Raw genomic sequence first — 40,494 nt, forward strand, 5'->3', positions numbered from 1 at the left:
TGCGTAACTATCATCAATCTGAAACGTTGTGCCATGATGGTGCCCAAATTTCACCAGCGACAAAACAAAGAAATCCTGATAATCAAACGTCCGCCACGTTGCGGTTTTTAAAAACTCAGACAACTCAGCCGTCAGCTGTTCCTGTGAGCGCAGGAAAAAGGTCGGCACCTTTTGAAACCCACTAAAAGCGCGGTGATTACTGATTCGGATTGCCAAATATTGGCACATGTGACGGCCGAGAATCACGTAAATCGACTGACTTTTACGCGCACAATAAAAGCTGATCAGACAGTTTTCATCACCTAAAGCGCCAGCAATCGCGGCCTTCACCTGCAGTTCGCGTTTTTCATTCATCCGATTCACCTCGCTTGGCTTTTGACATAAGGGTTTGCTACTAATTTAACACAAGGACAGCTATGGCAACCCGCATTTTACTTGACAACATAAAAATATATAAATTGTCCTCTGACGTGTGATTAGCAATCGTCTGCAAGTATATGTCCCAACATGAAGTCTTTTCATGGCATAATGTTTCTAGAAACAAGGAAAGGTGATCAAAAATGGCCGATACAACCGTAACTTACTTGCGATTCAACAACGACCAATACAAAAAAATTAAAGAACTTGCTGACTTCCATGGTGTTTCCGTCACGAAGTATATGCGTGAAGCTATCCTTGAGCGCCTGGAAGATGAAGAGGATTACAATGACGCAATGGCTAACCTAAGCTCAAGTCATGGTGAAACAGTCTCCAGCGCCGAAATCCGTACGCGTCTTGCATTAAGTTAATGGCGTCTCAATACCTTTACCTTGATCAAATATGATTGACTTCAACCATATCGCTTTTGTTATGCCATGACATACGCTTGTGACCGCCGAACGATTTGCTATACAGTTTCCTTTGTTGTACTTCAATCACGGGAGTACTTTTATGGAATTCGTTCGCTCAAAAACCGAATTCATAAAAGTGCTCTTTGTCGTCTCGGGCGAAAACAGCGCAGCAACTGCAAAAACTGCTTTGTGTGATTCCGCGACCAAATTCAATTTTTAGAAATGGAGCGATTGTTTTGGAAAAAAATCTAGCGCCGATCACCATTATTTCTGCTGGCCAATCTAACATGGACGGACGCGTACCGGTATCAGAACTCCCAGCTGACATTCATCTGCCGCTGACTAACTGCCACTATTGCAGCAACTACACTCCCGACCACAACAAAGGGGTCTTTCAAGCCAGTCTGAAAACCAGCGATCTATCTCAGGATCGCTGGGGCTTCGACATGGTAACGTATCACAATATTTTGCAGCGGACGCCTTATCAAAGTCTGTACGTCATCAAATGTTCCGAAGGCGGGACATCAATTGACCCAACCGGTGACGGTGACCGCCACTGGACCACCCATTTTGACGAACTCGCCTCACCCGATGACTCTTTGTTACTAGCGTTTACTCACCTCATCAAGCAGTGTCTTGCCGCCAGCCAACAACACCTCGACATCAAGGCGATGCTTTGGCACCAAGGTGAAGCCGATCGCGGTTCCTATTCACAGACTGCAGCCGACCACTATTACGACAACCTCAAAGCCGTTTTCACCTACTGTCGCCAGTTAGTCGACAAACCCACCCTGCCAATCATCTGTGGCACCGTCAGCCACCACTCCGAACAATACGATCCGCAAGTCGAAAAAAGCATGATTCAACTCGCCACCGAAGACCCCAACATCCACATGATCGACATGGAAAACGGTACGCTGCTGGACGCCTACCATTTTGACGCCAAAAGCGCCGAATTCTTTGGCAATCAAGGCTTCAATTGCTTGATTGACCAGAAGATTATCGAAGGTAAAAAGTTAGATTTACCCGCAGTTAAGATTTATTGACTTACGAACATTTACTTATAGAAAAAGCCTCCCATGCCGGAGACTTTTTTGATGATGTCAAAATATGGTCAGACACCGCTCGTCACTCATCAAACCGGATAAACAACATGAAACGATTCGAGAACAATCCGCGCTGTCGCTGGGTCAAATTGTTTACCTGCTTCCGCATATTCAGCTTCAAAGAACGCTTCGTGAACCTGCCGCCAATAGGCTAGGCTGCGATCTCCTTCACCTTCGCGAAACGCATGGTCAGCGCTCACCGCCAAAAATGATTGGACTTCCACAGCATCCGTGTGCGTCACGCAAACGGGTTCGTTGGATGCATTTAAGATCACATCATACGCCCCCGCTTGTGGCAAAGGTTCATCGACGCCATATAGATCGCGTGCACTTGCTGTTGCCGTTTTTTTACCAGCAAGCACGAGTGCTGCCAATGCATCTGCCTCAGCGCCAAATTGATAGGCACTTTGTAAAGGTGTGGATCCCGGCAGGCCCAGTACCTGCTTTGCCTGAGTGAAATAGTTTTCTGGTTTCATTATCTTGCTCCTTGATTAAATGGTTCAATCGGACAAATACCTGCTGATTTTGGCCAATATATCTCGAAGATTTGAAGAAACAGCCACTGTCAAAAATATATCTCCTAGAAATGGCCAAAATTAAGAGAAATATTTTTAAAGTGTCTGACAATTGTGAGTTGTTGATCAACTTGCTTGAATCTTTTAACCCAAAACATTTATCCACGAAATATCAAAATTAAACCAGCTGCGCGTATCCAATCGCATATAAAGTTGTTACTGTGGCTTATGTTCCTCGGTCATATACGCAATAAAACGCTGACTAACCGCATGAATCTTTGGCCGGTGTTTGACCAGTTCAATCCAGCCGTCTTCCTCAAGCTGATCAATGCTTTTCTTAATGCTGATTTGGCTATAGGTGCGTCCGTTAAACCCTTGCCTTGAAAGCAGCTCTTTCAAGGCGTTATCGTCCATGGTTGAATTTTCCCTTGATCCGAATAAATACGGTTGAATCAAGTAGGCCAGAATTGCTTTTTGATGATCCGTAAAATCCGCCGCCAAAATTCGATGGAACCAGTCCTCCAGTTTAACCTGACTTTGTTTAAGCGCCGTGATGATGTCCTTTTGACCTGTTTCGATAATGCGCATCAAGGTTTCGACGAAGAAAGTGACATCGCCGAAGTTTTTAGGATGTTCAACTTCCGCAAACGCCTGATAGTATCTGTTCTTTGCCTTGCTAATGCTATTCGACAGACTAATGCCGGTCAGATAATCAAGCTTTTTTCCAAGATATGCGCATGCCAAATAGCGTCCGGTTCTTCCGTTGCCATCATAAAAAGGGTGCACATATTCGAAGAAGAAATGCGAAATGAGGGCTTTCAGAATAAAAGGCGTTTCATCATCATTCATAAATTGGATGAGGGCTTCCATATCTTCTTTAACTTGCGCTTCATCAGGCGAGGGCCAATGGATAGCGCGGCCGGAAGCAGCATCATTGATGAAAACTTCCTTCGAACGGAAAACCTGGCCATCAGGTAAATCCGCTTTTTTGATTTCTCCTGCCGTGACATATTCCCATGTGGTTCTAATCTGGGTAACGTCAGTGATTTTAATGGAACGGTTTCGCCGAATGCCCAGATAAATATTGGCAAGCGAGCGGAAGCGCATGGGCGTTTTCTCTTTTTTCAGCGCACTCATCACCGCACTATAAAGTTCTCTGCGCGTGCTTCTAACGCCCTCAATTTCATTAGTGCTCATCAGCTCATTGACCAGCGTCTCTAAAAAGAACTGATCACTCGCGACATCAGGCAGTTCGCTAATCAGGCGCTTAATGGTCTCAGAGCGTTGCATCATCGAGATCGTCATTTTATAGATATCCGGCGTTAGAACGCAAAAAATCTGATGCGAGGCGATTGCCTTGTGGTCGCGTTCATTGGGACTCATCCATAAATTCGTTTTAACCGCGCTTTCTCCATTGATGCGGCGTTCATATTCTTCCGAAATGTTCAGTATACTTTGGCTGTAGCTCAGAACTCTCAACGTTTTGTATCCCATTGTTTCTCCTCCAAGAACATGACGTCAGGGGCGACTAAGGGGGTAAAGGTCAAAATATTTATGCCGGAAACGGCCAAAACTTGAAGAAATATTTTCAAGAATGAGCATAACCGATTCGCTGCAAGTTTGCCAATTTAAAAATCCCCATTATCGCTACCCATCAAGGCCCGCCTGCAACGCCTGCCTTACTTGTGATACGGACTGCCAATATTAATCATAAACGCCCGATAAATCTGCTCCATCAACACCAGGCGCATCAACTGGTGCGGCATGGTTAGTTTGCCAAAACTTAACGTATCGTTCGCCCGCTTCATAACGGCTGGCGACAGACCAAGCGAGCCGCCGATGACGAACGTAATATCTGAGTGACCATACGTCCCCAGGTCGGCGATTTCTTTGGCGAAAACTTCAGATGGGCGTTGTTTGCCTTCAATCGCTAAAGCAATGACCCACTCTTTGTCCTTGATTTTGGCTAAAATGCGCTTGCCTTCTTTGTCCTTAACCGCCGCCATCTCGGCTTCGGACAGATTTTCCGGCGCTTTTTCGTCTGCCACTTCGACAATGTTGACTTTGGCGAACTTATCCATGCGCTTTAAATATTCCGCAATGCCTTCACGAAAATACTTTTCTTTTAACTTACCGACACCGATGATTTTAATATTCACACTGCTCGATACTCCTGTCGTTTACAACTTGTCACAACCATGTTCGATTTTAAGTATACCAGACGTTCTGTCAGGTTTAGCTATTGTCATCGTTCGGTTTTTGGCGCAAAATAGACGGGTTGAGTTTTTTCAAATGAGGTAAATTGATGATTGTTATTCGGCGTCTGATCAGAGATCGGGTCCTGCAGATCACCGGCTTATTGGTCGTCATAAGTTTATTCATCGGCCGGCCTAAAATAAGTGACATAAGTTTTGCCACATTATGGTCCATTCTTGCCATGATGACGGTGATTCAAATCTTCGAACACCTACATATTCTTGATTACTGGGCTTATCGGCTAACATCCCGGGCAAAAAACACACGCCAGTTAGCGTGGTGGTTTATTTTTCTTGCCATTTTTGCCAGTATGTTTCTTTCTAATGACGTCACGGTTTTAACGTTAATTCCGTTATATCTGCGGGTAGCTAAGAAATATCAGTTGCCGGAAATTCTGCCAGTCACCTTAATCGGGCTGGCAGCTAATTTTGGGAGTGCCTTCACGCCGTTTGGCAACACCCACAACATTTTCCTGATGCATCAATTCCAGATTAATCTACGCCAATTTTTCAGCTGGTCAATGCCGCTTTTAGCCTGCAGTTTCCTAGTTTTGGTGGTGCTAAGCCTTTTTTTGCATAATGTCCCGGTGCCCAACGTACCCACTGAACATATTCATATTCAGGTTCGGCCGACGATTTTTGCCATAGTTGTAGCGTGCGTGGTTTTCGCGGGCGTTATCGGCATCGTGCCTGCCTGGGTCGGCGCGGTGTTGGCAATTCTGCTATCGGTTGCGCTCGATCCAAAAGACATGAAAGAAGTGGATTACGCCGTTGTCCTAACCTTCGCTGGTTTTTTCGTGATTGTCAGCGTCGTTGGGCAGATTCCGTGGGTGACCCATTTTATTGCCAGCCTGGAAAATTCCGAGGATTCGGTTTACTTAAGCGGTGTCTTGACGAGCCAGGTGATTTCCAACGTTCCGGCCACTGTTTTGTTGGCCCGGTTTACCGGTTATGTTGAAGCGCTATTTTATGGTTCCAACATTGGCGGTGTCGGCACGTTGGTCGGTTCGATGGCGAATTTGCTGGTTTTCAAACAATATCTGGTTTATGGCAGTCGCCCGCATGCACGCTTCTTTCTCGGCTTCACGATTTTCAACTTGATTGCGCTGGTGATTTTAGGGTGTGCCGGTTACTGGTTAACCATCCGCTAATCATCGTAAAATAAAAACAAAACGGAGGTGGGGTGCTTGAAACTCACAATCACAGATGTCGCCGAAAAAGCCGGCGTGTCCAAGGCAACGATTTCCCGCTATTTGAATGGCCGCTTCGAGCATATGTCAGCGACCACCAAGGCACACATCGCCGCGGTGATTGCGGAGCTTAACTACACGCCAAGCCCCCAAGCCAGTTCGCTGAAAACCAATCGCAGCCACTTGATCGGCGTGGTGGTGGCCGACATTTCCAATATTTATTCGACTTTACTCATTAGCGGCATCAACAAGGTCACCCAGCAGTCAATGGACCAGATTTTGATCAACGATGCAGCCAACGATCTGAAAAGCGAAGCAAAAGCGCTCGAAATGCTGCTGAGTATGAATGTGGACGGGATTATCATGCAGCCGCTGAGTCCTGTGGCGCATCACTACGACCTGATTCGAGACAGCCAGACGCCCATGGTACTAGTTGACCGGATAACCCGACCGCTCACTTGGCCAACTGTCACGGCCGACGACTACCGATCGACCGCGAAACTGGCGCAGGCCATTCTTAACAGCCATTATGAAGACATATTGATCCTCATCAACCCGATCGCCCAGATTTCCACCCGGCAATCGCGGTATCAAGCGTTTGTGGATACGTTCAAAAAGACGCCGACCACGGTTACTTTATTGGAAACAGACAACGACAGCATCACGCCACTTGCCAACTGGATCACAGCACATCCCCAGAAGCATCCGCTCATTTTTGCCGGCAATGGCCGCTTGTTAATGGCAACGTTACGCTGGCTGCATGACAAAGGGTTGCGGATCCCGCAAGACGTTGCGCTCAGCGGCTATGACGACTGGGATTGGGCTGAATTAGTGACACCGGGCATCTCCGCCGTTTCACAACACCCTGATGTCATCGGTCAAACCGCAGCTGAACTACTCGCTCAGCAGATTGCTGGCGAACCGGTTGCGGTCCAGCGCATGGAAATTCCAGCCGATGTCCGAATTCGCTCATCATTTTGATTCCAAAAATGGATACCAAAGCTAAATCGCTTCTAGAGATGAATAAAATCTCTGGAGGCGATTTTTGCGTCCTTAAGCCGTGCGACCTTGGCCGCATTTTTCAATCAAAACAAAACGAGCATTTTACTTGACCATAATTGTAAGCGCTTGTATAGTGACAATGTGCTTTTAGGAAACCGGTTTCCCTATTGAATCGAGTTTAACTTTCTGTTCGTCATACCATGCTCCTTGGCGCAAAGGAGCAACTCGCTCACTTTTTAGGAGGTTGTAACCATGTTAGCACCAATCGTTGCTAATCTTTTATTGCTCGCTTCCGAATGGCAGGCCGGCCAATCACAAGCTGACCTCGTGTCAAAGTTGGTCAACTTGGGCTTTTCGACTATTGAAGTCAGACGGGAATATTTTCGCGATATTTCCCGAGAACTGCCGCAAATAGCCGAACTTGCCAAGAATCAACAGCTGAAACTTTTCTACAGTGTTCCTGATGAAATTTTTATTGCTAAAGGTCAGGTTAATCCAAAGCTTCAGGGTTATTTGGATGAAGCAAAAGTCATGGGCGTGACCAAGATCAAGTGGAATATTGGCGCTTTTGCCGAGTTCTCCGGTGATCTTGCCAGTGCCTTGCTTCCGCTCACCCAGCAAGGAATTGAAATCAATATCGAAAATGATCAAACTACCACGAGTGGCCGCTTACAACCGATTTTGACATTTCTGCAAGCCGTCACGGCCGCCAATGTTCCGATCGGCTATGTGTACGATCTAGGTAACTGGCCTTTTGTCGGTGAAGATCCGTTGAAGGCTGCGACCGCGCTGCGTCAATATACACGGTACATCCATGTTAAAGACGACCTGACTGGCGGCGAAAAACCAGTCACCGTCCCGTTGGATCAAGGGGATCTGCCTTGGCGCGACATTTTGGCCATTTTGCCCGACACAGTACCCATCGCATTGGAATATCCGACCGCACATCACGGCGTCATCTTAGCAGGTAAAAAGCTCCTGCAGGATGAGCTAGGGGGTCTCACACATGAATAACCAACGACTGCAAATTGACCCGGAAAAATTTGCCCTGAATTTCATCAACTCACTCAATATTCAGGTATCTCCGGAAAAAGTGGACATCGAAGCAGCCAGCAAAGAGGCTTTAGCTGCGTATTTGTCGGCGTTTTATCTTGCTGAGCGGTTTAACTCGACGGAAAATAAGTTCTTTGAGGATCCCGATCAAAACGGCATCCGTTCCAGTTACCAACGCATTTTAAGCGAGTTGAACAAGTATTAAGGGGGCCTTCACATGGGGAGTCTAATTACCGGTATTTTACTTGTTTTGACTTTTGTTTTATTCATTATGTTTGCGATGCGCGGCGGCAACTTAACAGTCGGTTTCTTCGTGATGGCGATTGTGTGGACCATCATTGGATTGATACCGTTAAACGTCGCGATTAAGGAAATTTTCACCGATCCCGTGTTGAATTACGGCAAAACCGCTTTGTATATCATTCTCGGTTCCTGGTTTGGCCGCGTGCTGGTGGATACTGGCATTGCCGGTTCCATCAGTCGCCGCACCCAAAGCGTCGGGAGCAAGGCGCCCGTGATCGCCACCATTTTAATTGCCATTATCACCGCCTTGATTTTCTCAAGTGCGTATGGTGTAGGCTCGGCAATCGCGGTCGGAGTCATTCTTTTCCCGATCATGTTCTCCATGGGTGTCCCTAAAAATGTTGCCGTCTCCATTTTCACGTTGTCGATCGGCGCGGCCATGTATATTAATCCGGTTTTGTTTAACCAATTCACTGTTTTCTTCAAAGGCGTTGCCTGGGGGGATCATTATCTACGCTTCGGCTTTGTCGCCATGGCTATTCAGATGCTGGTCGTCATCGCCATGATCCTTTTCTATGGCCGAAAAATCAGGAACGGCAAGCCTTTCGTTGTCGAGTCAGAGACGCCGGAAACAAGCGTGCCGCCTGATGTCAATCCGATCACGTACTTGCTGCCGGTGTTGCCAGTGGCCATGAGTATTTTCTTCAAATGGGATGCCATTCCAGCGTTGTTGCTGGCCACGATCCTGGCGTTTGCGATGACCGGCAATATGAAGTCTTACGTTCATTTTGTCCAGATGATGAATACGACGACCAAAACAGCCATTGGTGATATTGCGGGCTTGCTGATCATGTTACTGGTCTTGACCATGTTTCAAAGCGCGGCAGTTCACACCATGGGCCAATTCACGACGGTTTTCAAACACATCATCCCTGATAACCGCTTGTTGATGGTGTTCATCATGATCGTCATCGCACCGCTGTCCTACTTCCGCGGGCCATTAATGCTTTATGGCGCCGGGGCAGCAACGGCGGCGATCTTTACCGCCACTGGTTTATTCCCGCCTTACTTCTTATATGGCTTGCTCGTGGTTCCGACCATGATGGCGGTGTCAGCCGACATCACCCAGTCCTGGAATCTTTGGTCGGTTGAATATGCCAAGCTTGATACCAAAACGTTTCTATTGACCGGGCTGCCTTGGGCTTGGATTGCCACGATTCTGAATTTGTTGGCGGCTTATGTGTTGTTGTAATGTCTCGATAATGCGCTCGCCAGCGCAGAAGCCTGCGTGTAAGGGCCTTGGTCGCAATGGCCTAAACCCGGGCCATCACACCCAAGGCCGCTTACACTCCGGCTTCTAACCGCGCTGGCTCACGCTCACTTAAAGAGGGGGAACCTATCATGTCAGAATTTCTTACCATCGGAGAACCAATTGCGCTTTTTGCTTCACAGGATACGGATCAATCGCTAAAGGACGCCTTGAATTTCAGGAAGTACCTGGCCGGGGCCGAAGTGAATGTTGCTGTAGGGGTGTCGCGTTTAGGTCATTCCGCACAATATATCACGCGGCTAGGCGAAGATCCGTTTGGCGATTTCATTAAGGACCAGTTGCGTGAAAATCATGTCCAAACCGATTATATTGATAGTACGCCTGATTATTGGACCGCGTTCCAGCTTAAAAACAAGGTTTCAACCGGCGATCCGGATATTTTCTATTTTCGGCGCGGTTCTGCTGCCGCGCACTTTGATGCCAAAATGCTGGATCGCATTGATTTTTCGGATGTGAAATTTGCCCATCTTTCCGGCATTTTCCCAGCGATTTCGGAACAGGCACTGGCCGCTTTTCGGCACTTGATTGACTTGCTTCACGAACACAACATCCGTACCACTTTTGATCCAAACTTACGCCCGCAGCTGTGGTCGAGTCCGGAAAAAATGGCAGCGACACTGAATGAGCTTGCAAAAGAAGCCGAAATTATTTTGCCAGGCGATAATGAAGGGGAACTGTTGGTTGGCTCCCGCGATCCGGAAACGATTGCTGATTTTTACCTTAATCAAAGCGAACGGACGCAAACCGTTGTTGTTAAAGTGGGTCCTAAAGGCGCGTATGTTAAGAATAAAAACGAAGCAGGCTACTGGGTGAAAGGCTTTAAGGTGGCGCAGGTTGTTGATACGGTTGGTGCCGGTGACGGTTTTGCTTTGGGGTTGATTACCGCCTTAATGGAAGGCAAGTCCCAACGTGATGCGGTCGTCCGCGCAAACGCCATTGGTGCGTTTGCGGTTCAGGCGCCAGGCGACAATGACGGTTATCCGACGCCGGAGCAACTGCAGGCGTTCTTAGACAAAAATCTTGCTGTGACGGGAGACGAGTTTTGATGAAACTACAGGTGGCAATTGATCGCGTACCCTTAGCCGATGCGGTGGCGTTGGCCAAACAATTGGACGGAAAAGTCGCGATTATCGAAATGGGTACCAGTTTGGTAAAAGATGATGGTTTGGCCGGTTTTCGAGCCATGCGTGCAGCCATTCATACCTCGCAGTTACTCATTGATTTAAAGACCATTGATGAAGGCGGCTACGAGTTCAAACAAGGCTTTGCTGCGGGTGCCGATATCTTAACCGTGATGGGCGCGGCATCACTGGCAACTTTGCAAACAACAGCGGCAGCGACAGAAACGGCTAAAAAGGAAATGATGATTGACTTGATGGAGGTCGACGCCGCCAAACAGCAGGCCGTCAGCATTTTCCCTGATGCCATTTACGCCTTGCACCACAGCACCGATCGGCAAGACCACCTTGATCCAACCGCAACAGTGGCGGATTTTCATAACGCATTTCCGCAACTCAAGCGACTGGCAATTGCTGGCGGCATTGATTTAGCCGGAGCAACCGCCTTGGCCGCACAAGGGTTAACCGAAATCGCCATTGTCGGCAGCGCCATCACCAAGGCCGCCGATCCAGTCTCAACGGCACAACAATTTATGGAGGCAATTAGCGCATGAAAGTCATTCCGGATATTATGACAGAAATCAATCAAGTCATGGCACTGGTCGATGAACGGCAACTGGATGCAGCGATGCCGTATCTGACCAAAGATAAGCGCATCTTCGTCATCGGTGCCGGCCGCAGCGGTTTTCAGGCAAAAGGCTTCGCGATGCGCCTCATGCATATTGGCTACACCGATTATGTGATGGGCGAAACGATTACGCCGTCCATTCAAAAAGGCGATACTTGGGTGGCGATTTCCGGTTCAGGTACGACCAAAAGTATCGTGGCAGACACCGAAGCGGCTAAAAAGCTCGGCCTGAACATCGTGGCTTTCACCAGCGCCGCCGAATCACCACTGGCCAAACTCGCTGATGCGGTGGTCATTGTTCCCGGCGCAACCAAAACCGGTGCCGGTGTTAAATCAATTCAGCTGCTATCGACATTATTCGACCAGACTGTGCACATCACCTTAGATGCGCTCACATTGAAGCTAGCAAAACGCGACGACACCAGCAATGCCGATGCATTACACGAACACGTTAACGTTGAATAAACGTTAACCGTTCCAAAACAAAGCTTTTATTTCGCATATTGTTTAAAAAGGCACTAAAATTGCGCGATTCATGTGGCAATTTCAGTGCCTTTTTCGGCTTATAAATCCCGCTGCAGCAGACATGTATTCGTTTTCATTGCTTTTCTACCGGAACGTGCTAAAATTAAACTTTGCTAAAGGCATGACGTACTTTTAAACAAAACTTTGATAACTGGAAGCTGCCAGCCAATGATGTTTAGGCATTATGCTGATGCAATTAGAGGCCGTGACAGGCTTCCATTTAAACTTTTTACCGCACATTAACGCGTTCGCAGTCGCAAAAATTGGAGTGTAAGAGTCTCGGTCGCAATGGCCAAGGTAACGACACTCTGATTTATAAGCGCTCCTGCTTACGCTTACCAGGAGGAACCATTCTATGAAGCGCAGGACGTTGTTCTCGATCATCGTCGTCACGCTAGTCGCAGGTTGTTTAACGCTATTTTACGGCGCGCACAGTACTTGGACCGACACACAGTCAGCACACGCCGTTCAAGCGGCTACCAAACAAGTCGACACGCTCTTCAAAGATTCATCGCATCAACTACCTGCCGCACAACTAAGCCAAGAAAAGATTGACGCTGCTAAAACCAGCTTACAAGCAGCCCGTCGTAAGATCACGGAGCCGGAACAAGCCAATCAAATTGCCAGCGCTCAAGCAGATTTGGATGCTGCCGAGCAAATGCTAACCGTTAAAAATGCAATCGCCCAAAAGCCGATCAAGCCATCTCAACTAAAAACGTTAACGATTGAGTCGCAGCAAGCTTTAGCCAAGCTTGCCAAACAAAAACCCACATTTGTTCAGATTTATCAAAAACAAGTGGCACGACTTTCCGACCAAGAGGCAGCTGTCAATAAAGTCGCCAGTCTATTTAGTGACGCCGATTTTCAAGATCCAAAGCCTGGCTTGAGTAGGTCACAAGTTCAAGCCGCCTTGGCAGCTCTCAAACATATTGATAACCCACAGCTTGCCGATCAAATGATGCCAGCCATTGCGACCGCCCAACAGGCAGCCGCAGATGACACTTCCAGCGCAGAAGCAAGTGTTTCGTCTCCAACTGCACCAAGTTCTGCATCAAGCGGCCCTCAATCATCTACTACGACCAGTCAATCAACATCTTCCGCTTCAACTACCAGCAGTGAATTTAACCAAAGCCAGCAGGAGTCAAGTAGCTCATCATCCTCAAGTTTTGCTGGAGCATCAAGTTCACAAGGTTGAGCGCCAATGTACCATTAAACCAGACATTTAAAACGGCTTCGATCTTCCACAAAGTATAAGGAGGATCGAAGCCGTTTATTTTGAATTCTTCTCGCATCACCGATTTGCTTGAAAAAATATATCACCACATCGCCGTTCTAGCATTCGAACTGGTCCGCAGCTAGGGCGGTTCTAATGTCACACATTTAGACTGTGAAACTAAGTATCATCGAAACTCACCATTCAACTCATGGTGCACCGAGTTTTCAGAAAAACGAACACCGCATTATCTTCTTGCTTTTCTGCGACGATCCGATTTTTCTGGCTTTAATTCAATTTTCGCCAGTGCTACTTCGGATGGCGCTAGTGCTTAAAAAATAGCCCGCCAATCGAAGTGCGCTTTACATTTTTTGTTTTTTAAACCTATTCAAGTATCTGCTGGCAAATAACTTATGAAGTTTGACGCCTGCAGTGGGGTTAGCATTGTCAATATCCGTGTACATAGCCTTAGTAACCTTATCTAACAATTCTGTTAATTGGCTTAACTCATCATCAGAAAGCGCCCTCAAAAATGTTGGCACTTCACGCGCGGCGTTTTCAATTGTTTCTCGGCCTGCTGAGGTAAGACTAACCAGTTTGACCCGCTTATCACGGGGCGAACTGTCTAACGTAACTAGCCCACGAGAAACAAGTTTATAAACAAATTCGTTAACAGATTGAGGTGACATGGCGAGACGATTCGCCAATTGACGCTGTGATAAGCGATCCTCATCAGCCAAAACCAATAAAACCTTGCCTTGACCCTCAACTGTCAAGTGTGGACGAGGTTGCTTAATGATATCATCATAAATTTTACTAAGCTGCTCATATTCAGCTAATTTGCCTGCAGCCAACGCCGCCTTAGGTTCACTTGGCAATATTCATCACTCATTTCTTTTTTAGTATACAACTTTCGACAAACTAATTGAAAGTTTCCCTTGACGTTTATGTCAGGGGGCCTTATATTCTTGTTAGTCAGGGTACCTGACTAAGGAGGGATCTTTTTTGAAAACTGAAAATGCAATCAAAGTTACGAATATCAAGAAGTCTTATGGAAAAAAGCCAGTCGTACAGGGCGTCTCCTTCAACGTAAAAAAAAGGGGAAATATTTGGCTTGCTTGGCCCAAATGGCGCTGGGAAAACGACGACTTTAAAAGTGATAACCACCTTACTACGACAAGATGAAGGTACGGTGCTTGTGAACGGGTTCAATACCTTAACCCAAGGTCGAAAAGTACGCCAACAGTTTAGTATAACAGGACAAACGGCAGCAATTGATGAAGAACTGAGTGCACGTGAAAATCTGCTAATCTTTGGAAGGCTAAATGGCCTAACGGGTGCAGAGGCTCAAACACGAGCCAACGAATTATTATTGGACTTCGACTTATCAAACTCTGCAGATCAAGCACTAGCGACCTTTTCCGGTGGTATGCGCCGCCGTCTAGATTTAGCTATCAGCTTAATTGGCCGCCCATCTATTCTTTTTCTGGACGAACCGACGACTGGTTTAGATCCGCGGACACGTAAGCAAATGTGGCAAGCGATTCAAAAATTAGTCTCTAGAGGAACAACGGTTTTGCTAACAACGCAGTATCTAGAGGAAGCTGATAGTTTAGCGGACCGAATCGCCCTTATTGATCATGGACGGATGATAACGGTAGGAACGCCCAGCGAATTAAAGCAGCAAATAGGTGGTATGCAGATGCGCGTAGAAATTACAAATCGACAGAAACTTTCACAAGCTGAAGCGATTATTAAAGACGTCCTATCACTACCTGTCAGCATAGATGACCGCGTTTTGACCACGTTGCTTGACAATATCAAACTTCAACAAGTCCCACAAGTATTAGCTCAACTACAAAAAATGAGGATTTCTTACACGAACCTTACAATTGGAACACCCTCACTAGACGATGTTTTTATGAAGTTAACTGTCGGAAAAAACTAAGGAGAGCCTAGCATGAATTTAGTTAAAAACCAAAATAATATCGTTCATGATATTCTCACTATGACACATCGTAACCTGCTTAAAACTTGGCACAATCCAGATAACGTTAGCGATGTCATTATTCAGCCAATAATTTTCACATTATTATTTGGCTATTTGTTCGGAGGTGCAATTGCAGGAAGTGTTCAGGCTTATTTGCCGATGCTTTCGTCTGGAATTTTGGTTCAAAGCGTGTTAAATGCCGCTTCAGGATCTGGACAACAATTGCGTGATGACATTAACTCGGGGATTTTTGACCGATTTAAAACCTTACCGATTTCGCCAATTGTTCCTTTGGCCGGCCAATTAGTCGGTGACATTTTCCGGCTTTTTCTTTCTGGAATAGCGTCACTAACAACTGCCTTTTTGATGGGGTGGCGACCAGCAGTTGGTTTTTCGTCAATTTTAGAGGCCCTATTGCTAGCTGTTTTCATTGGATGGGCCATCTCATGGATTTTTGCTTTAGTAGGTCTATTAGCTAAGAATGCTGAATTAATCGGAAGTTTGTCGATGATTATAATTTTAGTCTTGTCATTTTTATCTAATGCTTTCATTCCTACTAAAACACTGCCGAGTTCCATTCAACTTTTCGTTAAGATAAATCCCGTCAGCTCGACTGTCACCGCAATCAGAGCAATCTTAAGGACCGGTATTTGGAATGGTGAAGCGATTATGGTGCTTGTCAGTGGTGGAATTATCGTTTTAATATTTTTGCCGTTAACCATATTTGTTTACCAGCGAAGGGATTAATGCACGAAAAAGATGGTTTTGTTGGTTACTATGCAACATCTAATGGGATCACCGTTGTTGTTTGACCAAAAAAATACGCAACCAAAACAATCGTTGAATTCAGTTAGTAAACCCCTTATATTACAAGTATATTAATGTGTAACAAAAAGGGCTTAAATCGTGACCTGTTTGCAATGCTCTTGTTAAGTCCAGCCCGTACCATTAGGTTATTGGAGGTGGCATCAATGAAGCAGAAACATACTTTCCAAATCCTGGTCGGTACCTTGATTGCTGGGTACGTAACCGTTTTTTACGGGATGCGGAGTACCATCGATACCTCATTTGCGCAACATGCCGTCCAGGCGGCAACGCAACAGACCAATCAACTATACACATCCGCAAGGCGAACTTTTCCCGCTAAACATTTGTCCAGAAACATAGTGACTGCAGTGCAGAAGAAGTTGCAACAACTGGCTCACAATGTTGATGATCATAAACAAAAGCAGACCATTTTAAAAGATAAGCAGGATGCCGATGCTGCCAGTTATATGCTGACCATTGAACAAACGACGAAGGCTCAAAGCAGCAATCTTGCCCAAACAGCCGAAGATGGTTCCCAGGCTTATAAAGCTTACAAGGCCATTGCCTCGTCTAAGCCAGAATTTGCCGCCGACTATCAGCAATCGGTTAACCAACTTTACAAGAAAGCGCTGGCGATCTCGCAGATTCAAAAACTTTATACGGATCGAAACCTGCAACATCCAAAGGCGAACCTCAGTAGTAGTCGTGTCGACCTTGCCGTTAACGCGGTTGAAAACGTCGAAAATCAGAACTTTGCCAAGAATGTTTTGCCACTAGTTCAAGTTGCTCGGAAATCACAGACAAGCAACGATTCAAGCGTCGCGATGGTTAACCCGAACTCAAGCGATCAAAATGGCCAAAAACAAGAAACAGCAACGACTAACAACTCGGAACCGGCTAGCGGCGTTGGCAAAAAAGATGATACGCCAACCAAGCAGACGCCAGGCAGCAGTGACACTCAGCCTGATCATAACCAAGCTGCGCAGTCGTCCTCTGCAACGACTAACGGTAACGGCCCGTCAAACACACCAGACAACCAAAATCAACCATCTTCAAGCCCAGCCGCATCAAGCAGTCTTGAGCCAATGACAACAGTTCTCAGCGGTGGTTTGTATAAGACTTACGATGACGCCGTAGCAGCCATTAAAGTGCAAGGCAAGTCCGTCGATGATATGACCGTGAAATCAGTAACCATGAGTGACGGTTCGTACCAGTGGACATGGGGACCAAGTGGCGACAGCGGAAACAGTAATAAAAGTTCTTCCATAAGCACAAGTAGTTTGGCGCCTGCTGCAACGCCAAGTACTGACAATGCGCAACCATCATCTCAAACCAAGCAGCCATGATGCTGACCATCGTCTTAAAAAAGGCTGGTGTCCTCAAATGAGGGCTCCAGCTTTTTTTGCCTAATGTAACGATGAATCAGACTTAGACCGCCATCTTTGCCCCAGACTTTTCCCAGCGATCACATCACGAATCTCTCATTACGTCTGTTATGATTGAGACAGCTAACATGACGTCAAAAAGACAAGGAGGCCGCTCTTCTCATGCCAACCATCTTCAATGGAATTCCCTGGTATGATCAACACCAGCAAGCTGTGAATGTTTCTGGTGGCTGTTTGATTCAGGAAAATGGCAAATACTATCTTTTTGGTGAATACCACCAAGCGGCATCTATTGAATTTGCCGGATTTTCGCGGTATGTATCGTCTGACTTAGAGCACTGGGAATTCACCGGCCTCGCCTTGCCGCTTCAGCCTTCAGGGTTACTAGAGCCGCATCGCATTGGTGATCGGGTTAAGGTTGTTCGGGCGCAAACCGGTCAATATATTATGCTCATGCACACCGATGATGAACGTTACTTTGATCCGGTGATTGCTTATGCGACCGCTGACCGCCTAACCGATACGTTCACTTTTAGAGGGCCGCTGCTCTTCAACGATCAGCCCATTCGCATGTGGCATATTGGTAGTTTTACCGACAATGACGGTACGAATTATCTGCTGACGCATGAAGGTGATATCTACCGTTTAGCCACTGACGGTACCACCGCTGAGACCAAAATCATCAGCAACCTCGCACCTGGCACTGAAGCCCCGGCAATGTTTCGTTTTCACAATCACTATTTTTTCTTGGCATCGCAAAAAACCAGCTGGGACCACAATGATAATGTTTATTTCACAGCCGACCAATTCGACCAATTGACCGGCCCGTGGACGCCGCACGGCCAATCAGGAAAATGGTCGCACCTTGACCTGCTGACAAACCGCAAAATGTGGTGTAGAAGAACAGTAACCATGCACCAACCAGTCCTTGCATGGAAATACTGAACATCGAAAAAACACCGAATCCTAGTGACCGGCCGACACCGATCTTTTTGCCACGCGAATGGTAAATTTTCTTCGAGGCGAATTCGTCCCAACCATCGTGGACAACGGTTTTTTTATTTTCCATTGTTTTTTCCTCTTTCACACTTTCAATTCATTATTTTTCATCAATTAACTGTTCGCGTAATTTCTTGGCAATCTGATCATCTGAAAGCGCCAGATGGGTATTCGACAATAACATAACCCGTGCGTCTGCCGGTTCCATCAAGTACTTGCGTTCCCATTGATCTTCATCCGGACCATCGCCTAACACACATAGGCTCCTGCGCCGGGGAGCGCGTTATAGAACACGAAAGTAAAACCCCCAATTGCCCCAAATAGAACATTCTCCAATGAGCCACCACCTTCTGTGCGCCCCATTCACAACACAAAAAAGCCAACCAGCCCCACGAAAAACTCGCAAAACCAATTGGCTTATCAAACTGCATACATCATGCATGCAGCGCCATCTTATTCTCTTTTAAACCACCGCTAAGCCCGAGCCTCTGCCCGAACCGGATCGACCAACGCCTGCCGATGCAAGCCATTCCGAGCGCGCAATGCATACAGAATCGTCACCGTATCGACAACTTCCTGCAACATCGCGCCTATGATCGTCGGGATGACCCCGAAGCTGGCAATGAGCATTAAGCCAGTACAAATCGCAATCCCGATCAGCACGGACTGCTTGGCAATGACCATCGTCTCTTTGGCAATTAACGTGGCCGCAGCGACCTTGGCTAAGTCATCACGCAACACAACAGCATCAGCTGATTCGCTGGCCGCCGTTGCGCCATGCGCGCCCATGGCAATGCCGACATCGGCAATCGCCAGCGAAGGGGCATCGTTAACGCCATCGCCAACCATCACAACTGGCCGGCCATTCTTAGGCAAATTGTCCAACACTTCAATTTTCTGTTGTGGCAACTGCTCTGCGTATACCTGGTCAATCCCGACTTCTTCAGCAACCTTGTCAGCAATCGACTGTTGGTCACCGGAAATCATGATCAAGTTCGCATCATTCAATTCATGCAGCTTAGCCATTGTTTCCTTAGCTTCCGGCCGAATCTGATCGGAAAAGGTAATGGCACCGGCATACTTGCCGTCAACATTGACATAAACCGCCGTCGTATTGATGGTGTCCGTCGTCCCGGCAAATTCCGCCTTACCGACTTTAACCTTATGCCCATCAACCGTCGCATTCACCCCGAAACTGGTTGCTTCAGAAACTTCAGTCGCTGGCAAGCGATCGGCTACCGGTACAGCATCGGTTAAGGACCGCGCCAAAATATGCGTTGACTGGCCTTCTGCGCTCGCTGCTAAGTTCAGCAGCTCATCTTGCGTAAAACCAGGTTGCGGCAAAATAGCAGCCACTTTTAAAATACCGCGCGTCACGGTGCCGGTTTTGTCAAACGCAAACGTCCGGGCATCGCTTAGCTTTTCAAGCGTGGTACCAGACTTCACGATAATCCCGTTACGACTATTGCGGCTCATGCCAGAAACCATCGCAATCGGCGCCGCCAGAATCAATGGACAAGGTGAAGCGACAACCAACACTTGGGCAAAGCGAACCGGATCACCAGATAGATACCAGCCCAAACCAGCAATAATATAAGCGATTAAAGTGAACGGAACTGCATAGCGATCGGCCATCCGAACAAAATGCGCTGGCCGCGCTTCGGATTCCTTAACCAGTTTGATAATCCCTTGATACTGACTATCTTCGGCACGCTGGGTAACTTTAACGGTCAATGCAGCGTCACCGTTAATTGTCCCGGACATGATGTCAGTACCTGCGTTTTTGGCAACTGGTTTGGATTCACCGGTTAAACTGGCTTCATCAACCAAACTCTCGCCTGCCAAAACCGTACCATCGACAGGAACAACTTCCCGCGGCTTAACCAAAATCGTTTCGCCGACTTGGACCGCATCAACATCAACGTCTTCAACGTGCCCATCAACCATCCGATGAGCCGTTGTCGGCGCGTTTTCCAGCAACTGTTTCAATTCACTGCTGGCTTTCGTCGCCGCAAAATCTTCCAACGCATCGCCACCGGTTAACATGAGCAAGACAATCATCGATGCCCAATACTGACCGACTGCCAACGTTGCGACAACCGCCGTAATGGCTAATAAATCAACGCCAAAGTTACCGGACCGAATTGTTTTCACCATGCCCGCGAACATAATCAAAGCGATGATCGACCCCATCACCGTGATGAGCCCTTGAGCAATCAATGGCTGTTTTAATACGAACGCAAAGACCAGCGCAACGGCACTGACAACGAGCACCATCATTAACTGCCAGTTCTTTTTCATTGTTGCCACTCCCTTTTCCTAAGTACCCTAATTATAACCATTACAATCTAGAATTTCAACCTTTTTAGAACGAATATAATCTAGAACTGTAACGGTTTAAATTCAGCTTAAGCTAACTTGCTACGCGGTTCGCCTTTCGCATCGCATTCCATAGCCGCTTTAACAGCAATGATGTTCCCGGTTTATTTTTTGGCTCCCCTAATATTTACCTTCCATTATACGCTTTTGCAGGTAAAAGAATCGCGTATTTAAGCTTATTTGTGTATTAGTTTTACATGGAAATAGGAATGCTTCAAAAGAATCCTTTGCCAGTTGGCCTCTGGTCTGATCCATGCCGCTTCATTCAAAAAAATCCCCACCGGTTTCCCGATGAGAATCTTTAGTGTGACTTGTGTTGCTAGGCAAACAGATCCAATTTAGTCAATCGTGATCTGATGGTTTTCTATTTGCTCGCTTGTCATTTTAGGCAGATCAATCGTCAAGACGCCATCAGTGACTTTCGCGCTGATCTTGGCCTCGTCAACATTTGGCAACTGGTAGCTGCGGCTCATCCGGCCATAGCTGCGTTCAGACATCAGCAGGTTGCCTTTGTTGTCTGAATGATCGGCTTGCTCTTCATGCTTAACCGCGACACTGAGAACACCATGATCGTAACTCAAATTAATGTTTGGCTTCTCGATACCAGGTACATCCACCTTCACAACATATGACTTTTCATTTTCCTGAATATCCGTTTTCAGCAGGCGACTGGTGTCATCACTGCGACTCGGGGTTAAGCTGTCAAAGATATGCCGCCCTAAGTCATTAAAGAACGGATCATCCAACCAATCATTGCGACGCGTAAGATCATTAGCCATCATCGAAAACTTCCTTTCATTTTAATGAGCGTGAGCTGGCGTGCTTAAAAACTGCCGTATAAGTGTCCTCGGTCGTAATGACCAGATCTTAATCATTGTGACCGAGATCCGCAAAAGCAAGCTTCTGCGCCAGCGAACGAATTATCGTCATTGCTGTTTTCTTGGAACAACTTTAGTATAACACAAAAATTAGCACTCGTCATGTCCGAGTGCTAATTTTTTGTTTTTCTATTCTTTAGCTGAAACTCCCAGATCCGTCACCGGCTGCCTGCTAACTAGCAGATCTTACCGCCCAAGGATTTCATTTCTTCAGCCAAATTTTCATCCGTTTTAGGTTTTGCCGTCACATGGTTCAGCGTAACGGCCCCGTCCAAAATGCCGCTATCATCGCGCAAGGCTAACGAAGCATTCTTGAAATCAAGTGTCAGCCCGCTGCCAAAATAATCTGTTTCCGGATCACCGGTTGTCAGATGATAACCGGCATCGTTTTCAAGCGGCAACGCGTAATCTTGATCGTCCGTATCCGTCACGACAATTTGGTACTTATTGCCAATGGCACAGGAGCCGCCCAATTTAGAATATTTACTTGACCCATCGTCCAACGCTAGGAACAAATGTTGATCCTTAGTCACATGTTTTCCCAAATAAGACACTGCAGCTGGTTTGATCGTGATCTTCATGGTGGACCATCCTTTCAAATACATTGTGCACAATTCATTTACAACTTTTATCGTAGTCAGTTTCTTCCCCAAAGTCAAATTTCGGGTTTTTGCCAGTCAACAACAGGTTGTCCACACGGGTTATCCACATGTACATAAGTTGACACCCAAAATATAGTATGAAGATCTGAAACTGACACCAAATAGACGATTCAAAAAATTCAAGTCAAAAATTTTTAAAAAGCAATCATCCACAGTTTTTGATCGTTCGATTTCACAAACTTCAGCGCGCCAATCCCGCTCCACTAGCTGGGAACAAACGTTTTGTCACAAGTCAAAAAAGTTTATCCACAAGTTATCCCCAGATCGGTGGACAACTTAATCACACCCGAAAATCTTAGTTATGAACAGTATCCACAGAGTTATCCACAGGCTGAGCAGCACTTTTACAAAAAAGTTACCCACTCTTGACAAATCTTTTTCTTGAACTTTTCCACAGGTTATTCGCCAAACTTTCGTAAAAGTCTTTTGAAACCGTTTGCTACTAACTACGCAAATGAGTCGAAAAAATCCCCGATCAAGAAACGAACATGCTTGATCGGGGATCTGTTAGTTTAATTCTTTAAATCACTGGTAGTCTGGGTCAATTTCATTGAAACGGTTTGTTGTTGACCCTCACGATAGACCGTAAGCTTAATGGTATCGCCCACCTTGTGTTTATACAGTTGCGTGTGTAACTCAGCTATGTTGTTAACATTGACGCCATCCAGTGCGGTAATGACATCATACTTTTTGATTCCTGCTAACTTGGCACTGCTGCCGCTGGTAAAGCCGGCCACCACAACGCCACCGGTGATGCTAGATGGCAGTTTCAGAACAGATTTTTGCTGTGCGGCAGAGACAGTGGATAAGTCGCGCACCTCAATGCCAAGTGCCGGCCGAACAACTTTGCCGTTTTGCACAAGCTGATTGATGATTGACACCACTTCATCACTGGGAATTGCAAAGCCCATGCCTTCGATTGTGGCACCATCGGGACTGCTGCTGGAACTGCCCGATAGCTTCATCGAGTTAATGCCGATAACCTGACCGGCTAAGTTAATCAGCGGGCCGCCTGAGTTACCTGAGTTAATCGCTGCATCTGTCTGAATAACCGTCGCTTGACCGGTTGTATTGCCATCACTGTCAGTCACATTAATCGTTCGGCTCTTAGCACTGACAATCCCCTGAGTCACGCTGGTCGCGTACTGTGACCCCAGCGGCGAACCAATCGCCAAGACGGTCTGACCAGCCTCAATTTTACTCGAATCGCCGAAACTGGCGACGGTATTAACCTTGCTGCCATCAATCGTAAGAACCGCCAAGTCAGACGTTGGGTCAGTGCCGACCAATTTCGCCGTTAACTTGGTACCATCACTTAAAATGACCTCAAGTTTGTCCGAACCGCTAACCACGTGATTATTCGTGACAATGTAGGCTTTGCCATCTTTCTTTTGATAAATCACACCAGAACCTTCGCTGGCTTCTTCAAGACTTGATGAGCCCTTGCTTGAACTGCTGCTTTGGTCATCTTGGCCGAAGATAGCGCCAAGGCCGCCAAAAGTATCAAGACCATCACTATTACTTTCAGCTTTCTGCATATTCACAACGGAAACAACGGCACCTTTGACTTTGGCAAAAGCTTGCTCCGATGCACTACTTTGATTAACTGAGACATTTGATATTTTTGTCGTCCCTGCCTTACCGGAAGTATCGGTCACGCCCAGACTAGCATGATGGCTCATCGCCCAGTAGGCAGTTCCGCCACCAACACCGCCACCGATCAAAGCAGCAACAATTGCTACAATCGCAATCAGTTTCCAACCGCTATTCTTAGATTTCTTCGACCCCTGTTGCGGTTGCTGATTTTGCGGTGTTTCCTCAAAGTTATGACTTCCATTATCCATAACCTCTTCCTCCTTGTGGGCAATTCTAACTCACCCTGTTTACAATCATTATTGTAAGTGGCGATTTTGACGAAATTATGAACAACGTAGGGCTTTTTTTAAGTGAGCGTAAGCCAGCCCGGTTAGAAACCGGAACATAAGTGGCCTCGAGCCTAAATGGCTAATCTTTGCCATTTAGGCTCAAGGTCCTTACAAGAGACTTCTGAGCCGGGGAACGCGTTATAGTACACTTATGGCCCCCGCCAGAAAGAAAAAACGGCCAACCTGCAATCTCCTGATGCAAAAGTCGTCTGTTTTCTCTGCCTGCCAGTGTCCACAATGCTTTTCCAGCTATCTCAAACCACAAATAAAGGGTCAGCAATGGCCGGATCGGTGTCATAGAGATGAAAGTCGTGATCAACCGCGAGCCCTTGCTGCGCCAATAGCGAGGCGACGGTTAAATGTGCCAGCGGTTTGTTATTATTGTGCGGTGAAAGATGCCCTAGGTAAATCCGCTTGGTGCGCAATCCAATCACATCCATCAATGCATCCGCGCCGTCTTCATTGGACAAATGCCCCTGATCACTCAAAATCCGTTGTTTCAACGGCCACGGATAAGGCCCGGTTCGCAACATCTCAAGATCATGGTTGCATTCCATCACATACGCATCGGCATCGCGAATTGTCCCGGCCATCCGATCCGACACATAACCGGTATCTGTCAGGATCGTGAAGGTCTTGCCATCATGGTGGAACTGATAAAACTGTGGCGCTGCAGCATCATGCGAAACGCCAAAGCTTTCAACATCTAGATCGCCTAGAGTCAGCGTTGCCCCCATATCAAAAAGTCGCAACTGATCTGCGGGAATCTTGCCGACACTTTTCGGTAATGCTGCAAACGTCTTGGCATTGGCGTACACGCTAATTTGCGGATAACGTCGCGCCAAAACACCGACACCACGCACATGATCGCTATGCTCATGCGTGATGAAAACACTGTCCACATCGGTTAGATTCCGCCCAATACTTTGCATGAGCTTTTCAATTTTCTTGCCAGATAAGCCTGCATCAACCAACACCTTGTGACCAGGCGTTTCAATATAGGTTGCGTTGCCGGAACTGCTGCTTGCAAGGACACTGACACGCATCCCAAAATCTTCGCCCACGATCACACCATCTCCCAACTTTACCATTCGGCTGAGCCCCTTTTGGCTACCAACCGTTATCGCTTTATATTCTAGCACTAATTATCATTACGATTCTTCATAACCGTTCGGGTGATCGCATTGACACGTTTAACCGTCACATTACCGGTCGCTCGATTTTTAACACCGATATACCAAGCAGGCACGTAAACTGTGCTGCCCTTTGCATCAAGTAGATAGCTATAGGCTAAGTTAGTAGAAACAATCGCCGAATTGTTGGGAATGTCGTTGTCCCGATACAGCGTGATGACAGCGTCTTGCTCACTCATCAGACTCAGCCGATCTCGCAAAACACTCAGCTTAGCCAAGTAAGTTTGGGTATAGCTCACAAGACGATTATCGACGACATGTAAAGTCACCGCCGCACGCCGATCATAAATCAATCCGGCTTTGGGATGCTGAGCAAACACTATCCGTTCATCATTGGAAAGCGCTGGTGCATATTCGTACTCTTTGCCGTGATAGACGTTGTTTTTAACAAACGTTGCTAGCTGCTTTTGCTCCTGATGCTTCTTCAAGGTAATCGGCTCATCCAAGCTAGCCTGCAGTTCTTGATAGTCACCTTCGCTAATCGTCACCTGCTGCTTCACAAGTAAGCTCCGCGCCGGCGTCAACGCTGTGTTGGCTTGACTAGCAAGATAATCGCCTTGAGGAGTCTTTTTGCTTAAATGCGGCAATTTAATCTGATCACGGGTAATATCGGTGATCGTCGCCGCATCCCCGCTCTTAATCGTCGCCAGATCGACTTGCTGCGCTTGAAAAAAGCTAATCCCTAGAAAAATATTCAAGCCAACAAAGACAACCAGAAAGATCCATTCAATTCGTCGAAAATCCATTCAATTCACCTCCTGAGCGTGAGCCAGCCCGGTTAGAAACCGGAGTGTAAGCGGCCTTGGACGTGATAGCCCGGGCTTAGGCCATTGCGACCGAGGTCCTTACACGCAGGTTTCTGAACTGGCGAACGCGCTAATGCAAGCTAGCCCAAAATCACTGCGATGCCCCTGAATCACTCGAACTGCCAGCCGTATCATTGCTTGGGGTTGTCGTTTTGCTAGCAGCACTGGCAGAAGGCGCGTTGCTATGATTCACCCAGCTTTGATAATCTCGATACTCACCCTTGATCTCCACATAATAAGTCGGCTGCAGATCAACCACCTGCTGATCATTACTGCTGCCAGTCCACTGATAGCCAATCAAAATATCCGTAATCTGGCTTGTCCGGTAACCTGCCGCCGCTAACTGATTTAGGACGGTAGCGGTGGCCGGCAAGGTTTGCGCAGGCTGGTTCGTCGGAATCGGTACCGTCAAATTGGTATTGGAAAAGTTGATCTGCTCAGATGTCTGCGTGTACCGAACCGCCACATCACCTTTTTGATCGGCATTAAAGATCGGAAACCCTTGCGCATACGTTTTATAAATGATGGATCCACGACTTGGATCATATTGGAAATACCGCATACTGGACAGATTCGTCATCTGCAAGGCGCTGAGTCCTTTGAACGTCGCATGGAAGAAATTAGCCAAGCCATTATTAGGAAAAGTTGCCGCATAATTTTCAAACTCAATATCACCAGTCGTCGAATCGGCGGTCATACGGCGGGTCGATCCAGCCGTATAGAGCATACTGTCGCCAATTTCACGGGCATCCACATTGCTGGCCGTCTTAGATGGCATCAACAAGGACACGTAATAATTGGCACTTTGCTGATCCATCAGATAAGCATACGGCTGTAATTTAATCGGCTGGGTGAAAAAGGCAATCTCATTACCGTTCAGCCGTTTTTCTTCAATTGGAAAGGCCTTGATAGAGCGCCCTTTAATAAGGTTTTCTAACTGTTCGGTCGTCACATTCGTTAGCTTTGCTTCATAAACCGTCCGTGTTGCATCATTAATGAACGTCAGACGATTAGCGCCAGTCTCCAGATTCAGCAGAATGCGATTAAAATGAAAATCACTCACCTTTAAGTTTGGCTGTTTGTTGAAAAACCACAGTTCAAACTGTTTAAAACTCATCACGTCTTGGTAAATCAGCTGTAAACTGTCGTCCTGCTGCAAATAATTGTCATAATTAGTCAAAGAAATCTTGCCGACCGTTTTGATTTTCGTCATGCGCCAATTGGCCATAGCCTGCCGCACTTGGCGACCCATATTCGCGTTAGCCTCCATCAGCAACTGCTTCTGCCCGCCATGCGTGTAATAAACCTGATTCGGCAGATAAACAGTGCCTTCCAACTTTTTAACGTTTGGATCATTCTCGGTCGTCACTTGCACATTCGATGTATCGCGCCGTTCTTGCCGTGAAGGGTTTCGCCAAATCAGCGATGTAAAGATGAAGCTCAAAATGACCATGGCAATCAGGCTGACCCGCAAAATCCAATTACTAAGTTTCATCCCAGTCGTCCCCTCCGTCTGTGATCGGTTCGTAAGGTAATGAAATATAGAAGGTACTGCCGCGACCTTCTTGGGAATCAACCCAGATCCGGCCATGCAAGGTTTCGACAACTTCCTTGGAAATCGCTAGCCCTAAGCCAGTGCCGCCTTGTTTACGCGAGCGCGCTTTGTCCACCCGATAGAAGCGGTCGAAAATTTTGCCCAGATCCTGGCGCGGAATACCCAAGCCTTGGTCGCTGATGGACAAAATCACGTGGTCATGCGTCTGGAACAGTCGTGCAGTGATCACGCCACCATCCGGACTGTACTTGATCGCGTTATTCATAATGTTATCGATCACTTGCATAAACTTATCGGTATCAATTTCGACCCAAAGATCTTCGTCGGTAATTTCACGTTTAATCGAATAGCGTTTCTTATGGCCATCAGGTTGCGGCAGTGGCTGGGCAGTTCGCGCCTCACCAGTGTGTTCGTTGTCGGTCTTGAGCATCATGTCAAAACGATCCAGTACATAATTAAAGAACTCGTTGAGATTAACGGTTTCCAAATTAAACTTACTGGTTCCGGAATCCAGCCGGGACAAGCTCAGCAAGTCATTAATCATCCGAATCATGCGATCCGTTTCTTCTTGCGTCACATTTAGAAAACGCGGTGCCAACTTCGGATCTTTCCAAGCGCCGTCACTCAAAGCTTCAATATAACTGCGTACTGATGTCAGCGGTGTCCGCAACTCATGCGAAACGTTCGAGACAAATTCCTTACGATCGCGATCAATTTTTTGCTGTTCGGTAACATCATGCAAAACCGCAACCAAACCAGAAATAAAGCCGGTTTCGCGTTGAATCAGGCTAAAGTCGACTCGCAAAATCAGATCATGATCCAATTTTTTCGAAAAATCGAGTAACAATTCAGTTTGGTGCTCCAGCAAATCCCGTAAGGTGTAATCATTGGCAATGTTGAGTAGTTTCAAAATCGAGACACCGATGACGTCCTCATTTTTGGTATTAAGGAAGTTTAAGGCTGTCTGGTTAATGATAATGACATTGCCACGGCGATCAGTCGCAATCACGCCGTCGGTCATATGCGCCAGCACACTGTCCAAGCGCCGTCGTTCCGCCTCGGACGCTTCCTGTGCTTCTTCAACCCGGACACTCAGATTATTGACCGCAACCGCCAACTGACCGAGTTCGTCCCGACCATAAATGCGCACTTGCCCGGAATAGTCTCCGCGAGCCATGCGAATCGCTTGCTTTTTCATTTCGTCAATCGGTCGGGTAATTGCCCGGCTAATAACAATGGAAAGCAATGTGCCCAATAAACCGGCCACCAAACTGGAAATCAGGAAAATACCGACAATCTTATTAATGCTGTCATAAACCTGTTCCATGGATGCCGAAATCGCAATCGCACCAATGACCGAGTTGTTGTCTCCGGTCGCATTCGGATTCTTAATCGGGATCACTTTATAATAAGTCGAACCGGTTCGATCGCGATATTCATAGCCTTCATACTGCTGGCCAGAGTAAAGCGTATTTTTAATATTGGAATTGGCTGACTTCTGACCTACGTTGGTCTGAGCATTAATGTCACTGTCACCGCGAATCGTCCCTTTTGAATCCACCACTTGTAAGTCGGCTGAGTTGGCAATATCCGCTTGGCTCAGCGTGCTTTTGATGTCATCATTGGCATTATCCGTATCAGTGCGCAACAAATCCGCGGCCAGCTTATCCTGAATATAGCTGTCCACGTTCACACTTGTTTTAAACTGCTCGATATTTTGTTGCTCTAGGGTCTTCACAAAATAGGCCCCAATCATTTCCAACGTCACGACCAGCAAAAGAATAAAGACGATCGCGATTTTAAAATGAATCGACTGGAAGAAGCGAATCTTTTTATTCAACAGTGGTGCTCCTAATTATTCAGCATCAGGATTCCGCAAATAATAGCCGACGCCGCGCCGGGTCACCAGCCACTCCGGATGGGACGGATTATCCTCGATTTTTTCACGCAACCGCCGTACGGTAACATCAACTGTTCGGACATCACCAAAATAATCGTAACCCCAAACGGTTTGCAGTAAATGTTCTCGGGTCATGACCTGTCCCAAGTGGCGCGCCAAATAGTGCAGCAATTCAAACTCGCGGTGCGTCAGTTCGATATTTTCGCCACGTTTCGAAACCGTATAGGCATCCGGATGAATCGATAGATCACCGACTTGTAGTTCGCGATTGGCCTCATCCTCTTCATTATTAGCAGCACTTGATGCCGAGGTACGCCGCAAATTGGCTTTCACGCGCGCGACCAGCTCACGATTGGAAAATGGTTTGGTGACATAATCATCCGCGCCAAGCTCCAGTCCCAACACTTTATCAATTTCGGAATCCTTTGCGGTTAACATAATAATCGGTGTGTCATGTTCTTTACGAATTTGTCGTGCAACTTCAAGCCCATCAATTTTCGGTAACATCAGGTCAAGTAAAATCAAATCAGGTGATTCTGATTCAACTTTCTTTAAGGCTTCTTCGCCATCATAAGCGGTTACGACATCGTAACCTTCTTTATCCAAATTGAACTTGACGATATCAGAGATCGGCTTCTCATCGTCAACCACCAAGATTTTTTTCGCCATCTTAGGCCCTCCTTGGTTTAAGATACTCTTCTATAGTATAACGGTTTTGTAAGGCGAGCGCGACCCGCCTGGTTTCAGACGGCAGCAAGACGCTTCAAAGCCGCTTCTGTCGTTCGTTTTGCTTTACTTTTAAATTTCGCAAAAGTTAGCTACATCCCTGTGTTAATACGGGTGCGTGCCGACTCACACTCACCATAACGCGTTCCCCAGCCTAGAAACCTGCATGTAAGGACCTTGGGCGCAATGGCCAAAATCGGACCATCACGTCCAAGGCCACTTACCCCCTGACTTCTAACCGCACCGACTCACGCTCACTTTAATTTGGAGGTTCCTATGTTCTTCTATCACAGTGATCTAAAACTCTACTATCACAAAAGCGGGCACGGTCCAGCGATTGTTTTGCTACACGGCAATGGCGAGGATCATACGATTTTTAGCGACTTGACCACATTGTTGGAACCGCATTATACGGTAATTGCCTTGGATAGTCGCGATCACGGGCAAAGTGCGCGGACAGATCAACTCAGCTATGACGCCATGACTGGGGATGTCGCCGCGTTAATCACTGAGTTGGCAGTTCCCCGGCCAATCATTCTGGGTTTTTCTGACGGTGGCATTATCGCATTGCTGCTGGCAATTCGGCATCCGGAACTGGTCGGCGCCTTGATCGTTTGCGGTGCCAATCTCACACCTCAAGGATTGCGGTGGTATTCCCGGATTCTTTTTCGGATTGCTGCCGGACACCGGCCTTCGCCTAAACTCGCCATGATGCTTCACGAGCCGCAAATCACGCCGGCCATGCTGCACGCCATTTCCGTCCCAACGCTGGTATTAGCCGGCGGTCGCGATCTGATTGCTCGTAAAGAAACCTTCACCATTGCCACGCATATTCAAAATGCCGAATTGCACATTCTTCCGGGTGAAACCCACAATTCCTACATTCGCGATAATACCAAGCTTTGGCATCTCATCTCTCCGTTCTTGGCTGGGCTTCGGGCAACTGACTAAAAATGAATTATTTTTGCATATTTAACATTTTCCTTGCATATTCATTGAAATGAGTATATATTCAGTCCATAATCATTAGCAAGGAGTGAGTGATATGCGGGGAATCAAACATTGGGCCGTTGCCATCGTGGCACTTTTAGCCATGCTCGTTGGCTTCGCTGTTCATCAACCAACACCAACTGCAGCTGCCGGCGACGATCTTGCAGCGATCCAAAAGCGGGGCTATCTGATCGTTGGCCTGTCCGCCGACTACGCCCCATTGGAGTTCCATGCGACACTCAATGGCGCTGATACCATCGTCGGCGCGGATATTTCCATGTCCAAACAGATTGCGAAGGATATGGGCGTGAAACTGCAGATTAAGGAAATGAATTTCACCGCCCTGATCGGCGCATTGAAAACCGGTAAAATCGATTTGATTGTCTCCGGTATGTCCAAAACACCTGAACGGGAAAAAGAAGTTAATTTCTCCCAGCCTTACCTGTACGAAACGCAGGTCATGGTGATTCGCAAAGCCGATAAAGCCAAATATAAATCGATCGCCGATTTTTCCGGTAAGCGCGTTGGCGCGCAGAAACAAACCACACAGGAGCAGCTGGCCAAAACCCAACTGCCCGGCGCTAAAGTCATCAGCCTCGACAAAGCCAATGATGTCATTGCCCAGATTTCTTACAACAAATTGGACGCCGGTGTCATGGCAAGCACCATTGCTGATTCGTATGTGGCTCGCACGCCGAGCCTGATGGTGCTGGATCCGCATTTTGCCACCGACAAAGCACCGACTGCCATTGCGGTTAACAAGCAGTCACCGGCACTCCTTGCTCAAGTCAACAAAACCATCAGCAAGGTCAAAGGCGCCAAGTACAAGCAGTATTTGCAGGCTGCTTACAAACTGCAGGATCAGAATCAGGGTTTCTGGGCTAAATATGGAAACTACTTCATCCGTGGCGCAATTTATACCCTGATTTTCGCGGCGTTAACCGTCTTCTTCGGTACCATCATCGGTACCTTGCTAGCGTTGATGAAGCTCAGCCGCAATTGGCTGGCCAAGGCCGTTGCCAATGTCTACATTGAATTCATTCGGGGCACGCCATTACTGGTTCAGGCGTTCATTGTTTTCTTCGGCACCCAGATTCTCGGTCTTGACCTCAGCGCCTTTGTTGCCGGTGCTATCGCGATGGCCATCAATTCTGGTGCCTATGTTGCCGAAATCATTCGTGGCGGGATCAATTCCGTCCCAGTTGGTCAAACCGAAGCGGCTCGTTCGCTGGGGTTACATCAACGCCAAGCGATGCGTTACGTGATTTTGCCACAAGCCATGAAAAATATCTGGCCGGCCCTCGGAAACGAATTTGTCACCGATATCAAGGAAAGTTCAGTGCTGTCTGTGATTGGCGCGACCGAATTAATGTTTGAAGGTACGGTCGTTCAAGGCGCTTCCTTCAAGCCGTTTCTACCGCTTGTCGTCGTTGCCATTTTCTACTTCATCATGACCTTCACCTTGTCGCGTTTGTTACGTTTGATCGAAAAACGGTTTAACTAAGATAAAAAAGGAGATACTCACTTATGACAGAAAAAATTGTATTGGCTTATTCAGGTGGTTTGGACACATCCGTTGCGATTCCTTGGTTAATGGATAAAGGCTACGAGGTCATCGCCGTGGTTTTAAACGTCGGCCAACCGAACGCCGACTTTGACGCCATTCAACAAAAGGCGCTCAAAGTCGGGGCGATCGATTCGATTGTCATCGACGCCCAAGACGAGTTCGCCGATCACTATGTCGCACCGGTCATCAAAGCCAATGCACTGTATGAAGGTGACTACCCGCTTGTTTCGGCACTATCCCGACCGTTAATCATTGAGCATCTGGTCAAAATTGCCCACGAACAAAACGCCACAGCCATCGCCCATGGCTCAACCGGCAAGGGTAATGATCAGGTTCGTTTTGAAGCAGCGATTCACGCACTCGATCCCGATATGAAAATCGAAGCGCCAATTCGCGATTTCCACTGGTCACGCGAAGAAGAAATTGATTACGCAAAAGATCATCATGTGCCGGTCCCGATCGGCAAAGCTTCACCGTATTCCATTGACGCCAATCTCTGGGGACGCGCTAATGAAGCCGGTATCCTCGAAAATCCTTGGAATCAGGCACCCGATGACGCTTGGGGTATGACCGTAGCACCGGAAGAAGCGCCAGATAAACCGACTTTTCTTGATCTGACATTCGAACAAGGTGTGCCGGTCGCCTTAAATGATGAGCACATGCCACTCGCCGCTATGATCAAAAAGCTCAACCAAATTGCCGGTGCAAACGGTATCGGCCGCATCGACAAAATCGAAAACCGCCTCGTGGGCATTAAATCCCGCGAAGTCTATGAAGCCCCTGCCGCTGCCGTCATCATGGCTGCCCATCAAGACTTGGAAAATCTGACCCTCGAACGTGATGTGCAGCACTTCAAGCCAACGATCGAAAACAAACTCACAAACATGATCTATGAAGCCCAGTGGATCTCACCGTTATTCGACGCATTAATGGCCTTCATCGACAAAACGCAGGCAGTCGTTAATGGTACCGTCAAAATGAAACTCTACAAGGGTAATGCCGTTGCCGTTGCCCGCAAGTCCGCCCACAATTCACTCTACGACGAAGATCTGGCCACTTACACCAGCGCCGACTCCTTCGATCAGGAAGCAGCAGCCGGCTTCATCAAACTTTGGACGTTGCCGACCACTGTTTTCGAGCAGGTCAACCACGTGCACTCCGAGGAAAAGCAACATGACTGATAAGCTATGGGGCGGGCGCTTCACCGAAAAAGCCGCGCACTGGGTCGATGCTTTCGGCGCTTCCATCGGCTTTGATCAGCAGATGGCCAAAGAAGATCTGGAAGGTTCTTTAGCACACGTTAAAATGCTCGGTCAAACCGGGATCATTCCACAAGCAGACGCTGACAAAATTACGGCCGGCCTGCATCATCTCCAAAAAGAACTGGCCGCTGGGAAGTTACATTTTACCGTGGAAAACGAAGACATCCACCTCAACATGGAAGCTTTACTGACCGCCGAAATCGGACCCGTTGCCGGCAAGTTGCACACTGCACGCTCGCGTAATGATCAGGTTGCCACTGACTTACATCTTTGGCTCAAACATCGTCTGCCGGAAATTAAAGAAGCCTTGACCAACTTGCAAACAGTTTTGGTTGGTCAGGCCAGAGCCTACGCTGACACCATCATGCCCGGCTACACCCACATGCAGCACGCCCAGCCGATTACCTATGGCCACTATTTGTTGGCGTATTTCGAAATGTTCCAGCGTGACTGGGAACGTTTTGACTTTACCCAAAAGCACACCGACATTTTGCCATTAGGAGCTGCTGCGCTGGCTGGCACCACCTTTCCGATCGATCGTACCCAGGTTGCCAAAGAACTAGGCTTCGATCAGCTGTACCACAACAGCTTGGATGCCGTGTCGGATCGCGATTTCGGACTGGAATTTCTCAGCAACAGTGCGATTTTGATGCAGCATCTAAGTCGCATGGCCGAAGAACTGATTTTGTGGTCAACATTTGAGTTCAACTATATCGAACTCGGCGACGATTTTTCCACCGGCAGTTCGATTATGCCGCAAAAGAAAAACCCGGACTTTGCCGAACTCATTCGCGGCAAAACCGGGCGGGTGTACGGTGCCTTGATGGGGCTGCTCACCACCATGAAGGCAATTCCGCTGGCCTATAACAAGGACATGCAGGAAGACAAAGAACCGATTTTTGACACCTACAACACCATTCTCGGCTCGCTGCATATTTTCACCGGCATGCTCAGCGATCTGACTGTCCATGAAAAACGCATGGCCGAAGCCACCACCCACGACTTCAGCAACGCGACCGAACTCGCCGACTATCTGGCCACCAAAGGCGTTCCTTTCCGCCAGGCACATGCCATTGTCGGTGAGCTGGTGCTAAAGGGCATCAAATCCGGCACCGCCTTGCAGGACATGCCTCTCAGCGAGCTTCAACAAGCCGCACCGCAAATCGAAAGCGACGTCTACGCCGAACTCACCGCCAAAGCCGCCGTCAATCGCCGCACGTCACTAGGCGGCACTGCCGTCAGCAACGTCTTGAAAGAAGTGGCTAGGGATGAAAAAATCATTGCGGCACATGCGAAGGAGTAGGCAACTTTATTAGTTCCATGCCGTGCCAAGCTCCGCAATCTCCGGCTAGATGTGGGGTGGCGACCGCGAAGCTAGAGGGGTGGGCACGACTGAGCCCCATCTGGCCTACGATTGCTCCGCTTTGGCACTACGATCTTGGAAACTTCACTACGTTGTTATAATGAAGCAAAAAAATGGACGAATTTTTCCCAAATTGGAAGTTTCGTCCATTTTTGTATTGTGGCCGTTGGTTATGAACAACCGACTTCTTGCTTCATTTACTCAGTTCCCGCTTCTCCAGCACAAACGTCGACCAAGGTTTAACCAGATCCAAAAAGCCAAGATCGTCCGCACAGATGCGGCCGATCCGATTGCGCTGGCCGTCATCGGTGAATGGCGTCAAGACGATCTGCAGCTCGCCTTTGTACCGGCCATATGCCGAGTTCACGACCACAATGTCCCCGCGCTCAAACGCTTGGCCGTGATCATGCGGCGGAATGTCGGCCTTACTGTACGTGATGCGTGGTTGGGTGTCCCGCAACAAGTACGCCGAGGCATCCCCACGATAAAGATGTGGTTTGGCAAACGCAATTTTTTCTTCAACCGGCGTCATGCTGTTGAGCATTTCCGCGTGTAACACAGGATAGGGCGCCAAAAAGGCTGCTGCGACTGCTTTCAGTTCTGCTTCACTAGCAAACGCATTGCCGATGATCACGTCATCGATTTGACCGGTCAGCCGCAAATGACTGGTTTGACTGGCAATATCCCGGTGCCGGTCACTTTCCATTGTCGGCAGCCCGTCTTGAATCGGCCACGGCCCGATTTTGCCATTAGCCGACGTGACGAATGCCGCGGTGTGCAAACCGTAATGCCGATATTGCTCGGAATACTCGGCAAAAATTGCCTCGCTCAACCCCGTCAAAGCTTGCGGATAAAAATTGTGACAGCCGATTAAGTTCTCGCGGTCGGGATCGTAGGCCATGATGCTGGCGAGATAATTAGTCCCACGGCTCATATTCAGCTCGATTTTTAGGCCATATGGATTGCGCGTCATCCGTGCTTCTTCCGCCCCGGTGAACCCTTCATCCAGCCGCAGCCCCCACACATGGAGGTCATCGAAAAAGCTCAGATCATCATAACTGATCTTCAATTCCGCGAACAACGCCGGATTGATATCAACGATCGTCTTAAAGCCAAGCTTGTTGGCATAATCAATCGTCTGACTAAATCTAGCCAGCAGATCTTCACCATCTTCGCCTAACAGTTGCAACAGCGACGTGAAAATGCAGGTATACCCATAACGTTGGGCGAGATCGAGATAAGCCTTGTCGTCCTCGAAACTGCTTTGATCCGGATAAAGCGAGATACCTAATCGTTTCATTTCACAAAAATCCCTTCTTAGCTAAAATATTGTGCAGCCATTTGGCGTGACATCTTTTTAAAACGATGCTTGCGTTGCCAATGCAATAAAAATCCAGCTGTGCGATTATTAGCTTTGCCTTTAGCGGTTTTACCTTCAATTGTTTCCGTATAGTGCAGCATCGTCTTGTGATCACCGAGATCGCGCAATTGGTAATCCACCTGATAATGGTCGCGATCGGTGTCGAGTTCATACGCGTATCGTTCATTGGCGATGGCATGCGTAATCGTCAGCTTGCCAGTCATGCCGTTAGCCCATTTTTTCTGATACGTGAAGCCATCAAGACTTCCGGGCAGGACCTCTCGACCAGTGTGCGCCTTGATATCCGCTTGTGCAGAGCGCATCAGTTGGCCGTACATGAACGACGCCGGCACTTTGAACATCATTTGAATTTCCAATTAAAAATCACCTCTCTAAGTCCACTGACGCCAATTGAATCAATCATCAAGTTGCGCCGGTTTGATGCGGTTGGCCGCCTTGACAAACGGTACGTAGATTAAGAAGCCGATCACCATGTTGACCAGTTGCAGAACTGCTGCCCGCCAATCCATGGTGGCCACTAAAGCATTCAAAAATGGTGGCATGGACCAGACAATCTGGTTCTTAATTGGTGATACCAACCCCATCATCACTGCGCCATAAGCAATGGAGACCATGACAACTGGTGCCAAAATGAATGGGATGAAGTAAATCGGATCAAGCACGATTGGCATCCCGAACATGACCGGTTCGTTAACGTTGAAGAAGCCTGGCGCAATAGATAACTTCGCCACTGCCCGTTGATCATCACGTTTTGAGAACATCAGGATGGCAATTAACAACAGCAATGTCGAACCCGCGCCACCAATCCAAGCATACAGATCAAAGGAGTTACGTGTCCACAAATATGGTAAGGCTTGCCCTTTTGAGAATGCGTTAATGTTGGCAATTTGGGCGGTCAACCAAATACTGTCAAGCACCGGTCCCAACACATTGGTACCGTGAATCCCGAAAAACCAGAAAACCTGAACCAAAATCGTCATCAGCAACACAGCGCCATAACCTTGGCTTAAGCCCAATAACGGTTCCTGCAAGACTTTGGCAATAAATTCGATCACCGTGGTACCAAATTGGGTGAAGAGATAGTTGATGATGCCAACGCCATACAAAGCAACTGCAGCCGGCACGATCCCGGTGAAAGCTTTGGCAACAGCCGGTGGCACCGAGTCCGGCATTTTAATCGTGATGTTCTTTTTCATCAGCCAAATGTAAATCGTTGCAGCAATGGCACCCATCAACATGACAGTGAAGAAGCCGTATGCCCCAAAGAATTTACCGAAGTTGAAAAAGCCCCACATGCTGACGTCTTTACCGGAAACAACTGCCCCGGCATCGGTCAGAGTTTTCGCGGCCCCTTTTGCCAAACCGGTTTTCAACGTCATAGTGAAGTTTTGCGGCAGGCTCATGATGAACGTGCCGAGCGTGACGATCCCCGCCGTTACCGGTTCGACTTTATATTGGACTGCCAGTTGATAGCCAAACGTAAACGAGAAAATCAACCCGAGAATCGCCAGTGTCCCAGTCCAGACGACGGCATTAATTCCGATCAACCACTGCATCGAATTAACAAAACCGGTCCAGCCGAATTGGGTCGGAATATCCCGAATCAACGCATTCAGCACGGTCGAGATTGCCCCCGCCATCATCGCCGGCATGATCGCAATAAAAGCATCACGCAAAGCGACCAGCCAGCGAACCGATCCGATCCGCGCGGCGATTGGGACAACATGTTCATTGAGCCAATTGATAAGTTTATTCATGAGTTACACTCCTCAAAGTTTATTTGAGCGTGAACTGGCACGTTTAGGAGCTGGTGTGTAAGCTCGAGCGTGATGGCCCGGGCTTAGGCCATTGCGACCGAAACCCTTACACGCAAGCTCCTGCGCCAGTGAACGCGTTATGGTGAGCCAACCTGGCCCTACCGCTCCAAATCAATATTCGTCGTATGGTAATACAGCGTCAGACCCTGATAAACAAAATAAGTTCGTGAAAAGTTAAAAACTTTCCCGCTTGCCAAATAGTTAATCCCATCAAGGCAAAGGCAATTGGTTTTTGCCGGAAGTTCCATCAAATCAGCATATTCAGCTGGCACTGGCAGCGACTGAATATAATTTTCCGTCGTACTACCGACCATTTGATACGTGTTACGCAAATAGGCAAAGATCGACCCTTTGGCAATTTCAGCCGAAAGATGCGGGACAATCGCCTGCGGAAAATATGATTCTTCCAAGTCGTACAACTGTCCTTTTAAATACCGCAAACGCACGACTTGGTAAACCGAATCCCCCCAGTTCACATTACCGCGCTGTGCCAATGCGACGGTCGCGGGTATCAGTGCGAATTTGACGACTTTTGATGTCAGCGGGCCGCCTTTAACCATGGCCGTCTGATCAAACCCAATCGACATATTGAGCACCGCATCGGATTGTGCCGAATGATCAATGACGTAATACCCGCTGCCTTGCACACGCCGAACCAGTCCATGCGCAAACACCACATCCAGCGCTTTACGTATGGTGTTCCGGCTCGCTTGGTAACGATCCATCAACACCTGCTCGGTTGGCAGCTTGACCGGATACTGACCGGCCAGAATATCTTGAATCAATTGTTCTGCAATATCGTGATACATTTAAAACCTCCCCCCAATTTCAAATTCCTGAAAGCGCTTGTAAAATTTGTACCTACGAATTATAATAGCACATGAAACAGAAAACGGTTACATTTTTTAAAAAAGGAGTCTTAAAAATGACAGAGAAAAAGATCATGTTGGTCTGCGCCGCCGGTATGTCAACCAGTATGCTAGTCGCACGCATGCAAAAAGCCGCCGAAAAAGACGGCATTGCCGTTAACATTTTCGCCACTTCCGCTTCCGATGCCGACAACAAATTGGCCGAAGAGAAACCGGATGTGTTAATGCTCGGCCCGCAAGTCCGCTACCTCGAAAGCCAGTTTAAAAAGAATCTGGACATCCCTGTGAGTGTCATCAATATGCAGGATTACGGCTTAATGAACGGCGAAAAAGTGCTGAGAGCCTCGCTTAAAACCATTGATGAAGGGAAAGGGACCGCCTCATGAGTGAAGCAGACAAGAATCTCGAAACCGTCATGGGCTTGATTATGAACGGTGGCAATGCGAAAAGCTCTGCCTTTGAAGCCATTCACGCCGCCAAAGCCGGTGATTTCAAGCTTGCCGATGAAAAGCTAAAAGAATCCGATCAGTTCTTAACCGAAGCTCATAATGTCCAAAGTGGGCTGTTAACCGCAGAAGCCCAAGGTGAGCACACCAAGGTCACGTTGCTCATGGTGCACAGTCAGGACCATTTGATGAATGCCATCACCTTCCGCGATCTAGCAGGTGAAATGGTGGCACTTTACAAGCGATTGAGTGCCAAAGAAGCGTAAAAAAATAAACCTTTACCGGTCATGAACCGGCGACGGTTTATTTGTGATGGCACGAATCGAAAAAATGCAATGCTTACCCACTCCGTAGCGGCGCCTTTTCTTCGTACCATCATTTAAATGCATGCATCTCAAAAAGACCAGCAAAAAAGCGACTTGATTGAACCGCCCTTTTGTTGGTCTTTTCTTTTTACTCTTGTTGCCCTTGTTGCCGCAGAGCCTGCCATTCCTCGCGTAAAATGCCATATTTGATGGAATCCCAGTAGCGATCCTGGTAATAACGAACCTGGCGCACCCGAGCTTCTTGCTTCATCCCCACGTTG

Annotated in this window: 37 protein-coding genes and 4 pseudogenes; 20 read left to right on the plus strand and 21 right to left on the minus strand. The window is 47.6% G+C overall.

What is annotated here, in order from left to right; all coding sequences use genetic code 11:
- Window positions 1-354 (minus strand): annotated as a pseudogene (locus BVJ53_RS01905) (hypothetical protein); the annotation flags it as partial.
- Window positions 355-560: 206 nt separating this feature from the next.
- Here BVJ53_RS01905 and relB point away from each other — a divergent pair.
- Together relB and BVJ53_RS01915 are read left to right on the plus strand one after the other, a co-directional pair.
- Entirely contained in the window at window positions 561-788 is a 228-nt protein-coding gene (gene relB / locus BVJ53_RS01910; RefSeq protein WP_129300915.1) for a type II toxin-antitoxin system RelB family antitoxin, read from the plus strand.
- A gap of 278 nt (window positions 789-1,066) precedes the next feature.
- Window positions 1,067-1,876 (plus strand): sialate O-acetylesterase, encoded by an 810-nt coding sequence (locus BVJ53_RS01915; RefSeq protein WP_129300916.1) that lies wholly within the window; start codon window positions 1,067-1,069, stop codon window positions 1,874-1,876.
- A gap of 89 nt (window positions 1,877-1,965) precedes the next feature.
- On the opposite strand, the gene BVJ53_RS01920 is transcribed toward BVJ53_RS01915, so the two are convergent.
- The 3 genes from BVJ53_RS01920 to rlmH form a co-directional block, all read right to left on the minus strand.
- A complete protein-coding gene (locus BVJ53_RS01920; RefSeq protein WP_129300917.1) occupies window positions 1,966-2,412 on the minus strand; it encodes an ASCH domain-containing protein in 447 nt (148 codons plus the stop codon).
- Window positions 2,413-2,667: 255 nt separating this feature from the next.
- Complete coding sequence (locus BVJ53_RS01925) at window positions 2,668-3,945, minus strand: Fic family protein (RefSeq protein ID WP_129300918.1); 1,278 nt, start codon at window positions 3,943-3,945, stop codon at window positions 2,668-2,670.
- 185 nt (window positions 3,946-4,130) lie between these two features.
- Window positions 4,131-4,610: a 23S rRNA (pseudouridine(1915)-N(3))-methyltransferase RlmH gene (gene rlmH, locus BVJ53_RS01930; RefSeq protein ID WP_129300919.1), complete on the minus strand. Its 480-nt coding sequence runs from the start codon at window positions 4,608-4,610 to the stop codon at window positions 4,131-4,133.
- 146 nt (window positions 4,611-4,756) lie between these two features.
- On the opposite strand from rlmH, the gene BVJ53_RS01935 reads away from it, so the two are divergent.
- From BVJ53_RS01935 to BVJ53_RS01975, 9 genes are all read left to right on the plus strand, one after another.
- The gene (locus tag BVJ53_RS01935) at window positions 4,757-5,857 is read left to right on the plus strand and encodes an SLC13 family permease (RefSeq protein ID WP_129300920.1); all 1,101 of its coding nucleotides are present in this window, start codon (window positions 4,757-4,759) and stop codon (window positions 5,855-5,857) included.
- A 36-nt stretch (window positions 5,858-5,893) separates the two neighbouring features.
- Window positions 5,894-6,877: a LacI family DNA-binding transcriptional regulator gene (locus BVJ53_RS01940; RefSeq protein ID WP_158280557.1), complete on the plus strand. Its 984-nt coding sequence runs from the start codon at window positions 5,894-5,896 to the stop codon at window positions 6,875-6,877.
- Window positions 6,878-7,150: 273 nt separating this feature from the next.
- The gene (locus tag BVJ53_RS01945) at window positions 7,151-7,912 is read left to right on the plus strand and encodes a sugar phosphate isomerase/epimerase family protein (RefSeq protein ID WP_129300922.1); all 762 of its coding nucleotides are present in this window, start codon (window positions 7,151-7,153) and stop codon (window positions 7,910-7,912) included.
- Window positions 7,905-8,156 (plus strand): glycerol-3-phosphate dehydrogenase/oxidase, encoded by a 252-nt coding sequence (locus BVJ53_RS01950; RefSeq protein WP_129300923.1) that lies wholly within the window; start codon window positions 7,905-7,907, stop codon window positions 8,154-8,156. Before BVJ53_RS01945 ends, BVJ53_RS01950 begins: the two co-directional genes overlap by 8 nt.
- 12 nt (window positions 8,157-8,168) lie before the next feature.
- The gene (locus BVJ53_RS01955) at window positions 8,169-9,446 is read left to right on the plus strand and encodes a gluconate:proton symporter (RefSeq protein ID WP_129300924.1); all 1,278 of its coding nucleotides are present in this window, start codon (window positions 8,169-8,171) and stop codon (window positions 9,444-9,446) included.
- Between the two features lie 149 nt (window positions 9,447-9,595).
- Entirely contained in the window at window positions 9,596-10,570 is a 975-nt protein-coding gene (locus tag BVJ53_RS01960) for a sugar kinase (RefSeq protein WP_129300925.1), read from the plus strand.
- Window positions 10,570-11,196, plus strand: a complete 627-nt coding sequence (locus BVJ53_RS01965) for an orotidine 5'-phosphate decarboxylase / HUMPS family protein (RefSeq protein WP_129300926.1) — start codon at window positions 10,570-10,572, stop codon at window positions 11,194-11,196. The genes BVJ53_RS01960 and BVJ53_RS01965 overlap by 1 nt, the downstream gene beginning before the upstream one ends.
- Window positions 11,193-11,735: a 6-phospho-3-hexuloisomerase gene (hxlB, locus tag BVJ53_RS01970; RefSeq protein ID WP_129300927.1), complete on the plus strand. Its 543-nt coding sequence runs from the start codon at window positions 11,193-11,195 to the stop codon at window positions 11,733-11,735. The genes BVJ53_RS01965 and hxlB overlap by 4 nt, the downstream gene beginning before the upstream one ends.
- Window positions 11,736-12,150: 415 nt before the next feature.
- Window positions 12,151-12,990, plus strand: coding sequence for a hypothetical protein (locus BVJ53_RS01975; protein ID WP_129300928.1), 840 nt, complete (start codon window positions 12,151-12,153; stop codon window positions 12,988-12,990).
- A 380-nt stretch (window positions 12,991-13,370) separates the two neighbouring features.
- Here BVJ53_RS01975 and BVJ53_RS01980 read toward each other — a convergent pair whose 3' ends face one another.
- Window positions 13,371-13,886, minus strand: a complete 516-nt coding sequence (locus BVJ53_RS01980) for a MarR family winged helix-turn-helix transcriptional regulator (protein ID WP_129300929.1) — start codon at window positions 13,884-13,886, stop codon at window positions 13,371-13,373.
- A 127-nt stretch (window positions 13,887-14,013) separates the two neighbouring features.
- Here BVJ53_RS01980 and BVJ53_RS01985 point away from each other — a divergent pair.
- The 3 genes and pseudogenes from BVJ53_RS01985 to BVJ53_RS01995 all read left to right on the plus strand — a co-directional run bounded on the left by BVJ53_RS01985 (window position 14,014) and on the right by BVJ53_RS01995 (window position 17,151).
- Window positions 14,014-14,956, plus strand: a pseudogene (locus tag BVJ53_RS01985) (ATP-binding cassette domain-containing protein).
- 12 nt (window positions 14,957-14,968) lie between these two features.
- Window positions 14,969-15,745 (plus strand): ABC transporter permease, encoded by a 777-nt coding sequence (locus tag BVJ53_RS01990; protein WP_129300930.1) that lies wholly within the window; start codon window positions 14,969-14,971, stop codon window positions 15,743-15,745.
- A gap of 224 nt (window positions 15,746-15,969) precedes the next feature.
- Window positions 15,970-17,151, plus strand: a complete 1,182-nt coding sequence (locus tag BVJ53_RS01995) for a FliK family flagellar hook-length control protein (protein WP_129300931.1) — start codon at window positions 15,970-15,972, stop codon at window positions 17,149-17,151.
- An 853-nt stretch (window positions 17,152-18,004) separates the two neighbouring features.
- Here BVJ53_RS01995 and BVJ53_RS15515 read toward each other — a convergent pair.
- The 11 genes and pseudogenes from BVJ53_RS15515 to yycF all read right to left on the minus strand — a co-directional run.
- Window positions 18,005-18,259: pseudogene (locus BVJ53_RS15515) on the minus strand (MFS transporter); the annotation flags it as partial.
- Window positions 18,260-18,289: 30 nt separating this feature from the next.
- Entirely contained in the window at window positions 18,290-18,445 is a 156-nt protein-coding gene (locus BVJ53_RS15030) for a hypothetical protein (protein WP_414467417.1), read from the minus strand.
- A gap of 218 nt (window positions 18,446-18,663) precedes the next feature.
- Window positions 18,664-20,490, minus strand: coding sequence for a heavy metal translocating P-type ATPase (locus BVJ53_RS02010; RefSeq protein ID WP_129300932.1), 1,827 nt, complete (start codon window positions 20,488-20,490; stop codon window positions 18,664-18,666).
- 416 nt (window positions 20,491-20,906) lie between these two features.
- On the minus strand, window positions 20,907-21,347 hold the full coding sequence (locus BVJ53_RS02015; protein WP_129300950.1) for an Hsp20/alpha crystallin family protein: 441 nt from the start codon (window positions 21,345-21,347) through the stop codon (window positions 20,907-20,909).
- A gap of 275 nt (window positions 21,348-21,622) precedes the next feature.
- Window positions 21,623-22,027, minus strand: coding sequence for an iron-sulfur cluster biosynthesis family protein (locus BVJ53_RS02020; RefSeq protein WP_129300933.1), 405 nt, complete (start codon window positions 22,025-22,027; stop codon window positions 21,623-21,625).
- A gap of 593 nt (window positions 22,028-22,620) precedes the next feature.
- Complete coding sequence (locus tag BVJ53_RS02025) at window positions 22,621-23,952, minus strand: S1C family serine protease (protein ID WP_129300934.1); 1,332 nt, start codon at window positions 23,950-23,952, stop codon at window positions 22,621-22,623.
- Between the two features lie 335 nt (window positions 23,953-24,287).
- Window positions 24,288-25,124 (minus strand): MBL fold metallo-hydrolase, encoded by an 837-nt coding sequence (locus BVJ53_RS02035; RefSeq protein ID WP_129300935.1) that lies wholly within the window; start codon window positions 25,122-25,124, stop codon window positions 24,288-24,290.
- Window positions 25,125-25,174: 50 nt separating this feature from the next.
- Window positions 25,175-25,972, minus strand: coding sequence for a two-component system regulatory protein YycI (locus BVJ53_RS02040; RefSeq protein ID WP_129300936.1), 798 nt, complete (start codon window positions 25,970-25,972; stop codon window positions 25,175-25,177).
- A gap of 151 nt (window positions 25,973-26,123) precedes the next feature.
- Window positions 26,124-27,527: a YycH family regulatory protein gene (locus BVJ53_RS02050; protein WP_129300937.1), complete on the minus strand. Its 1,404-nt coding sequence runs from the start codon at window positions 27,525-27,527 to the stop codon at window positions 26,124-26,126.
- Window positions 27,517-29,427 (minus strand): cell wall metabolism sensor histidine kinase WalK, encoded by a 1,911-nt coding sequence (gene walK, locus BVJ53_RS02055; RefSeq protein WP_129300938.1) that lies wholly within the window; start codon window positions 29,425-29,427, stop codon window positions 27,517-27,519. The genes BVJ53_RS02050 and walK overlap by 11 nt, the downstream gene beginning before the upstream one ends.
- Window positions 29,428-29,442: 15 nt before the next feature.
- Window positions 29,443-30,156, minus strand: coding sequence for a response regulator YycF (gene yycF / locus BVJ53_RS02060; RefSeq protein WP_129300939.1), 714 nt, complete (start codon window positions 30,154-30,156; stop codon window positions 29,443-29,445).
- 333 nt (window positions 30,157-30,489) lie between these two features.
- Here yycF and BVJ53_RS02065 point away from each other — a divergent pair, with 333 nt between their 5' ends.
- From BVJ53_RS02065 to argH, 4 genes are all read left to right on the plus strand, one after another.
- Window positions 30,490-31,164, plus strand: a complete 675-nt coding sequence (locus BVJ53_RS02065; protein WP_129300940.1) for an alpha/beta fold hydrolase — start codon at window positions 30,490-30,492, stop codon at window positions 31,162-31,164.
- 94 nt (window positions 31,165-31,258) lie between these two features.
- A complete protein-coding gene (locus BVJ53_RS02070) occupies window positions 31,259-32,707 on the plus strand; it encodes an ABC transporter substrate-binding protein/permease (RefSeq protein WP_129300941.1) in 1,449 nt (482 codons plus the stop codon).
- 23 nt (window positions 32,708-32,730) lie between these two features.
- Window positions 32,731-33,951: an argininosuccinate synthase gene (locus BVJ53_RS02075; RefSeq protein WP_129300942.1), complete on the plus strand. Its 1,221-nt coding sequence runs from the start codon at window positions 32,731-32,733 to the stop codon at window positions 33,949-33,951.
- Complete coding sequence (argH, locus tag BVJ53_RS02080; protein WP_129300943.1) at window positions 33,944-35,335, plus strand: argininosuccinate lyase; 1,392 nt, start codon at window positions 33,944-33,946, stop codon at window positions 35,333-35,335. Before BVJ53_RS02075 ends, argH begins: the two co-directional genes overlap by 8 nt.
- 253 nt (window positions 35,336-35,588) lie before the next feature.
- Here argH and BVJ53_RS02085 read toward each other — a convergent pair whose 3' ends face one another.
- From BVJ53_RS02085 to BVJ53_RS02100, 4 genes are all read right to left on the minus strand, one after another.
- Entirely contained in the window at window positions 35,589-36,695 is a 1,107-nt protein-coding gene (locus tag BVJ53_RS02085) for a DUF871 domain-containing protein (protein WP_129300944.1), read from the minus strand.
- 17 nt (window positions 36,696-36,712) lie between these two features.
- A complete protein-coding gene (locus tag BVJ53_RS02090) occupies window positions 36,713-37,132 on the minus strand; it encodes a DUF3284 domain-containing protein (protein WP_129300945.1) in 420 nt (139 codons plus the stop codon).
- Between the two features lie 39 nt (window positions 37,133-37,171).
- Window positions 37,172-38,533 (minus strand): PTS sugar transporter subunit IIC, encoded by a 1,362-nt coding sequence (locus BVJ53_RS02095; RefSeq protein WP_129300946.1) that lies wholly within the window; start codon window positions 38,531-38,533, stop codon window positions 37,172-37,174.
- Window positions 38,534-38,691: 158 nt separating this feature from the next.
- Window positions 38,692-39,402 carry a GntR family transcriptional regulator gene (locus tag BVJ53_RS02100; protein ID WP_129300947.1) on the minus strand — a complete coding sequence of 237 codons (711 nt, stop codon included), beginning with the start codon at window positions 39,400-39,402 and terminating at the stop codon, window positions 38,692-38,694.
- A gap of 116 nt (window positions 39,403-39,518) precedes the next feature.
- Between BVJ53_RS02100 and BVJ53_RS02105 the strand changes: the two genes are divergently transcribed.
- Together BVJ53_RS02105 and BVJ53_RS02110 are read left to right on the plus strand one after the other, a co-directional pair.
- Window positions 39,519-39,848 carry a PTS sugar transporter subunit IIB gene (locus tag BVJ53_RS02105; RefSeq protein WP_129300948.1) on the plus strand — a complete coding sequence of 110 codons (330 nt, stop codon included), beginning with the start codon at window positions 39,519-39,521 and terminating at the stop codon, window positions 39,846-39,848.
- Window positions 39,845-40,174, plus strand: coding sequence for a PTS lactose/cellobiose transporter subunit IIA (locus BVJ53_RS02110; protein WP_129300949.1), 330 nt, complete (start codon window positions 39,845-39,847; stop codon window positions 40,172-40,174). Before BVJ53_RS02105 ends, BVJ53_RS02110 begins: the two co-directional genes overlap by 4 nt.
- A gap of 187 nt (window positions 40,175-40,361) precedes the next feature.
- Here the strand turns inward: BVJ53_RS02110 and BVJ53_RS15035 are convergent.
- Window positions 40,362-40,494 (minus strand): annotated as a pseudogene (locus BVJ53_RS15035) (GNAT family protein); the annotation flags it as partial.

Source organism: Lacticaseibacillus chiayiensis, assembly GCF_004123795.1.
In the GTDB taxonomy this organism is placed as follows: Bacteria; Bacillota; Bacilli; order Lactobacillales; family Lactobacillaceae; genus Lacticaseibacillus; species Lacticaseibacillus chiayiensis.

What these genes read in the sequence shown, in the direction of transcription:
- relB (WP_129300915.1), top strand. Translation starts at nt 561, where the DNA reads ATGGCCGATACAACCGTAACTTACTTGCGATTCAACAACGACCAATAC.
- BVJ53_RS01920 (WP_129300917.1), bottom strand. Translation starts at nt 2,412, where the DNA reads ATGAAACCAGAAAACTATTTCACTCAGGCAAAGCAGGTACTGGGCCTG.
- BVJ53_RS01925 (WP_129300918.1), bottom strand. Translation starts at nt 3,945, where the DNA reads ATGGGATACAAAACGTTGAGAGTTCTGAGCTACAGCCAAAGTATACTG.
- BVJ53_RS01935 (WP_129300920.1), top strand. Translation starts at nt 4,757, where the DNA reads ATGATTGTTATTCGGCGTCTGATCAGAGATCGGGTCCTGCAGATCACC.
- BVJ53_RS01945 (WP_129300922.1), top strand. Translation starts at nt 7,151, where the DNA reads ATGTTAGCACCAATCGTTGCTAATCTTTTATTGCTCGCTTCCGAATGG.
- BVJ53_RS01950 (WP_129300923.1), top strand. Translation starts at nt 7,905, where the DNA reads ATGAATAACCAACGACTGCAAATTGACCCGGAAAAATTTGCCCTGAAT.
- BVJ53_RS01955 (WP_129300924.1), top strand. Translation starts at nt 8,169, where the DNA reads ATGGGGAGTCTAATTACCGGTATTTTACTTGTTTTGACTTTTGTTTTA.
- BVJ53_RS01960 (WP_129300925.1), top strand. Translation starts at nt 9,596, where the DNA reads ATGTCAGAATTTCTTACCATCGGAGAACCAATTGCGCTTTTTGCTTCA.
- BVJ53_RS01965 (WP_129300926.1), top strand. Translation starts at nt 10,570, where the DNA reads ATGAAACTACAGGTGGCAATTGATCGCGTACCCTTAGCCGATGCGGTG.
- hxlB (WP_129300927.1), top strand. Translation starts at nt 11,193, where the DNA reads ATGAAAGTCATTCCGGATATTATGACAGAAATCAATCAAGTCATGGCA.
- BVJ53_RS01975 (WP_129300928.1), top strand. Translation starts at nt 12,151, where the DNA reads ATGAAGCGCAGGACGTTGTTCTCGATCATCGTCGTCACGCTAGTCGCA.
- BVJ53_RS01990 (WP_129300930.1), top strand. Translation starts at nt 14,969, where the DNA reads ATGAATTTAGTTAAAAACCAAAATAATATCGTTCATGATATTCTCACT.
- BVJ53_RS01995 (WP_129300931.1), top strand. Translation starts at nt 15,970, where the DNA reads ATGAAGCAGAAACATACTTTCCAAATCCTGGTCGGTACCTTGATTGCT.
- BVJ53_RS02010 (WP_129300932.1), bottom strand. Translation starts at nt 20,490, where the DNA reads ATGAAAAAGAACTGGCAGTTAATGATGGTGCTCGTTGTCAGTGCCGTT.
- BVJ53_RS02015 (WP_129300950.1), bottom strand. Translation starts at nt 21,347, where the DNA reads ATGGCTAATGATCTTACGCGTCGCAATGATTGGTTGGATGATCCGTTC.
- BVJ53_RS02020 (WP_129300933.1), bottom strand. Translation starts at nt 22,027, where the DNA reads ATGAAGATCACGATCAAACCAGCTGCAGTGTCTTATTTGGGAAAACAT.
- BVJ53_RS02025 (WP_129300934.1), bottom strand. Translation starts at nt 23,952, where the DNA reads ATGGATAATGGAAGTCATAACTTTGAGGAAACACCGCAAAATCAGCAA.
- BVJ53_RS02035 (WP_129300935.1), bottom strand. Translation starts at nt 25,124, where the DNA reads ATGGTAAAGTTGGGAGATGGTGTGATCGTGGGCGAAGATTTTGGGATG.
- BVJ53_RS02040 (WP_129300936.1), bottom strand. Translation starts at nt 25,972, where the DNA reads ATGGATTTTCGACGAATTGAATGGATCTTTCTGGTTGTCTTTGTTGGC.
- BVJ53_RS02050 (WP_129300937.1), bottom strand. Translation starts at nt 27,527, where the DNA reads ATGAAACTTAGTAATTGGATTTTGCGGGTCAGCCTGATTGCCATGGTC.
- yycF (WP_129300939.1), bottom strand. Translation starts at nt 30,156, where the DNA reads ATGGCGAAAAAAATCTTGGTGGTTGACGATGAGAAGCCGATCTCTGAT.
- BVJ53_RS02065 (WP_129300940.1), top strand. Translation starts at nt 30,490, where the DNA reads ATGTTCTTCTATCACAGTGATCTAAAACTCTACTATCACAAAAGCGGG.
- BVJ53_RS02070 (WP_129300941.1), top strand. Translation starts at nt 31,259, where the DNA reads ATGCGGGGAATCAAACATTGGGCCGTTGCCATCGTGGCACTTTTAGCC.
- BVJ53_RS02075 (WP_129300942.1), top strand. Translation starts at nt 32,731, where the DNA reads ATGACAGAAAAAATTGTATTGGCTTATTCAGGTGGTTTGGACACATCC.
- argH (WP_129300943.1), top strand. Translation starts at nt 33,944, where the DNA reads ATGACTGATAAGCTATGGGGCGGGCGCTTCACCGAAAAAGCCGCGCAC.
- BVJ53_RS02085 (WP_129300944.1), bottom strand. Translation starts at nt 36,695, where the DNA reads ATGAAACGATTAGGTATCTCGCTTTATCCGGATCAAAGCAGTTTCGAG.
- BVJ53_RS02095 (WP_129300946.1), bottom strand. Translation starts at nt 38,533, where the DNA reads ATGAATAAACTTATCAATTGGCTCAATGAACATGTTGTCCCAATCGCC.
- BVJ53_RS02100 (WP_129300947.1), bottom strand. Translation starts at nt 39,402, where the DNA reads ATGTATCACGATATTGCAGAACAATTGATTCAAGATATTCTGGCCGGT.
- BVJ53_RS02105 (WP_129300948.1), top strand. Translation starts at nt 39,519, where the DNA reads ATGACAGAGAAAAAGATCATGTTGGTCTGCGCCGCCGGTATGTCAACC.
- BVJ53_RS02110 (WP_129300949.1), top strand. Translation starts at nt 39,845, where the DNA reads ATGAGTGAAGCAGACAAGAATCTCGAAACCGTCATGGGCTTGATTATG.